This window comes from Pedococcus sp. P2_D9 (genome assembly GCF_056404275.1).
The window spans coordinates 513,807-567,696 of sequence record NZ_JBFUEI010000001.1 but is presented as its reverse complement, the minus strand read 5'-3'; the positions used below and the strand labels follow the sequence as shown (position 1 = coordinate 567,696).

Here is a 53,890-nt window from a genome sequence, read left to right as displayed (position 1 = left end):
AGTCTGTCCTGTCGCTGCGCTCAGCTGGAGGCGGTCGACGTGATGGTGGTGCGCTGACGCAGGATGGCGACGCCCATGCTGGCCATGAACACGAAGAATGCGATGAATCCGATGCTGGAGATGCCTTCGAAGACGCTCGACACGGGCGCGAGGAGCCCCAGCCATCCGGCGAGCACCCCGACCAGGATGCCCAGCCATCCGATCCATCGGGGCAGGGCGCGCGTCGTCAGGATCGCCGCGGAGAACAGTGGCACCACCACTCCCCAGCCCAGGAAGTTTCCTGCGCTGTTGGTGACGAGGGCGGTCGCCGCGAAGGTGTCGAAAGTGGCTGCCAGCGTTGCCTGCGACGCCGCGTCGGCGTCGGAGTAGGCCGGAACCAGCTCGTACGCCATCGAGATGGGCAGAAGGTGCGACACGGTGACCAACGTCAGCCCAACGGCTCCGAGGACGGGTCCGAGCAGCATGACCCTGCCGGCGTCCCGCAGGACGTCGTAGAACCCCACCCAGGCAACGATGCCGAGGAAGCCCATGAGGATGATGAGCCAGGCTCCGACGTAGAAGAGTCCGCCGGCCGCGTCGACGTCCGCGATCCACTGGAGGCCAGGCTCTCCGGTCTCGGGAATCAGGACCTCGACCCCGCTGGAGGCCATGGAGACGCCGCCCACGAGGAAGCAGGCCACCAGCGCGAGGGCGCACACGCCCCCGACCCTTGACAGACGCAACACCTTGATCATGACGGTGCCCCCGATCGGCCCCTCAGCTCTGAGGGTCCTCCCGGGCCGGCCGACCGTCAATGACCCCATTGGACCCTCATCATGCGGTGACTACCGGGGTGTCGCCATGGCCCGCTTGTGGCCGGAACCAGCGCTGCAGCGCACCCGACGACGAATGGGCTGCTCGGGCTGGGTCCCAGGAGGTGATTCGGGCGTAACCTCAGGTGAGACGTTGCATACGCTTGTCTGCTGCGGTCAGCGGCGGGCCCTTTCGAAGGGAGCGGCTACGTCGCCGCAGGGAACAGACCAAGTCGACACCCCGGTCGAGGGTGCGGGTGCTGAACGCAGCGCGGATGGCTTGCGTCGGACCCACAACGGGTACCGGCACGAGGCGTTCTTCTGGTCGGGTGACGACCAGTTCCTGGCTGGGACGGTCCCCTTCGTCACGCAGGGCATCGACGCGTGCCAGCCGGTCATGGTCGCGGTCGTCCGCTCTCACATCGAGCTTCTGCGCGACGCCCTCGGTGTCCAGGCGGACCAGGTCGAGTTCTACGACATGGTTCAGCTCGGGGCGAACCCGGCGCGCATCATTCCGGCGTGGCAGCGCTTCACCGACGCGCACCCGGGGCAACCGGTGCGGGGCATCGGTGAGCCGATCTGGCACGGCCGCAGGCTCGCCGAGCTCGCCGAGTGCCAGATGCACGAGGCGCTGCTCAACATGGCCGTCGACACGGACACCCCGTTGTGGCTGATGTGCCCCTATGACATGGGCACGCTTCCGGATGAGGTGCTGGCAGAGGCTCACCGCTCCCACCCGGTCGTCGTCGACATCGAGACGCATCGTGGGAGCACCACCTACGGCGGAGCCCACCACGTCGTGACGATGTTCGAGACCGACCTCCGAGCCGTCGAGGTCGCGGTTTCCCACCGAGTCTTCGGGAGCGATGACCTCGCTGCGGTCCGCGCCGACGTCCGGGCGTGTGCCTCCTCGGTGGGCCTGACGGACGAGCGCATCGACGACCTTGCCCTCGCTGTGCACGAAGTCGCCCTCAACAGTGCCTTGTACGGCCATGGTGCGAGCGAGCTGCGCATCTGGGAGGAGGACGAGGCACTGGTCTGCGAGGTGCGCGGCCCTGGCCACATCGCCGACCCGATGATCGGACGACGCCTGCCGCCGTGGGGGGAGCAGCACGGACGCGGTCTGTGGATCGCCAACCAGCTGTGCGACCTCGTCCAGGTCCGCTCCGGCGAGGGCGGCACGACGGTCCGGATCCACACCTGGCTCTGAGGGCGTTCGTCCGTCAAGAGGGAGCGGTGGGCAGCGTCGCCGTGACGACGGTCCCGGCCCCTTCGGACCGCGGGCTGATGGTGGTCGTGCCCCCGTGTGCCGTGACGATGGCGTCGACGATGGCCAGGCCAAGGCCATGCCCTCGGCCTGGCCGCGACGTGGAGTCCCTGCTGAACGGATCAAAGGCACGCATCCGCAGGTCCTCGGCAATGCCGGGACCACTGTCGCTCACCTTGATGGTCACCCGGTGCGGCTCGCCCGAGGCATCGAGGCACACGTCCGTGCCGCCGTGCCTGAGCGCGTTGTCGACGAGGTTGCCCAATGCCTGCTCGAGTCGGACAGCATCTCCACAGATCGTCAGCGACCCATCGGCATGCACCTCAATACGTCGTCCCTCTGCGGCTGCCCGCGTCGAGAAGCGTTGCGCCACGTCGCGCACCAGCTGGCCGAGGTCCACGTCGGCCACCTCGAGCGACAGCGGCGAGCTGTCCGTCGCGGCTACGGTGAGCAGACCCTCGGAGAGTGCGGTGAGCCGCGACACCTCTTCGTTCGCTGAGGTGAGGGCTGTGACGAGCTCGTCGCGAGAGCGTGGCCGCGACAGCGCAAGGTCGAGTTCGACGCGCAGGAGCGACAGTGGTGTGCGCAGTTCGTGGCTGGCCTCCGCGACGAAGTGGCGCTGCTGCCGCACTGCGGCGTCGAGCCGGTCGAGCATGCCGTTCAGGGTCGAGCCGAGTCGGTGGATCTCGTCGTGGGCGGCCGGCAGCGGCAGCCTCGAGCCTGCGGAGGTCGAGGAGATCTCGGCCGCCCTGCGTCGCATGCGCTCGACGGGACGCAGGGCCGAACCCGCCACCAGGTATCCCAGGCCCGACGCGAGGATGAGCGCCAATGGTCCACCGACCAGGAGCTGTGACTGGATCCCGCCCAGGGCGTCCTCGGTCTGGGCCTGCGAGGTGCCGACCACGAGAACCTGGTCCGAGACCCGGCGCACGAGAAGCAGGCTCCCCTCCGGGTCCTCCTCGCCGACGAGTCGGACAGGGCGGTCGATTTCCCGGTCGATACTGGTCGAGTGCGCAGCATCGCCTGCGCTCAACACAGCACCCGATACTTGCGGTGAGGAGGCCACCAACCGTCCTTCCGGCGTCGCGATCTGCGCGAAGAACTCACCCGTCATGGAAGTGGCGGCGTCGGCGCGACCAGGCCACGGGACGCGAGCGAGCGCGTCCAGCTGGGTGGCCATCGCCCCACGGCTCTGCTGCGTCAGGGTGTCGTCCACGCGAACGTAGACGAACGTGCCGAGAGCCGCGAGGGCGAACGCGGTCGCGACGGCGAAGGAGGCCGCCACCCGGATGCGGATGGGCAGGCGGCTCACGGCCTTCATCGTCCCGAGCGGTCCAGCCGGTATCCCACGCCTCGGACCGTTTGCAGCGACGCGTGGCCGAACGGGCGGTCGATCTTCTGGCGCAGGTACCGGACGTAGACATCGACGACGTTGGAGTGACCGTCGTGGGCGACATCCCAGACGAGGTCACGAAGCTGGTCACGGGTGAGCACGCGCCCCGGTCGGCGCATGAAGGCCTCGAGGAGGGCGAACTCGCGCGAGGAGAGTAGGACGGACTCGCCTCCACGGCATACCTGTCGCGTCGCCGGGTCGAGCGTGAGGTCACCCACGACGAGCTGGGTGGGGCGCGGCACTGGTCCTCGCCGCGCGAGCGCGCGCAAGCGCGCCAGCAGTTCCACCAGGGCGAAAGGCTTGGTCAGGTAGTCGTCGGCGCCCACGTCCAGGCCGCGGATGCGATCACGCACCGCGGTCCGCGCGGTCAGCATCAGGACCGGTGCCCAGTTGTTGGCGCGGCGCAGTCGACGGCACACCTCGAAGCCGTCGATGTCGGGCAGCATCACGTCCAGGAGCACGGCGTCGAACTCACCGGAGACGGCTGCGTCGACCGCCGCCTCGCCCGTCCGCGTCACCTCGACGACGTGGCCGTTCTCGCCCAGCCCCCGCCGGAGCAGCTGGGCCATCTTCGGCTCGTCCTCCACGAGCAGCAGGTGCACTCCTCCATGGTAGGCAGCCACGTGAGACCCCGATGAGAGCTCATCGCCACCTCATCTCGCCGACCTAGCCTGGGAGAACCGGAAGGAGACCCGACATGGATGTTCGGATGACGAAGCGGCGGGCGATTGCCCTCGTCGGAACCCTTGGCCTGGTGGCCATTCTCGGTGGCGGCGCCGCCGTCGCAACCGGCGGGGACGACAAGGCTGCGGACCGGCCCATCACTGGTGGGGCCCTCCGGCAGGCGAGCCAGGCCGCTCTCGCCGAGACCGGTGGTGGCCGCGTGACCGAGACGGAGGTGGGCGATGAGGAGAGCCTGTATGAGGTGGAGGTCACCTTGGGCGATGGCACCCAGGTGGATGTCCAGCTCGACGAGCAGTTCCACGTCGTGGGTAGCAGGACAGACCGCGAGAACGGGTAACCAGCGCACACTCCCGACCATCCGGGCGCGGTCCGTGGCGGTTGCAGTCGCCACCGTCGCTGCATTGTCTCTCGCCGCGGGAGGATGCTCCGGATCCACAGGGTCCGGCCGGTCCACAGGGTCCACGGGATCGACCGGGTCCACGGGTTCCGCCGGGCCCGCGTCGGTCACGCTGCCTCAGGGTGGCCAGATCGTCTCGATGCAGCCGTCAGACTTCACGACAGTGATCGACAACCCCTACTGGCCGATGGAACCAGGCACTCGGTGGACCTACGACGAGGTCGACGACGAGGGTCGCGCCCTCACGGTCGCCGTGACCGTCACCAGCCTCACGCGCACCGTGGCGAACGGTGTCACCGCGCGGGTGGTGCGCGACACGGTCACCGCCAAGGAGGGGCTGGTGGAGGACACGTTCGACTACTACGCACAGCATCGGGACGGCACCATCTGGTACCTGGGGGAGGACACTGCGGAGTTCGAGGACGGCAAGGTCGCATCCAGGGAGGGGTCCTTCGAAGCAGGGGTCGACGGTGCGCTGGCTGGGGTGGTGATGCCCGGCAGGCCCGAGGTCGGGATGAAGTACCGCCAGGAGTTCTTCAAGGGGCAGGCCGAGGACAACGGCCAGGTCCTCAGCGTCAGCGAGTTCGCCGAGGTGCCGGCGGGCAAGTTCGGTGCCGTGCTGCTGACCCGCGACACCATCCCCATTCAACCCGACGTCCTCGAGTACAAGTTCTACGCGAAAGGCGTCGGGCCGGTCATGACGCTGGGGGTTTCCGGTGGGGGAGGTCGGGAAGTACTCAGGCAGAGGTCGACGGTGTCGGCGCAAGTGGCCAAGGCCGCCGGAACCGTCCCGCTCGGACAGGCCTACGGCTGACCGGCGGGAAGGCTGACGCGGGGACCTGCCGTTCGGCCCGCCCCCGCGTCCCGGTCACATGCCGGGGATCTCCATGAACTTCTGGGTCGAGATCGTCCCGCCTGCTGCGGAGTGCGGGTGTCCTTCGAGGAGCCCGTCCAGCTGCTCTTGCGAGTCGGCGTCGATGACCGAGTAGCCCGACACCTGCACGTCGGCGTCGCCCTCGTTCACCAAGGGCGACCCCATGTCGACGAGCTTGTCCCCGACGCGCTCGCCCCAGCTCATCCATTCCTGCATCCCGGCTGCTGCCTGGTCGGGTGGGATGTCAGCCATCTGAGCGCGCATGGCACTGGTGGTGTTGTAGAAGACCATGTACTTGGACACGACTACTCCTTCGAGGGTTTCAGGCCGGCACCGGTCGGCGGCCGCCCAACCTCGATCCTCCATCGTCGAAGCATCGTCCGCAGCAGAATTCGGCGGGAGTTTCGCCGACGGACGCGCGTCCGAAGGCGTGGTCCTCACCAAGTGCGGCCGACTGGGCCTCAGGGTCTGCTCAGGGGGCCACTGGCACGGTTCACCCCATGACGACGCTTGCAACAGACCAACGCCGTGCCATGCTCAACAAGGTCCCCGAGGTCACGGTGTACTTCTGGATCATCAAGATCCTGTGCACCACGGTCGGGGAGAGCTTCGCGGACTACATCAACGAGACCCTCGGCTTCGGCCTGGGCAAGACGACCCTGGTCTTCTCCGTCGCGCTCATCGCCGTACTCGTCGCGCAGTTCCGGCTCCGCCAGTACGTGCCTTCGGTCTACTGGCTGGCAGTGGTGCTCATCAGCGTCGTGGGAACACTCCTGACGGACAACCTCACCGACGGGGTCGGCGTCCCACTGTGGATCAGCACGACGGTGTTCGCCGTGGTCCTCGGGGTGGTCTTCGCGATCTGGTACGCCCGGGAGCGCACCCTCTCCATCCACTCCATCGTCACGACCCCCCGTGAGGCCTTCTACTGGCTCACCGTTCTCGTGACCTTCGCGCTGGGCACCGCCGCCGGCGACTGGACGCTGGAGCTGACCGGCTGGTCGGCCGGACCCTCGGTCCTGCTGCCGCTGGGGCTGATCGCGGCTGTGTTCGGGGCGTGGAAGCTCGGAGCCGGGCCGGTGCTGTGCTTCTGGCTGGCCTACATCCTGACCCGTCCGCTGGGCGCGAACATCGGTGACTTCCTGGCCTCTGGCCGAGATGAGGGCGGCGCGGGGCTGGGCACCCTGGGCACGAGCGTCCTGTTCCTTGGAACCATCCTCGCCGTCGTGGTCTACCTCAGCGTCACCCACAAGGACCGCATCGAGCGGACGGCCGTTCGCGCCGAGCTCGAAGCCGCCGCGGTGGGCGACCGACGGGGCTGAACCGACAGGGCTGGTTGACAGGGCTGGTTGACAGGAATGACCGTGGAGCGACGGCGGGCGAGGGTCTTGGTGGTCACTGACAGTGCCAAACCCTCGCCCGCGGTGCTGCGCGCCGTTGCCGCGCGGGCGGCCAGGGGCGACGTCCAGTTTCGGCTCGTGGTGCTGAACCCGGCACGCGCGGAGGTCAACCTGCTGCACCCGGAGCGTCACGACAAGGCGTTCGAGGCCGAGTGCGTCCTGCTGGAGTCGTTGCCGGCGCTCGAGGCTGTCGCGGGCGCCAGGGTCATCGGTTCGGTGTCCGTCCGTCACGATCCCGTCGAGGCCATCGAGGAGACCGTCCTCAGCGAACCCGTCGACGAGATCGTGCTCGCGCTGCCTGCACACGGGTCAAGGTCGTGGAGGCACTCAGACCTGGCACGACGCCTGAGGCGCTTCGGCATTCCGGTGACGGAGCTGTCATGACCGGACTGCCCCCGGGCACAGAACGGCTGCGGTGAGGGCGACAACCCGTTGCCTCCGTCGTTCGTCTTCAGGGTATGGGACGCGGGCGACTGACCAGAAGGACTTCGGTGGTGGGCGCGCTGACGCTGGCGCTGGCGAGCGCCCTGACGGCCACGACGACGACAGGGGCCACCGCAGGCGCCGCCGCGACGCCCGCCAGCCTCGCGCAGGCGGCCTTCACCAGGATGACCGAGGCGCAACGGATCGGGCAGCTCTTCATGGTCGGCACCCCGGCGACCGGGTTGTCTGCCGCCGCGGCTTCAGCGATCTCCGCACGGCACGTGGGCAACCTCATCCTCACCGGACGCACGTATGCCGGTGCGGCACCGGTGCGGTACCTCGCGGCCAGCGCGGACCGGCTGACGACCGCCGCGGCAACGGCGGGGGTTCCGCTCTACGTGTCCGCAGACCAGGAGGGCGGTCAGGTCCAGGTGCTCCAGGGCCCCGGCTTCACGCGCATCCCGACCGCGCTGACGCAGGGCACGTGGGCAGATTCGACCCTCACGGCTGACGCGAGATCGTGGGGGCGGCAGCTGTCCCGCGCAGGCGTGAACCTGAACCTGGCCCCGGTCATGGACACGGTCCCGGCAAGCCTTGGCACGCGGAACATCCCCATCGGCAGCTACTTCCGCGAATTCGGTTACACACCAGGGGTGGTCGCCGCCAAGGGCAGCGACGTCGTCCGGGGCGAACGGAGTGTCGGCCTGGCCGTCACTGCCAAGCACTTTCCCGGCCTCGGTCACGTGACTGAGAACACCGACACCACAGCCGGGGTGACCGACAGGGTCACCACCCGAACCTCGGGCGACCTGGCTCCGTTTCGCTCGGCCATCGCCGCCGGTGCGCGCATGGTCATGGTGTCCCTCGCCGTGTACTCCAGGATCGACTCGGCCCACCCCGCAGCCTTCTCGCCCACGGTCATCGGGGGGATGGTCCGAGGAGACCTCGGCTTCACGGGGGTCGTCATGAGCGACGACCTGGGCAACGCCAAGCAGGTCGCGGGCTGGTCTCCCGGCACGCGCGCCACGAGCTTCATCGCGGCGGGCGGCGACATCGTCCTCACCGTCAACTCCACCGTCCTGCCGGCGATGGTCTCTGCCGTGAGCGCCAAGGCGGCGAGCGATCCGGTGTTCCGTGCCAAGGTCAACGCGGCGGCATACCGGGTCCTGCTGGCGAAGGCCAACGACGGGCTGCTCGGGACGCGCCTCGTCGTGGACGGCAGCCTCAGGCCGGCGACACTCTCCGCCCTTCAGCGATGGCTCGGAGTGACGGTCACCGGCACGCTCGGCTCCGCGACCGTCAGGGCTCTCCAGGCCCGGATCGGAACGGCGGTCGACGGCCAGTGGGGTCCGAAGTCGATGGCTGCGTTGCAGTCCTACCTCGGGATCGCGCGGGACGGTGCCAGGACCTGGAACGCCCGGACCGTGAACGGCCTGCAGGCGTACCTCAACACCCAGCTCTGACCGCCCGTGGGCACCGCCCGGGGCCCAGCGCGTTAGCGTTGGCCGGGCAACGCCACGGACCTGTGGCGCACCGTTGAACGGGGATGCGTGTGGCACGTCCGCTGATCGGGACCAAGCTGTACGTTCCCAGGCCGCGACAGGGCCTGGTGGGCCGCGCACGGCTGCACGAGCTCCTCGACGCGGGAGGGCAGGCGAGGCTCACCCTGGTCTCCGCCCCGGCCGGCTTTGGCAAGACGACGCTGGTGTCGGAGTGGGTCCGTCAGAGAGGAAGCGCAGGGCACGCAGTCGCGTGGGTCTCCCTCGACAGCGCAGACAACGAGGCCGCCTCGTTCTGGACCTATGTGGTGACGGCGTTGCAGGCGGCGGTGACCGGCGTCGGTGCTGGCGCGCTGGAACGCATCGCGTCCGCGCCCGTGTCGGTGGGAGCCGTGCTGACCCCGCTGGTGAACGAGCTGGCCGCGGCACCCGGGGAGGTGTGGCTGGTCCTGGACGACTACCACGTCGTCGTCGACCCGGACGTGCGCGAGGGGATGAGGTTCTTCCTGGAGCACCTGCCGACGAACGTCCACGTCCTGCTGAGCACCCGCGCCGACCCGGACCTGCCGCTGCCACGCTGGCGGGTGCGGGGAGAGCTGGTCGAGATCCGTGCCGCAGACCTTCGCTTCACGCCGGAGGAGGCCACGGCATACCTCAACTCTTCCGCGGGCCTGGACCTCACGGCAGGGGAAGTCGCAGCGCTCGAGGAGCGGACCGAGGGATGGATCGCCGCCCTCCAGCTCGCGGCCCTGTCTCTGCGGGGCCGGTCCGATGTCGGCGGGTTCATCGCCCGGTTCGCGGGCAATGACCGCTACCTCGTCGACTACCTGGTCGAAGAGGTGTTGGCGCACCAACCCGAGCAGGTCCGCGGTTTCCTCCTGCAGACCGCCGTCCTCGACCGGCTCACCGGCCCGCTGTGCGACGCCCTCACCGGTCGTGACGACGGCAACGGGACCTTGGAGGCGCTCGAGCGGGGGAACCTGTTCCTCGTTCCGCTGGACGACCGGCGGGAGTGGTACCGCTACCACCACCTGTTCGCGGACGTGCTGAGGGCGCGACTGCTTGCCGAGCAACCCCAGCTCGTCCCGATGCTGCACCAGCGCGCCAGCGGCTGGTTCGAGCACCAGGGCCTCATCGAGGACGCGGTCAGGCACGCCCTCGAGGCCCGGGACTTCGACCACGCGGCACACCTCATGGAGCTGGCGGTTCCCTCGATCCGACGCCATCGTCGCGAAGCCGTGCTGCTCGGCTGGCTCAGGGCGCTGCCCGACTCGGCCGTCCGGAGCAGCCCGGTGCTGAGTGTCTTCTATGCCTACATGCTGATGGTCTCCGGTGACCTCGGCGCCGTCGAGGAGCGATTCGACGACGCGGAACGGGCGCTCGCCACCGGTCAGGACGGGTCCACCCGGCCGTGGGCTGACACGGACGAGCTGCGCACCCTGCCGGCCACCATCGCCGTCCACCGGGCCTCCCTGGCGCAGGCGCTGGGAGACGTCACCGGCACGGTGGCCCACGCACGGCGCGCCCTCGAGCTGGCAGGCCCCGACGACCACCTTGCCCGCGGCGGTGCAGCCGGGTTCCTCGGGCTTGCCGCGTGGGCGAACGGTGACGTGGTGGGTGCGTTGGAGACCTTCACCGACGCAGTGGCCAGTCTGCACGCGGCGGGCAACCTGGTCGACGAGCTCAGCAGCACGGTGGTGCTCGCCGACCTGTGCCTCGCCGCCGGTCGACCACATGAGGCGCGACGGCTCTACGAGCAGGCAATGCAGGTCACGGAGGCGCATGGAGAGAACGTGGCGCGGGCAGCCGCGGACCTGCACGTCGGCCTCAGCGAGATCGACTACGAGGCGGGGGACCTCGACGGCGCCGCCCGACACCTCGAGGCCGCCGCCGCCCTCGGCGAACGTGTACCCGTGAACGAGAGCCGCTTCCGGTGGTTCGTGGCCCGGAGCCGGGTTGCCGCGGCCGAGGGGGACTCGCACGAGGCCCTTGCCCTGCTCGACCGGGCCGCGGACCTCTACCGGCCGGGGTTCTTCCCCGAGGTGCGGCCCATCGCGGCGATGAAGGCCCGGGTCTGGGTCAGTCAGGGCACCCTGTCACCGGCGGTCGAGTGGGCGGCCCGACGAGGTGTCACCATCGACGACGAAGCCCGGTACCTGAGCGAGTTCGACCACCTCACGTTGGTGCGCTTGGTGATCGCGCAGCACAGGGAGCATCCGCATGCGGATGCGCTGGAGGGGGCGTTGAGCCTTGTGACGCGACTGGGCGACGCTGCCCAGACCTCTGGTCGGCACGGAAGCCTGCTCGAGATCCGGATGCTGACAGCCCTGGCACGGGACGCCCTGGGGCGTCGCGACGACGCAGTGAAGTCGCTGGCCCAGGCATGGGCCCAAGCCCCCGAACCCGAGGTCTGGGTCAGCCTCTTCCTCGACGAGGGCCCAGCGATGACGGAGCTGCTGCGCGCAGCCGAGCTGGACGTCGACGTGGGTCACCAGGCACGTCGGCTGCTCGCGCACCGGATCTCCCGGGGGGCTGGAGGACTCGAGGACGCAGGGCCGCAGGCGGGTGGGTCGGTCGCGCTGAGCGACCGCGAGCTGCAGGTGCTGCGACTGCTGGAGAGCGAGCTGACCGGACCTGAGATCGCCCGCGAGCTCTTCGTGTCCCACAACACGCTGCGCACCCACACGAAGCACATCTTCACCAAGCTCGACGTGACCAGTCGCCGCGCTGCGGTGCGCACCGCCCGCGAGCGCGGCCTGTTGTAGCGCCCGGCAAATCACCCCGTCGGTCACATCGTTGGGTGACGCCCGCTCACCGTCCGGCTACCTACCTTCGAACTACCCCCACGGCGCCTCGCCGAGGACCTCGAACCAGGAGTCGGTCATGACCATCACCACCACCAAGCTCACCCGCGCGGCCGGCCTGTGCGCCGTGGTCGCCGGTCTGCTCTTCATCGCCGTCCAGATCAAGCACCCTCCCTTGGACGTCGCCTTCGTCACCACCACCGAATGGAAGGTCCGGCAGGGGATGAAGGTGGTGATGGCCGTCCTCTCACTGGCCGGCATCACCGGCATGTACCTGCGCCAAGTGAAGCAGACGCGAGTGCTTGGGCTGGTCGGGTACCTCCTCTTCGCAGTCGGCTACCTCATCATGCTGAGCATCGAAGTGGTCGGTCTGGTCGTCTTCCCGTCGATCGCCGTCACCTCACCTGGCTACGTCACCGACGTCCTCGCGGTGGCGACGGCCGGCCACGCGACCGGCGACATCGGCCTCATGCAGCCCCTCAACCTGGTGAACGCCCTGACCTACCTGGGTGGTGGCTTCCTGTTCGGCGTCGCTCTCTTCCGGGCCAACGTCCTCGCCCGATGGGCGGCAGTGGTGCTCGCTGCCGGAGCCGTCGCCACGGTCGCGATCCCCCTGGTGCCGGACGTCAACTTCAGGCTCTTCGCGCTTCCGATCGGCGTCGCCATGGTCGGCCTCGGCTACTCCCTGTGGAGTGAGGGACGCACCCGCACCGCGCAGTTCGCGCCCGGCTCGGCCACCGCGCAGCACGACCTGGCCGGTGCCAAGTGAGCGTCCACCTGGCTGCGGCACCCACCCGGTCGGCCAGGTCGACCGGGTGGGTGCCGTTCGCCCTCGTCGCGTTGGTGGTCGTCCCGGCCGTCGCGGGCTCGCTGCGGCTGCTCGAGCTCGCAGGCGGCCCTCACGTCCTGCCCGCGAACCCACGCCTCAGTGCGTCGCCGGTGCCGGTCGTCGTGCACATCACCTGTGCCCTGACGTATGCCGTGCTCGGCGCCTTCCAGTTCTCCGCGGCCCTGCGGCGCCGGCGACCCGGCTGGCACCGCAGGGCTGGACGAGCCCTGGTGGGCTTGGGTTTGGCGGTGGCGGGCTCGGCTCTGTGGATGACGCAGTTCTATCCGCGCCAGCCCGGCACGGGCGAGCTCGCGTACGTGTTCCGGCTGGCGTTCGGGTCAGGGATGGCCGCCTGCATCGTCCTCGGCTTTGCGGCAGTCCGCCGTGGCGACATCGTGCGTCATCGGGCCTGGATGACCCGCGCCTACGCCCTGGCGCTCGGTGCGGGGACCCAGGTCTTCACCCTCGGCATCGGGGAAGGGGTCTTCGGGACCAGCGTCCTCACGAAGGACCTGAGCCTCGGTGCGGGCTGGGTCATCAACCTTGCGGTGGCGGAGTACGTCATCGGGCGCGATGGCCGCCGGAGGCCCCAGCGGCCGGCCACAAGGCTGACCACCCAGGTCGGTGCGCCATGACACGGTCCGGCAGTCGACCCGCGCCCACGAGCTACCGGCTCCGGGTGGACGGGCACCTCGAAGAGCGCTGGTCGGCCTGGCTGGCCGGCCTCACCCTGACGCGCGAGGTCGACGGCACCACCACGCTCACGGGCGAGATCGCGGACCAGGCGCAGCTCCACGGACTGCTGGCCAGGATCCGGGACCTCGGCGTCACGCTGCTCGCCGTGCAGGTCGATGACGACGGCCCGGGGGAAGGGACGGTCGTTCAGAGGTAGAAGGCGCGGACGGAGTCGCGGACGTCCTCCTCGACCAGGTCCGCATTCAGGGCGATGGCTGCTGCTGATCCTTCGCCTGCCGCCGTGATGACCTGCGCTCGCGGATTGCTCACGTTGCCCGCCATCCACACCCCTCGAACGCTGGTCGATCCGTGCGCTCCAGTGACGACCCAGCCCTGGCTGTCGAGGTCGGCACCCAGCGTGGTGAGCAGGCTGTGGTTGGGGACGAACCGCGGCGGGACGAACACTGCGTCGCGGGCGATGGTTCGACCGTCGGCCATCTGCACCCCGCTCAGGTGGTCGTCCCGGACGAGGAGCTCCGCCACGTCGCCTTCGACGATGCCGATCGCGCGCGCCACGAGCTGCGGACGATGGGCCTGGGTCAGCGTGTCAGCCGGCACGAACAGGACGACGTCGTCGGCCCACTGCCGCACGATCTGCGTGTAGCCGATCGTCTCCGGACCGTTCCACAGGACCCCGAGCCGTTGGTTCCGTACCTCCCAGCCGTGGCAGTAGGGGCAGTGCAGCACGTCGCGTGCCCAGCGGTCGGCCAGACCCGGGATGTCGGGGAGCTCATCCCTGAGACCGGTGGTGACGAGCAACCGCCGTGCTGACACGCGCGTGCCGTCGTCGACCAGCACCCAGAAGCCCTTGGTGCCGTCCCGCACGACGTCGGTGACCATGCCGGTGCGGAGCTCTGCGCCGTACCCCGTCACTTCGGTGCGCCCGAGGGTCAAGAGGTCGGCAGGCGGCATACCGTCTCGGGAGAGGTAGCCCTGCATGTGGGCGGCAGGGGCGTTGCGTGGTGACCCGGCGTCGACCACGAGGACCCTTCGCCGCGCCCGGGACAGGACAAGGGCGGCTGACAGGCCGGCGGCGCCGCCACCGATCACCACCACGTCGAACTCGCTCATGCCGCAAGGGTGGACCCGTGGAGGCGGTCCTTTGAGGGGAGTGAACGCCGGAGCAGGTGCACGCTGAGCGCGACGACCAGAGCCAGGAAGGCAACCGGGGCGACAACCTCGAGAAGGGACCCTCCGAAGGCAATCTCCAGCGAGCGCAGCGCGCACAGGCCAGCCACTGCCAACGACATCCAACGGAGCCATCCCGGTCCCCGCCAGAGCCGCCAGCACGTCGTGGCGAACCATGCGATGGTCAGGAACAGCAGCACGTCGACCAGGTCGGAGAGGCGAGCGAGGTTGTGCACGAGTGACGACGTCGCAGTGGGCGCGACAACGCACAGCCACAGTGGAGGTACGACCGTCAGCACGGCGGCAGCCGACATCCCACCACCGGCCACCACAACGGGTCTGCTGGCTTCGACGGAGGTCGATCGAGCGAGCCCCACCACGAACACGAGCAAGGGCGCGGTCGCCACCAGCTCGACGAGCTGGGCGACGGCGACGACCCCAGCGTGCTGCTCGTAGTACGTCCGCACTGCGGCCGTTGCGTCGTGCCCGCCAGGGACGCTGGCCATGCCAGCCCCGATGAGGAGCAGGAGCACGAAGGCGAGCCCTGAGGCACCTGCCGTCCGGGCGCCCTTGTCACGACGTTCGGAGCTGCGTGTCGGTCCCATAGGACCATCGTCGCGACGGCTGCCCTGAAGTCCACTGACGAATGGGTGACAAATGGGCCGGGCGGTGTAGCGTTCCCGACGTCCCGGTTCGCCCGTTCCTGCGTGGCCCACGAGGCTGGAGAATGCCGATGGCATCGATCGACGACGTGAATCGCGACACGAACATGTTGTTGGACGCGCTCGTGCGCACCTCGCCCACCGAGATGACCGGCGGCATGGGACAGGTTGGATCGTTCCCGGGACTGGTGCCCCAGACGTATCACGCAGCTTTGAGGGCACGTGACGCCGCGGCGGAGATCCTGACTATCGTCAGGGAGACCGGTGGACTCCTCAAGGCGGTCAACGTGGAGACACTCGGCAGGATCGAGGCCCTGGGCGCGGGCGGCCAAGCGACGCTGGGTCGGGTGGAAACCGCGGTCAACGACGGTCGCGCGGCCAGCGACCAGACCCTGGGTCGCATCGAGGCCGATCTCAAGCAGGTCATGGAGTTCCTGCCCACGGTCCGTGCCGACCTGTCCGACCTGAACGCCAAGCTCGACTCGACCCTCGTGGAGCTCCGCCAGGGCATGTCCGACCTCGCCGACAAGGTCGCTGCGCTCCAGAGCGACGTCAGCGCACTGCCTCACTGACGTCCAGGGAACAGGGCCAAAGGCCCTGAGCGGCGGGGACATTTCGGCTACGAGGGGCATTTGGGATCGTGGCCGTGTCGGTCGAAGAGTTCCCGGCGTAGGGTGGGGCGAGAGGCTACCCCGGACCCGGTGGCGAACCCCGCGATGTCCGGAGTCCTCAGGTGCCACCGTCAGCCCAGCACGGCCACCCCGAACTGCAGCTGGTCCCTGCCCGTGGTGACGAAGCGGCCGTGCCCACGCAGGGGACGACGATGACCGGACTGCGGGACCTCGGCCCCGGAGGACGCACGTGCAAGCCGTCGCACACCCTGGCAGCGGTCCACTACGACTGCGGCGCAGTGTGGGTCGTCGAGCTCTTCGGCGAAGCCGACATCGGCACCCGGCACCCCTTGGAGGGCGCCCTGAGCGCGGGGCTGTCCAAGGGCCGCAGCGCGGTGATCCTGGACGTCTCCAACCTGACCTTCTGCGACTCTTCGTGCGTGGAGGCGGTGCTCTCAGCCAATGAGGACGGCCGCCTCGTGGTCGCGGGTGCGAGCGGAACCGTGAGCCGTGTCTTCGAGATCCTCGACCCAGACCGGACCGTCGCCCGTTACCGCACGCCCCGGCCACCCTTTCCTTCGTGACCCTCTGGACGAGCGCGCGCCACAGTCCGCTGGGCAGGGGAGGGCCGCGCGCTGGCTTGTCACGCTTCACGGTGCTTTAGTAGTACTAGCGTTGCGGGACGTCTGACGGGGACGCCGTGGCGACGCCCGTCACACCGCCGAGGCCGGCGCAGCTCGGCGAGGAGCGCAGATGCCGAGCGGACCCGCACCGAAGGACCCCAGGCATCTCAACGCGCTTCCGCCACCGTCCGACCCCCAGCCGCGCGGGGGCTTCAGACATGACGCTTCACTGCATCGAGGGCGCAGGCGACTCGTCGCAGCTGCCGCCGACTTCGTACGGAGCGGGCTCGAGGCCGGTGAGCAGGTCATGGTCTGCGCCCCCGACGACGTGCTCGCCCGGCTGTCCGGCGAGCTCGCCACGGGTGGAAGCCAGCCGACGCTCGTGGAACACGGCAGATATCCCTCGAAAAGCGTGGCGCACTGGATCGCCTTCGCCGACCGGTGCGAGGCCACCGGGCAGCCGGCAAGGCTGCTCATCAGTCCCGCCTACGGCCATCGCCCGGTCGCGGTGCGCCGCCAGGAGCAGTTCGCCGACGCCCTGGTCAACATGGCCGTTGGAGCCGACACCGATCTCTGGGTTCGTTGCAGCTTCGACACCGATCATCTGGACGCCGACCGCACGGACGAGATCGAGGCGTGCCACTCGTTGCTCGAGCACGAAGGCGCGTACGAGGGCAGTACGGGCTATGCCGGGCTCGCGCACGTCCGCCACCTGTTTGCCGAACGACTGGTCGACCCTGCCGGGCCGGCCCGGACCTTCGTCGTCTCGCGTCACTCCGACCTGGCCGCGGCTCGGACGACGATTCGCGAGGAGACCGCCAGGGCGAAGCTGCCCGCCGAGGACGCCGAAGCCGTCGTCCTGGCCGTCCACGAGGCAGCCCTCAACGCCCTCAACCACGGTGGTGGGACGTGTCACCTGTGCGTATGGCGGACCGCCGCCCGCCTGGTCTGCGAGGTCCGCAGCGTCCACCGGCTGAGGGACCCGATGGCCGGGCACCGCCTCGCATTGCTGGACGACGACCATGGTCGCGGGCTGTGGCTTGCCAACCAGCTCTGCGACCTCGTCGAGATCAGGTCTGGACGCTGGGGGACAGCCGTGCGCATCAGCACCTGGATCTCGGCGACACGGCGAACGAGGCTCGCCTAGAGGAACCCAGGACCGTGGGCGTCAGCACCTCAGCCCAGCGAACGAGCCCACTCCGTCACCTGGGCGTCCGGCATGGATGGTGGGGCGAACCGCACCACAGCGCCGGTCGAGTCCACGAACGCCACGATCCCGGAGTCCCAGGCAGACGTGTCACCGGTGTTGGCGGCGGCGTCGAGGAACCACACCGCGGACAGGGGCACGGCGGCATACCCGACGGGCGCGGGCAGGTCTCCCGCCTCGTGCTCGATCACGGCCACGGGGCGCGGGTTCAACTTGTCCGCCTTCGGGTCGGTGACGAGCCCGAGCAGAGTGGGACGGGAGGGAGTCTTCGCCAGAAGCGGCTGCAACCGCCCCAGCGCGGCCGACACCTGCGCGACGGTCCCCACGGTGATCACGACGGGCTTGCCGCGGTAGTCCGCCCACTTCAGCTCTCCGCCACCGAGGCGTTCAACCGTGAAGTCAGGGACGTGGGAGTTGTCGAGGGGATCCTTCTCGCCCTCGAAGGGGTGTGAGACCTCCAGACCCGGGGTGCTGCCGCAGACGTCGTCCATCCAGGCAGCCACAGCGGGATCCGGTGCGGGGAGGGTGCCGACCGGCTGTGTTGCGCCCACGGCCCTCAGTTGCGACAGGAGGCGCACGGCCGGCTGGACGTCGTCACTGTCATCTCGGCCACGGAAGTCGGACACCGTGACGACCACGCCGTCCGTCACCAGGGTCAGCTCGCCCATGAGCACCCCAGCCGGAACGCCGAGCTGTGGGTCGAGCCGCCGACAGCTCATGCCAGCGACATCGGGATGCCAGTCGTTGGTCGAGACGACCACCGGAGCGGAGCACCCGCCGTCGGCGGCGATGCAGGTGCCGTAGTCGGCCTCGACCTGGAACGCCGGCGCGTTCTCCTCGACCAGGTCCAGCAACGTCAAGGGGAGATCGCCGACGCTGGAACCCAGGTAGTAGGCCGGCTTGCCCGCTGTCTTGACCTGGGTCTCGACGGCGTGCAACTCGTTGGCGCCCAGGGGTGTTCCCTGCGCAAACGCGCCGGCCCCGCAGGCGGAGACCGTCAGGACGAGCGCGGCGGCGCCGATCGTCGTCGGCAGGAGCTGGGTCGATCGCATCGGCATTTTCCTTGTCGCGGGCGGGGTGCAGGCGGGGTGGTGGACCCCTGGAGGGTGCGCCTCGGGGTGACCCGACCGCGTCCGCGCCGAGGTCCGACCGTGTCGTCCTGCACGCTGACGGCGATGTGGACCTGAGGACGACGTCCTCCCACTCCGACCCGCGTAGCCTTGGGCCATGTCAGGGCTGTCGCACCGTCTGACGTGGCGGGACTGGGCGGTCCCCGCAGCCCTCTGGGCTGTGGGGCAGGTGGAGCTGTGGGTCACGGGTCCCCAGACCGTCGCGGTCCACGGTGCGAGGTGGCCCTTCGCCCTGGCACTCACTGCCAGCGCGCTCGCCCTGTGCCTGAGGCGGACCCATCCGGTTGCGGCGCTCGTGGTGGTGGTCGGCTCGATCGTCGTGACCACCACGGCGCAGCTGCACGCGTTCCTGCTGGCCGGCCTCTATCTGCTGGTGGTCGCCGTCTTCGCCTGCGGACGCTATGGCACCGGGGTGACGAAGTACGCCGCCCTCGTCCTGCCCGAGCTCCCGGTGCTTCTGTGGACGGGCGTCATCCCTGAGATCAACGTCGACAACGCGTGGGCGTGGGGGTTGAACTCGTGGTGGATCTTCGCACTGGGGGCCGCGTTTCGCCACGAGCGCACGCTCCGGGAGCAGGTGGCCCAGGCGGTCGCCGCCCAGGCCCAGGCCCAGGTTGCGGACCAGCGGGTGGGCCTCGCCCGCGAGGTCCACGACGTGGTGTCACACAGCCTCAGCGTCATCGTCGTGCAGTCGGAGCTGGCGCGGTTGTTCATGACATCGGACCCGGCTCGGGCAGATGAGGCGATGCTCCGGGTGCAGGACACGGGGCGCGACGCGCTGGGCGAGACCCGACGCCTGCTGGAGGCGTTGCGGGATCCGACGCAGGGCAACAGCGCCGCCCACCCGCCCACCTGGCCCGACGTCCCCGAGCTGGTCCGGCGGATGCGGGAGTCCGGGCTGCAGATCACCCTTGATGCCCCCGACAGCGAACCCACGCTCACTCCCGAAGCCTCGGCCACGGCATACCGAGTGGTGCAGGAAGCCCTCACCAATGCCCTGCGGCACGCGCACACGTCGCCCACCTCGGTGGCCGTCCGACAGCAGGCCGACCTGCTCGTGATCGACGTGCAGAACGACAGCGAGGCGCCCAGCGGGGTGAACGGCAGTTCGGCCGCACCCGGGTTCGGACTGTCAGGAATGCACGAACGGGTGGCTGCCTGTGGCGGCATGCTGACGACCGGACCGCGGCCCGGCGGCGGCTACCGCGTGCGTGCCGTCCTGCCCCTCGGGGATGCCCCGTGACCACCCTCGTCGTGGTCGATGACCAGTTCCTCATCCGTGACGGCGTCGCGGCCATCCTCGATGCCGAAGAGGACTTCACCGTGCTGGGGACGGCCGCCGACGGAGCGGAGGCGATCGGCCTGATCACGACCCTCGCACCAGACGTCGCCCTGATGGACATCCGGATGCCTGAGGTCGACGGCATCGAGGCCACCCGCAGGATTGTCGAATCAGGTTCTGCCACAAAGATTCTCATCCTCACGACTTTCGGTGCGGACGACTACGTGCTCGCCGCGCTGCGGGCCGGTGCCAGCGGGTACCTCCTCAAGGATGCGCCGCGAGAGTCGCTGGTCGCGGCGATTCGAGCCGTGGCCGCTGGTGACGTCGCCGTCGAGAAGCAGGTGCTCGCTCAGCTGGTCCGGGGCCAACCGAGGCGGGAGCATCCGGAGGCGGTGGCAGCCCTGGGGCGGCTTTCGCCGCGGGAGTCCGAGGTGCTGCACCTCGTGGCCCAGGGAGCCAGCAACCCCGAGATCGCGCGAAGCCTCTTCATCGGCGAGACCACCGTCAAGACCCACGTCTCGCGGATCCAGACCAAGCTCGACGCTCGCGACCGTGTGCAGCTTGTCGTCATCGCGCACCGCGCCGGCGTCGCCTGAGGCGTCACGGCGAGCCATTTCGCGGGCAGGACGGCCATCAGCGCTATCCTCGATGCAGGCCTAGCAGCCAGCCCCCGGACGCCGACGACAGCGCCCAGACCGGGTCGGAGTCGATGACGGGTGAGCACATGAGCAGGTGGACCGTGGGTGCCGTGGGCGCATGTCGGGCCGCCACGGCAACAGCCCCAGCTCGGGCCGGGGGGCCGTTGTGACTGAGGTCCACGGTCGCCTTGCCCGCGCCAACCGGCTCATCGACGACGAGCCATCCCCTCCGGGTGGACACCCGGGAACGATCGGTCGGCTCGAACGACTCTGCTCCGCGCTGACCCGCGCGCTCCCGGCCACGGGGGTCGGCGTCAGCCTCCTGACCGACGACAACCGCGGAGGCGGGACCATCGCCGCGTCGAGTGCTGCCAGTCGGGAGCTCGAGGAGCTCCAGTTCACCCTCGGCGAAGGCCCCTGCATCGACGCCTACAGCTCGCGGCGCCCGGTCATGGAACCGGACCTGCCGACGCGCGGGATGCGACGCTGGCCGGGCTACGCCCCGGCCGCCCACGGGCGCGGCATCAATGCAGTCTTCGCCTTTCCCCTACAGGTCGGGGCTGCTCGAGCCGGTGCGCTCGACGTCTACCGCGACGAGCGGGGGTCGCTGACCGCCGACGGGCTCACGCAGGCGGTCACGTTCGCCGAGGTGGCGATGGGTCTGCTGGTGGACGGACAGGACGGTGCCCAGGACGGCAAGACCACCGAGGACCTCGATGACGCGCTGGCCTACCGACTCGAGGTCTACCAGGCGCAGGGGATGGTGATGGTGGATCTCGGGGTGGGTATCGACGAGGCGATGGCGCGACTTCGGGCTCACGCGTACGCCCACGGGCGTTACATCAGCGATGTCGCAAGGGACGTCGTCGCCGGTAAACTCAGACTGAACCGAGACACGAAATGACCGGGCAGAGGACGGGCCGCCTGCGCAGGACGCGACGGGGAAGGGGAGCCCACGATGATTGCCGCTGATGTGCTCGCCGAGGTCTTCGTAGAGGTGGCGGACACCCTCGTCGACGACTTCGACGTCATCGAGTTCCTGGAGACCGTGACCAGGCACACCGCTGCGGTGAGCAGCGCGGACTCCGCCGGGTTGCTGCTGGCGGACCCCCACGGCCAGCTGCAGTACATGGCCGCCTCGGCCGAGTCGGTCAAGCTGCTCGAGCTCTTCCAGCTGCAGTACGAGGAGGGGCCTTGCCTGGACTGTTTCCGCACCGGCACCGCGGTCGTCAACACCAACCTGCACGAGGCCACCGAGCGGTGGCCCCTGTTCGCCCCGCGCGCGGTCGCTGCAGGTTTCCGCTCCGTCCACGCCTTCCCCCTGCGCCATCGCCAGAGGGTCATCGGGGCACTGAACATGTTCAGCAGCCAGACCGGTCGGCTCGAGTCGGCGGACGCCCGCATCCTGCAGTCCATGGCGGACATCGCCACCATCGGCCTCCTGCAGGAGCGCAGCATCCGGAGCGCGGAGATCCTCACCGAGCAGCTCCAGGGTGCGCTCAACAGCCGGATCGCGATCGAGCAGGCCAAGGGCGTCCTCGCCAGGACCCACGGCATCGATGTCAACACGGCCTTCGACCGCCTGCGCCAGTACGCTCGCCGCAACCACCACCGGCTGACCGACATCGCCCAGGCGATCGTCGCCGACCCCACCAGCCATCCAGACCTCACCACGGCCAGGACCACCCCCACGCCACCACCTGCCCGGTGACCCGACCTCACCCGAGAGGCACACCATGAGGAGTCGCCTCGCCAGCCTGGTGCTGCGGTCCGCAGGCTGGACCGCCGTGGGCGAGGTGCCCCGCACCGGGGTGCTCGTCGGCGCTCCACACACGTCCAACTGGGACTTCGTGATGATGCTGCTGATCATGTGGCGGGGCGGGGTGACACCGCGCGTGCTCATCAAGAAGGAGCTGTTCCGTGGGCCGGTCGGCTGGCTCCTGCACCGGCTGGGCGGCCTGCCGCTCGACCGTCAGAACCCGGGTGCGGTCGTGCGCGAGCTCGTGCGCGAGGCGCGCAGCGGAGAGCCGTTCCTGCTGATCCTGGCGGCAGAGGGCACCCGGCAGAAGGGCGAGTACTGGAAGTCCGGATTCTGGCGCCTGGCACGATCCGCCAAGCTGCCGATCGCTCTTGCCTTCATCGACGGGCCCACTCGCACAGCGGGTTTCGGTCCGACGATCTCGGCCACGCCGGATGTTGTCGCAGACATGGACAAGGTGCGGGAGTTCTACGCGGACAAGCACGGCATACACCCGGAGCTGCGCACCGAGCCTCGCCTTCGCGAGGAGCTGCGAGCCATCTCACCGGAGGGGGACTGAGGTGGCTGCCACGGGCGACTCGGGGGGCGCCGGGGCGGTGGGGCGAAATGTCCTCGGTGGCGAGCTGGAGGTCTGCGGCACGGAGCCGATGACCGGGTTCTTCCGCGACGGCTGCTGCAGCACGGGTCCTCAGGACCTCGGCAGCCACACCATCTGCGCGGTGGTGACCGCCGAGTTCCTCGAGCACCAGCGCGGAATCGGGAACGACCTGTCGACCCCGATTCCCGAGTACCGCTTCCCCGGACTGGTGCCGGGGGACCGCTGGTGCGTCACGGCGCTCAACTGGGCGCGGGCCCACCGTGACGGGGCAGCCGCCCACGTCGTCCTGGCGGCGACCAACGAGGTGGTGCTGCAGGTTGTCCCGCTGGAGGTCCTGAGGGAGCACTCCGTCGACGTCCCGCCGGACCTCAGCTCGATGGGGGTCTAGGCGAGCGCCTCGCGTGACGGACCTCAGGACTTCTTGAGTCGCCGCCAGCCACCTGCCCGGTTGTTGGCAATGACCTGGCGCAGGAACTCCAGCAGCGCTGCCTCGTTGACGGGGTCGCCCTCCCAGAACGCGATCGTGCGGGCGGTGGCGTTGTCGTGGCCGCCGGTCACGAGGCCGTGGGGGTCGTCCACGATGGCCCCGTCGTAGACGAACAGGTTGACGTGGTCCTTCGTGGCAAGCAGCGCACAGACGTTGCCCTCGAGCACGAAGTAGGGCTGCACTCGCCGCTGGATCGTCTCCTCGACCTCGGGGTCGGCGGCGTGCACGACCTCTCGGAGACGTTGGCACAGCTCGTGCTGCCAAGCCGGCAATGACTGGATGTAGGCGTCCACCAGGGGATTGGTGTCCATGCCAGATAGACCGCCGCCGACCCGGCAACTCATCGGCGACTCCTCAGCCGGCCATCCCGTTGGACCTGGCGGCTCGGGCCAACGGCAGCAGGACGGTGAAGGCCGAACCCTCGCCGACGCTGGAGGTCACGTGCACCGTGCCGTGGTGGCCGTCCACGATGGCACGCACGATGCTCAGCCCGAGGCCGGTGCCCTGGACGGCCCGCTCGGTGGCGTCCGAGGAGCGGAAGAAACGGCGGAAGACCTGACCCTGGTCGCTCTCGGAGATGCCGAAGCCCGTGTCAGCCACGATCAGCCTCGCCCTGCCGTCACCGAAGCGGTCATAGGTGGTGTCGAGCCTGAGCACGATGCTGCCGCCGTCGGGCGTGAACTTCACGGCGTTGGACAGGAGGTTCGTGACGACCCGCTCGAGGGCGGCCGGGTCGCCGTGCAACGGGACCGGGCGGTCTGTGACGTCACGCGACAGCTCCAGGTCTCGCCGTTGGGTCAGAGCGCCCACGGACTCCCAGGCGTGGTCGACGACCTCCACGAGGTCACAACGCTGGCGGGCGAGGTGGAGCTGCCCTGACTCGATGCGCGAGTTGAGCAGCAGGTCCTCGATGAGGGCGAGCAGCCGCCGTCCGTTGCGGTCGATCCGCGAGATCAGGTCGAGCTGCTTCGGGGCCAGCTCACCCACCGCGCCGTCCTCCAACATCTCGGTGTAGCCGAGCACGCTGGCCAGCGGCGTCCGCAGCTCGTGGCTGACGGACGACAGGAAGTCGTTCTTGGTCCGGTCCAGGGCGGTGAGCTGCTCGACCGCGCGGCGCTCGCGCAGCAGCGCTGCCTGCACCGCGTCGGCGGACACGCGTCGTTCGGTGACGTCCTCGGCCACGCCGAGGTAGCCCGTAGCGGTGCCGGCCTGGTCGACGATGGCACTCGTCGTCAGGTCGACCACGATGCGGCGCCCGTCCTTGGTGATCCAGGTCCAGTCACGCGTCTCCGTGCGGTCCGTACCCTCGAGCGCGTGGACGAGGACGGCCGGACCGGCCGGGAGGCGGAGCTCGGCCGCACGCCTCGCCACTTCTGCCGGGTCGTGCAGGTCGACCCAGTTGAGCGAACCGACGACCTCGTCCGCTTGGTAGCCGAGCAAGTTGGTCGCACCACGGTTGAACAACGTGATGGTGCCCGAGGGGTCGGTCCCGATGATGGCCGTCGCGACGGCGGAGTTGAGCACGGTCTGGGTGAACGTCGCCTCGCTGTGCAGGTCTGCGAGGGCGTCACGGCGCTGGGTCGAGGCCACGGCGAGCGCGAGACCGGTGATGGCGGCGGTGATCAGGAAGGCCTGCGTCAGGGCGCCCACCGTCTCTGGCTCGACGATCCCGGAACGCGCCGCAGCGGCGAAGGGTCCGCCCCCCTCGCTGGTGAGCAGGACGACCAGGACGCCGAGGGCGAACAGCTGGACGGCGAGGCTGCGCAGGTGGAGTCTGGTCGCCCCCCAGACCAGTACCGGGAGTGGGAGGAAGGCGAGCGGAAGCCCGTCCTTGGAGGCGAACACCCACAGGACGACAGCGAGCAGCGTGACCGCCTGGAGCAGGTCCTCCAGCCGGCGGGGTTGGGACCTGCTGGTGGAGACGGCCACACCGAGTGGCGCCATGATGAGGACGGCCGCGGAGTGGGAGGCCGCAACGGCGTAGGCCGTGGGCAGGAAGGTGCCGTCGAGCGTGTACGTCACGATGAGGCCGGCCAGGACGCCGAAGAGGACGGCTCCTGTCAGGGTGGCGATCAACAGTCGGCCCAGGTCGTCGAGTGAGGCGAGGCGAGGGCGGCGCCCTCCGCGCGTCATCACCCACCAGACCACCGCGGCCTCGGTGGCGTTGGCCACGCCGAAGCACGTGGCGGCGAGGAGTGGCCGCCCGCCGTAGAGGTTCGCCGCACCGCTCATCACCACCATGCCGCCGACGACGATGCCTGCACGTCGCCAGTTCGGGCCCGTCGCCAGCAGGAAGGCGACGGCGAGCCCGGCCGCCGGCCACCACACAGCGACGGAGGACCCCGGCGGGGCGAACCGGACGGCGGTCGCCCCCAGCACGAAGACGGCGACCAGCATGACGGCAACCGCGAACGGCCACCGTCGCAGGAACGAGGACGAGGGGATCACCTAGCTCCGCAGAGCTCGGGCGCGGCAGGCCGACGACAGGAGGTGCTCGTGGCGCCGGTCTTCCGGCTGGAGGGCATGGCCCATTGTTGCGCAGTCGGCGTGCTCAGGTGGGGAACCGCGCCCGGCCCGTGACCCGCAACACGTCGGGGGTTCCACCCAGACCTCCCCGCGCGTCCGTCCTCAAGAGTGTGGACTGCGGAGCACAGGCGGGGTCGGGTGGCAGGGTGGACTCGGGCGGCGACGGCGGGGGAGGCGGAACAGGTGGACGCACGTGAGGACTTCGAGGCGTTCGTGCGAGCCCGTTGGGTGCCGCTGCTGCGCACGGCCACGCTGCTCACGGGCGACCCCCACGCGGCTGAGGACCTGGTTCAGGAGACGTTGGCCAGGGCGGCGCAGCGCTGGTCCGTCGTGTCGGCTGCCGGATCGCCGGAGGCCTATGTCCGACGGATCCTGTACACCCGGTCGGTGGACGCCTGGCGGTGGCGGCGCCACCAGCCCGACCCGGCGGAGGCCAACGAGCGGCTCGCCTCGTCCTCACGCGACTGGGTCGCAGGCGCCGACGCCCGCCTCACGCTCGCGGAGGCGCTGACTCGCCTGACCGCGAGGCAGCGTGCCGTCCTGGTTCTGCGCTTCTACGAAGACCGGACCGAGCGCGAGGCGGCCGAGGTGCTCGGCTGTTCGGTCAACACCGTGAAGTCCCAGACGCGCCACGCGCTGGAACGCCTCCGCATCCTCGCTCCGGAGCTCGCACTCACCTTTGGCAGGACGGAGGTTCGTCGATGAACACCCCACTCGGCACCGCCATGGCGGATCTGGTTCGTGACGTCGGGTCGGCCGGAGGTCCTCCCGTCGACGCGCTCTGGACCCGGGGCGCCCGCCGCAGGACCAGGATGCGTGTCGCCAGCGCCGCCGCCTTTGCAGCCCTCGTCGCGCTGCTGAGCTTCGTCGCCTGGCCGTCGCTGTCCGCCCCACCCGTGCCGGCCTCACCCCGACCGGTGCAGACGAACGCCCCGAACACCTACCCCTCGATCCTCGCCCACCCCTACTTCGCCCCGAACGTCCTCAGCGCCCATCGTCCGATGACCGCGGTCGTCCTCGACGGGACCACGGCCTTCGGCATCGACTCCCTCGGTGAGGCGTGGAAGGTGCCCGGTGCCGGACCGAGCCGGATGTACGCGGCGTTGTCACCCAGCGGTCGCTGGATGGTCGACGGCCTCGACGTCTACGACTTCGTGGCGGGCTCGAGTCGCCCCGTTCCCCAGCCGGGTGCCCCTGACGACTATCAGCTGTGGGCGGCCTGGTCGCCGGACTCGGGTCACTACGCGCGGGCCTACGGCTCGTCGTCGACCATCGTCGTCGCCACCCCCGAGGGGCCCCAGGTCCCGGTGCCCGCGCACACGCCGCTGGAGCAGGTCACGAGCGGCTTCCCCTTGGCTGGTGGCTGGCTGGACGACCGCACGCTCATGGTGACCTACAGCTCGCAGACCGACTCGACCCTCGACGTGTACACGTGGACCCTCGGCGACTCCTCGTGGCGGGCCGTCGGGCGCCTGACCTACCCGTCCGAGGCGACCCTCGAGCCCCAGGCGATGGCGGTGTCGCCGGACGGCCGCACCCTGGCGATCGGTGCGTCGCTGATGAACGCCTCCTACGACTCCTCGGTCATCACCTGGAACCTCACCGGAGTGCGGGAGACGGGTTTCGCCGCGAGTGGCACTGTCGTGCCGCTGCACTCCCGCTACTCCGTGGACGGGGTCACCTGGCAACGCGGCGTCCTCTTCGTCACCTCGAGAGGGCGCACGGGTCCGGTCGGGGGACCGGCCGCCGTCGAGAGCACGGCGGGCTTTGCCGGGCTGACGAGCTGGAGGGCCGATGCCTTCAGCGGCAAGCCCCACGTCAACCAGGCTGCGGTGTGGCGAGCCAGGCTGGTCGTGTGGATCACGATCCCGCTGGCCCTGCTGGGGGTCTGGCTGCTGTGGCGCCTGGGCGTCTGGACGGCTCGGCGCCTCGGCATCCTCGACGGGCCGCTGCCGCTCCGGTTCGACCCGACGTGGTGGCGCCGCTGAGACCGGGCCGGCCACCGGCGGGACCGCTCGGGCTGGGTTAGTCTCCGGACAAGGAAGGGAGACGCCAGTGCCAGTGCATCCCCGCACCACTCCGCAGTTCCGCTTCACCCTCAACGGAACGCCGACCGAGGTCGAGGTGGATGCGGGGGTCAGCCTGCTGGACCTCCTGCGCGAGCGCCTCGACCTCCCCGGGACCAAGAAGGGCTGCAACCAGGGCGCCTGCGGGGTCTGCACCGTGCTCGTCGACGGCCGCCGCGTGCTGGCCTGCCTCACCCTCGCGGTCCAGGTCGAGGGCCGGGAGGTCACCAGCATCGAGGGCGTCGGGTCACCCGAGACTCCGCACGACCTCCAGCGTGCGTTCGTCGGGGCAGACGGATTCCAGTGTGGCTACTGCACTTCAGGTCAGATCTGCTCGGCTCTGGGCATGCTGCGCGAGCTCGACGAAGGGGTGCCGAGCGCGGTCTCCGAGCGCCTCGCCTCACCGCCCGACCGCTCGAACCTCGAGGTGCGAGAACGCATGAGCGGCAACTTGTGCCGGTGCGGCGCCTACAACGGCATCGTGGAGGCCATCGAGTCCTATGCGAACACGGCGGGTGGTCACCGATGAAGCCGGTCTCGTATGCCGTGCCGGCAAGCATCGACGAGGCGCTGGCGGCCATCGTCGACCTGCCTGGTGCGAAGTTCCTCGGCGGTGGCACCAACCTGGTGGACCTCATGCGTGAGGGCATCGAGACGCCGGACGTCCTCGTCGACGTGTCCCGCCTCCCGTTCGCCGAGATCAAGGAGACCGCGGACGGTGGCCTGCGGATCGGTGCCGGAGTCAGGAACACCGATCTCGCCGCCGACCTGGCTGTGCGCCAACGCTTCCCAGTCCTCGCACAGGCGATTCTCATGGGGGCCTCCGGCCAGATCCGCAACATGGCGACTGTCGGGGGCAACCTCCTGCAACGCACGCGATGCCTCTATTTCTACGACCACGCCGCCGCGTGCAACAAGCGTGAGCGCGGTGCCGGTTGCGATGCTGCCGGGGGTCACAACCGGATGGGTGCGGTCCTCGGGGCCAGCGAGCACTGCGTGGCGGTGCATCCCTCCGACCTGGCTGTGGCTCTCGTGATGCTCGACGCGGAGGTCGAGGTCGCCAGCCGCGCCGGCGTCCGGACGATCCCGATCCAGGACTTCCACCGACTCCCGGGCGAGACGCCGGACGTGGACACCACCCTTGCGGCAGACGAGCTGATCACGGCGGTCACCGTCCCGGCGCAGCCACTGGCGGCCCGCTCCCGCTACCGCAAGGTCCGCGACCGTGCCTCGTACGCGTTCGCGCTGGTCTCCGTGGCCGCCGCCCTCGAGGTCACCGACGGCACGGTCTCGCAGGTGCGCGTCGCGCTCGGGGGAGTGGCCCACAAGCCTTGGCGGGCAACGACTCTCGAGCAGCATTTGACCGGGCAACCCGCCACGGACGAGGACTTCACGGCCGCGGCCCGTGCCGAGCTGGCGCAGGCCGTGGGCACGCCCAGCACCGAGTTCAAGATCGACCTCGCGGTCCGTACGATCACCGCCACCCTCCGGCGACTGCGCGACGAAGGAGGTGCGTCATGACCCTGGCGCCCGAGCGGACGACCCAAGCCGTAGCGCCGACGGAGAGCGACGAACGGACCGGTCCAGCCATCGGGAGGCCGGTCGACCGGGTGGACGGGCTCGCGAAAGCAACTGGCACAGCTCGGTTCTCGGCGGAGTACCCCTTGCCGGGCCTGACCCATGCCGTCCTCGTCCACGCGCCCATCGCCCGCGGTCGCATCACGTCACTCGACACTGCCCGGGCCGAGGCCCATCCGGGCGTGGTGCTTGTCCTGACCCACCACAACGCCCCGCGCCTCACCCCGCCACCGAGCCGGATGAACCCGATGGACCTCTCCACCATGGCCGCTGGGAGCTCCATCGCCTTCCTCAACACCGACGAGGTGCACGTCGACGGGCAGCCCGTCGCCGCCGTGGTGGCCGAGACCCTCGAAGCAGCCCAGTACGCCGCGTCCCTCGTCCAGGTGGAGTACCAGACCATCACACCCACGGCCGACTTCGACGCAGAGCTGCCCACCGCGACGCGGGTCCGCTCGATGCCGGTGATGCCCGCGACGGGAGGCAAGCGCGGTGACGCCCGCGCGGCATACGCGACGTCGCCGGTGAAGGTGGACCTGACCTTCACCACCCCACAGCACAACCACAACGCCCTCGAACCCCACGCGACCACGGCCGTCTGGGACGGCGGACGGCTCACCGTCTACGAGGGCTGCCAGAACATCGACTGGACCCAGAAGTTCCTGGCCAAGCGGTTCGACATTCCGGCCGGCGACGTCCACGTCGTGTCGAAGTACGTCGGCGGGGGTTTCGGCGGCAAGTCCAAGGTGTGGGCCGCGACGTTGATCGCCTGCATGGCCGCCAAGGTCGCGGAACGGCCGGTGCGGCTGGCCCTCACCCGCGAGGGCGTCTATCGCACCGTGGGTGGTCGGACCCCCACCCGTCAGCGCGTGGCGATCGGGGCCTCGCGAGCCGGTCAGATGGAGGCCCTCATCCACTCGGCCACGTCACGCAAGGGTCGTGTCGGCGGTGAAGCAGACCAGATCGTCGCGTGCAGCCTCGACCTCTACGACGCCTCGACGATCCTGGCCGAGCAGAAGGTCGTCGAGCTCGACCTCATGACGAACACCGCCATGCGTGCCCCCGGTGAGGCGCAGGGCAGCTTTGCCGTGGAGTCCGCCGTGGACGAGCTCGCCATCGAGCTCGGAATGGACCCGGTCGACCTGCGCCTGCTCAACCAGCCCGGCGAGAAGAGCCCGGTCCACGGAACGCGCTACTCCCACCGCAGGCTCGCGCAGACGCTCGAGCAGGGACGGGACCTGTTCGGGTGGGCCGATCGGCCGGCGCCGGGCACGCGCGACGGCAAGGACCTCGTCGGCTGGGGGGTGGCCGCCGCCATCCACCCGTCGTGGGAGTTCGTGGCCAACGTCCAGCTCACCGTTGATGCGACCGGCAGCGCCACGCTCGCCTGCGCCTTCCACGAGATGGGCATGGGCACGGCCACTGTCGTGGGCCAGATGGTCGCCGACTGCCTGGGGGTGCCGTTGGAGCGGGTGAACGCGCTCTACGGCGACTCCGACCTCCCCATGGGGCCGGGAGCGGGGGGCTCGGGCCAGACCGCGAGCCTGGCCGGCTCCATCGAGAAGGCGTGCCACGCCATGCGCAAGAGGCTGGACGCCCTGGCGTCCAAGGCAGGTATGCCGGACGGTTCCGACCCTGCCGAGGTCCTGACCCGCGCGGGCGAGCGTTCGCTCACAGTGCAGGTGGGTGCTGACTCCGGACCGAAAGCCATGTGGGGCCAAGTGCGGTTCCTCTCCAAGCTGGTGATGGACAGCAGGCGGTGGATGAAGGCCGCCACGGGGGCGCACTTCTGCGAGGTCAGGGTGGACGCCGACACCGGTGAGCTGCGAATCCGTCGGTGGGTCAGCGTCTTCGACGTGGGTCGGGTGGTCAACCCCAAGACGACCCACAGCCAGCTGCGCGGCGGGATCGTCATGGGTCTGGGCCTCGCGATGGGGGAGGAGACACTGATCGACACGCGGAGCGCGCGGATCATGAACCCGAGCCTCGCCGAGTACCACGTGCCTGTGCACGCGGATGTCCCCTTCCTGGACGTGCACACCCTCGACGACCCGGACCCCCAGATGCCCTTGGGCATCCTCGGGGCGGGCGAGGTGGGCATCGTCGGGGTCGGTGCAGCCGTCGCCAACGCCGTCCGCCACGCCACGGGGCGGCGCGTCACCGACCTGCCCCTGACGCTGGATCGCATCGTCGGCTGACTGCCCGTGGCGGGGCGCTCAACGGGACGAGGAGGAGGGCGGCCTGGACAGCTCCTCGACCGCCGCCTCGATGTCCTGGTCAGTGCGGTCCACCGGCTCCATGTACAACCTGGCGCCGGCGATCAGGTCGTCGCGCACCGTCACGATGATGACCCCGCGCATGGCAAAGGGCGAGCCGTCGGGGTGCTGACCCTGCCAGTCGAACTCACCCCACTCGGTGTCCCCGTCCACTGACGAGGCAAGCAGCTCGGCGTGGAAGTCGGGGACGCCCTCGAACACCGCGGTCCAGTTGGCCAGGACCTGGGCGCTTCCCTTGAAGGCACGGCCGGGGTGGACGGGCTGGGAGCTGTCGTAGTCGGCGGAGAAGTGGGACGCCATGCGCTGTGCGTCGTGGGCGTTCTGTGCCTCCGTGAGGCGCTCCAGGATCCTCATGACGCTGACGTTAGCCCTGTCATCCGCGCACCGACAGCACCTGCCAGCGACGGCGCCCCCTCGCGAGCTGCGGACACACAGGCATGCCTAGTCCCCGGGCGTGACCCAACCGGGCCATTGCCGTCCACCAGCCCTCGGCGCCAGCATCGACTCACGCACAATTCGCTGCGACGGAAGGGAATCCACATGAATCGTGCAACTCGCTCGATAGCGGCCAGTCTGATCCTCGCGGCCACCTGCGCAGTCCTCACTCCGGTCGCCGCATCGGCCGCGAGTGGACCGCTGGCTGGCAGGTGGACCTCGATCGACGCCGACGGCAGCACCCAGACGCTGGACATCAGGGGCTCAGGGCGCACTGTCTACGCGATGACCTACGTCGACGATGCCGCCACCAACGCCTGCGGCGGCAACCCAGCCCGGCTGTCCGGCCCCGGCTACACGGACGGCAGCGATGTGGTGATGGTCGCCTCCCTCGTCTGCCTACCGGGAGGCAACGTGGTGAGGGAACGTCTGACCATCGAGTTCCACTACGACGGAGGCGCGGGCACCCTCACCGACGCCTTCGGGATCGTCTGGCATCGCGCCCCCTGATCAGGGGGACAGACGGCCTTCAGCGGCTCTCTGCCTTGCGCAGGACCGACTCGAACTGCTTCCCCAGCGCTCGTGGCCCGGCGATGGGGATCAGGGCGGCGACGAGCTTGCCCCTGAACGAGTTGGGCAGCCGCGTGAGCGAGACGTGCAGGTCGGTGCCCCCGGCCGAGGGCACCAGCTCGTACCGCCAACCGCTGCCCGGTCCCCACAGGTTCGACTCCAGGGTGTCGATGGTGACGACGCCGGAGGAGGCGTTCCACGAGTAGCGTTCGCGCTCCCAGCCCATGCCGGTGCCCTCGGTCACCTCAGCCCAGTCCGGACCCTGTGCGTGGACCGTGAAGTGGGCCTCGTCGACGTTCGGCCACCACCGGGACCGGTCCGGGCCGAAGTCGGTGATCACGGCCATGACCGCGGTCGGCGACAAGCTGGTGTGGACGGTGAACCTGGTGGTCGCCATGCGCAGTGCTCTCCTTTTCTCGTGGGAACTTGCGGGCCTCGGTGAACCATCATCCGCCATCCGAGCACGAAGCTCCGCCGCCCTACCGACCGGTTGACCCGGTGGTGGGGCGGCGGAGCCCTGCTCCGATGCGCCTGACGTCACTTGACCTCGGCGCGGCGGACGATCAGCAGCCCGATGACCATGGGCAGGAGCAACCACAGGCCACCGGAGACTGCGAGGTGCTGCCACTGCTGGCTGGAGAGGTTGCCGTCGAAGAGGGGCATCTGCGAGTAGTTGAAGTCGGCCCACGGTTGCAGGTCGGCGAACCACTTCTGGTTCGCCGCCAGCAGACCGAGCAGCGGCGGCAGGACGAGGGTGTAGACGAAGTACGTGACGATCGCGCCAGGGGAGTTGCGGATGAGCAGGCCGAGCATGAAGCCGAAGACCATTCCGAGGACGCTGCCCAGGACGATCGTCGCGAAGTGGCCCACGGAGACGTTCCAGACCGGGTCCACGCCGGCGATGGCACTCCCGACGACCGTGCCGAGCACGCCGACGACGAGGGCGACGAACATCGACGCGACACCCACCGTGATGGCTGCGAGGAACTTGGCCCTGAGCACCCGACCGCGGTGCGGCACGAGGGTGAAGGTCGTCAGCCCGCTGCGCTGGCTCCACTCGCTCGTCACCGCGAGGATCCCGATCATGGGCAGGATCACGGTCATCGGCGCTCCGATCGCTGCCGCGAAGTTGTCGTAGGTGAGCTGGTCGTCGGGAGCGAACACGATGATGGCGGCCGTGGCGAGCACGCTGGTGATGACGATGCTGGCCATCAGCCAGAAGCCCGAGCGGGTGTCGAACATCTTGCGCAGCTCGACCCCGACGATGCGGGTCAGCGGGATCCGCGCGGCTGCTGTGCGCGTGCGGGGGGCGGGGGCGGCCGACTGGGAGGTCGGGGTCCGCAGGACGGTGGTGGTCATGCTGCTGCTCCTTCGCGCTGGGTGTCTGTCGTGAGCTCGAGGAACATCTCCTCGAGCCCGGCCCCGTCGGCGGTACGGAGCTCGGTGAGGACCAGGCGTGCGGCGAGCGCGATCTCGCCGACCTGGTCGGGTGCGGCGTCGGTGTGCACGCTGCCGTCTGGGTGGGGCGTGACGGCCAGGCCGGCATCCGCCATGGCCCGCGCCAGCGCGGCGGCGTCGCGTGCCCGGACCACGGTGCCGGCCGATGCGAGCAGGTCGGACTTGGTGCCCTGGGCCACGATCCGTCCGTTGCCGATGACCACGAGGTCGTCGGCGATGACCTCGATCTCGTGGAGGAGGTGGGAGGAGAGCAGGACGGTGCCGCCCTGGTCGGCGAACCCTCGCAGCAGGTCACGCATCCATCGGATCCCGGCCGGGTCGAGGCCGTTGGCGGGCTCGTCGAGGATGAGGACGTGCGGGTCGCCCAGGAGGGCGGTCCCGATGCCGAGGCGCTGGCGCATCCCCAGGGAGTAGTCGCGGACGCGCCGGTCGGCCTCGTTGTCGGTGAGGCTGACGAGCTCGAGCATCTCCTGGACCCGCGCCCGGGGCAGGCCCATCGTCCGCTGGGCGAGCGTGAGGATCTCGCGTCCGGTGCGGCCGGCGTGCTGTGCGGAGGCGTCCAGCAGGACTCCCACCTCGCGGCCCGGGTTGGGCAGGTCGGTGAACCGCTGTCCATCGACGGTGGCGGTACCGGAGGTGGCCGGGGTGAGGCCGACGATGATTCGCATGGTGGTCGACTTGCCTGCGCCGTTGGGGCCGAGGAAGCCGGTGACGCGGCCCGTGGCCGCGGAGAACGAGACGTCGTTGACGGCGGTCAGTCCACGTCCGTAGGTCTTCGTGAGTGATTCGACAGTGATCATGCCGAGAATCGTGGCGCTGACAGCCACGTGGACACATCGGGGACAGACCCCATGCTCACCCTGAGGCGACCCTGATTCCTCCTCAGGGGCGGTCGATCTCGGCGAACACCGGCCGTCCGAGGGTCGGGTCCTCGAGCAGCCGGCCGAAGTCGGTGGTGTTGCGCGAGATCGAGATGAGCAGTCGTCCGTCGGCCAGCGCGATCCCGGGGTGGGCGAGCGGCGCGTACTTGAGCTGTCCCGACGGGTCCTGGAACTCCGCCCTCGTCCCACGCTGAGCGGCCCAGGGGCCGACGGGCGACTCCGACGACCACGCGTAGACCGTGTTGCCGAGGTCGCCGTCCCGCTTGGAGACGATGACGAAGTGGCCGTCGACGGCGTCGACCGACAAGGTCTGGGAGACCCCGCCCTCGGCCGCGAGGACCACCGCAGCGCGATCCTGTTCCGACACCCAGGCCGCGCCGTCCCAGAACTGCCACGTGGAGCGGTCACGCGCGGCAGCCACCGGTGCGCGGGCGGCATACAGCGCTCGTCCGAAGGAGTGGCGAGTGGGGAGCCGGGTGCCGTAGACGTAGAGCCAGTCACCACTCACGGTCATCGCCGAGCCCCAGTTGACCTGGTCGGGCGCGGGGCTGTCGGGGGTGATGTCCAGCTGGTGCCGCAGCTGCGGGGCCCCACCGGTGGGCACCTCGAAAACCGTTGCGCTGCTGCCGAGGTACGTGAAGTCGAAGCTTCCCGCAACGCCACGACGGATGCGTGCGGTGGTGACGACGAGGAAGTCACCGTCCGGCCTCGACAGCGACACCACCGACATCGGCCAGTGGACGACGCCATCGGCGCGGTCGGGGATCGCCGGTCCCCGCGCTGAGGTCTCGACCTGGGACGTGCACAGTCCGCTCGTGACCAGCATGGAGTTGGCCACGATCCGCGGGGAGATCCCTTCGCGGCGCACTGTGTCGCCGAAGACCCACACGATCCGCTCATCGGGAAGTCGGGCACTGGCGCCGATGTCGCCGGCCTGCCACAACGGCAGGTCGAGGCCCGCGACGATCCGGTTGAGCTGGCCGACCGTCACCGTGGGCGGCCTCCCTGTGGAGGTCGCCACCGGGCAGGTCGGGGTGAGTCGGGGGTATGCCGGGGTGCCGGCAGGCGGTGCCGGCGCACCGCTTGGTGAAGGGGCGGAGCACCCCACCAGGGCAAGGAGGACGATTGCCGCGCTGGCCGCGAAGGGGATGGCGCGCCGCATGCAGGCAATCCTAGGGAAGCGACACGCCGACCCAACATGTGGTGCCGCGCTTTGGGCCAACCACCCGCATATGGTGTCTCTCGCTGGTCCGAAGGCCGCGCAATCGGTCTTCGGGGCAAGAGGGAACCCGGTGAGATTCCGGGACTGCCCCGCAGCGGTAAGCGGAAACGACCGCCGTCATCAAGCACTGCTCGCACACGCGGGTGGGAAGCGACGGCCAGTAGGAACCGAGTCGGCGACCCACCAGATCCGGGTCGCCGGCACGACACGTCCGCGAGTCCGAAGACCTGCCAGCGACCGTGCACACCGTGCGCGGTGAGTCGTGGCCTCGAGGGCGGGTCACACGACATGCGCAGCACCGCACCCCGTCGCCCTCGGCGACGCGCGTGGCTGCGTTGTCGTCTCCTCCTCGCGTCCGCGGCACCGATTCGCTCGCGAGGAGAGAGCAGTGACCGACACCAGCACCGACGTGGTCGACAGTGACGTCGTCCACCCCCCTGAGGCCGCCGAAGCGACGACCGCCCGACGCGCGACGATGGCCGTGCGCAAGCGCAACGGCGACGCCGAACCCGTCGACGTGATGAAGATCGTCCGCGCCGTGGAGCGGTGGTGCGACGACCTCGCCGAGGTCGACCCCATGGCGATCGCCACCCGGACCATCAGCGGCCTCTACGACGGAGCCACCACCGCCGAGCTCGACCGACTGTCCATCCAGACGGCGGCAGAGATGACCGCGGCCGAGCCGGAGTACTCCCGGCTCGCAGCCCGGTTGTTGTCGAACTACATCGACAAGGAGGTCCGCGGGCAGCAGATCGCGTCGTTCAGCCAGGCCGTCCGCCTCGGGCACCTCGAGGGACTGATCGGTGACGAGACCGCTGCCTTCGTCGAGGCCAACGCGCGCAAGCTCGACCACGCCGTCGACGTGTCCAACGACCGGCGGTTCGAGTACTTCGGGCTGCGCACCGTCTACGACCGCTACCTGCTGCGCCACCCCGACACCCGGTTGGTCATCGAGACCCCCCAGTACTTCCTGCTCCGGGTGGCCTGCGGCCTGTCGCACACACCTCAGGAAGCGATCGCCTTCTACCAGCTGATGGCCTCGCTGGCCTACCTGCCCAGCTCTCCCACCCTGTTCAACTCCGGCACGCGGCACACCCAGATGTCCTCCTGCTACCTCGTCGACTCGCCCCAGGACGAGCTGGAGTCGATCTACGACCGTTACACCCAGGTCGCCAAGCTGTCCAAGTTCGCTGGTGGCATTGGGATCTCGTGGTCGCGGGTGCGGTCCCGTGGGGCGCTGATCCGTGGCACCAACGGTCACTCCAACGGCATCGTCCCGTGGCTGCGCACCCTCGACTCGTCGGTCTCCGCGGTCAACCAGGGCGGTCGCCGCAAGGGAGCCGCGTGCGTCTACCTCGAGCCGTGGCACCCCGACATCGAGGAGTTCCTCGAGCTGCGCGACAACACCGGCGAGGACGCCCGCCGAGCGCACAACCTCAACCTGGCCAACTGGGTCCCGGACGAGTTCATGCGCCGCGTCGAGGCCGACGAGCAGTGGAGCCTGATCGACCCGAACGAGGTGCCCGAACTCCCGGACCTGTGGGGTCCGGCCTTCGAGGCTGTGTATGCCGCGGCGGAGCGCGACGGACGCTTCGTGCGCCAGGTCAGCGCTCGCGAGCTCTACGGCAAGATGATGCGGACCCTGGCCCAGACCGGTAACGGCTGGATGACCTTCAAGGACGCCAGCAACCGGACGTGCAACCAGACCAGCGACGACCAGGTGCCCGGCGCGCCGGTCGTCCACCTCTCCAACCTGTGCACCGAGATCATCGAGGTCTCCAGCAACGACGAGACGGCCGTGTGCAACCTGGGTTCGGTCAACCTGGCCCAGCACCTGACCGGTGGTCGCGACGCAATGGACTGGGACAAGCTGCGGGCGACCGTGCGGACGGCCGTGACCTACCTGGACCGCGTCATCGACATCAACTACTACCCGTCCGCCGAGTCCGCGGCGTCCAACCCGAGATGGCGGCCCGTGGGCCTGGGCGTCATGGGCCTGCAGGACGTGCTGTTCGCGTTGCGGCTGCCGTTCGACTCGTCCGAGGCGCAGGAGCTGTCCACCCGCATAGCGGAGGAGGTCTACCTGTCGGCACTGGAGCAGTCCGCGGAGCTGGCGGGCGAGCACGGCCCGCACCCGGCATACCAGCAGACGCGCGCGGCGCGCGGTGATCTGCAACCCGACCTCTGGGGTGTCACGCCGACTCAGACCCGGCGCTGGGAGTCGGTGCGGAACGCCATCAAGGAGAATGGACTTCGCAACTCGCTGCTCATCGCCATCGCGCCCACGGCAACCATCGCCTCGATCGCGGGCGCCTACGAGTGCATCGAGCCACAGGTGTCCAACCTGTTCAAGCGCGAGACACTCTCGGGGGAGTTCCTCCAGGTCAACACCGCCCTCGTGCGCGAGCTCAAGGCACGCGGGCTCTGGACCCCCGAGGTGCGCGAGGCGATCAAGCGCAGTGACGGCTCGGTCCAGGGCATCACGTCGATCCCTGCAGACGTACGGCTGTTGTTCCGCACCGCGTGGGAGCTGCCTCAGAAGTCCCTCATCGACATCGCGGCTGCCCGCCAGCCCTACATCGACCAGAGCCAGTCGCTCAACCTGTTCCTCGCCTCGCCGACGATCGGGAAGCTGAGCTCGATGTACCTCTACGCGTGGAAGGCCGGCCTGAAGACGACCTACTACCTGCGGTCCCGCCCAGCCACCCGCATCCAGCAGGCGACCATCTCCGTCGCCGCGCCCATCCCGACCGTCCCCGACGAGGAAGCCGTCGCGTGCTCCCTCGAGAACCCCGAGAGCTGCGAGGCCTGCCAGTGAGCATCGACCAGACCACCACCGACACGACCGTCGCGACCGACCACTCGGCCACGCGGATGCTCCTCGACCCGGGGATGAACCTGACGTTGCGGCCGATGCGCTACCCGCACTTCTACGAGCGCTACCGCGACGCCATCAAGAACACCTGGACCGTCGAGGAGGTCGACCTGCACACGGACCTCAAGGACCTCCAGCGCCTCACCGACGCCGAGCGACACCTCGTAGGGCGGCTGGTGGCGTTCTTCGCCACCGGCGACACGATCGTGGCCAACAACCTGGTGCTCAACCTCTACCAGCACATCAACTCCCCCGAGGGGCGGCTCTACCTCAGCCGCCAGCTGTTCGAGGAAGCCGTGCACGTGCAGTTCTACCTGACCCTGCTCGACACCTACGTGCCCAACGAGCAGCAGCGCCAGGAGGCCTTCGCCGCGGTCGACAACATCCCGTCCATCAAGGACAAGGCCGACTTCTGCTTCCGCTGGATCGACTCGGTGTTCGACCTCGACAAGCTGGAGACCAGGGAGCACCGACGGGCCTTCCTGCTCAACGTGATCTGCTTCGCCGCCTGCATCGAGGGGCTGTTCTTCTACGGCGCCTTCGCCTACGTCTACTTCCTGCGGTCGCGCGGCCTGCTCAACGGGCTGGCGAGCGGCACCAACTGGGTGTTCCGCGACGAGTCGATGCACATGGCGTTCGCGTTCGACGTCGTCGAGACGGTGCGGCGCGAGGAGCCGGACCTCTTCGACGACGACCTCGCCGCACAGGTGCGGGCGATGATGCGCGACGCCGTCGACGCCGAGGCGCAGTTCGCCGAGGACCTGCTCGGTGGAGGCGTGGCCGGCCTGTCCGTCACCGACATGCGCACCTACCTCGAGTCGGTCGCCGACCGGCGGCTCGAACAGCTCGGGCTCGACCCGGAGTACGGCTCGAAGAACCCGCTGGCGTTCATGGAGCTGCAGGACGTCCAGGAGCTGTCGAACTTCTTCGAGCGTCGCGTCTCGGCCTACCAGGTCGGGGTGTCCGGCTCGGTCGCCTTCAACGAGGAGTTCTAGGAGGGGGCCGCCAGGGCTGGCWCACCACCAGCCCTGGCGGCGGGCCCAGCGCAGCAGCCACAGGCTGATCGAGGCCATCACCACGAGGACGATGATCAGCTGCGTCCAGTGGGTCTGGTTGTTGACGATGACGTTCATGCCGTAGACCGACGCGATGGCGGTGACGGGCAAGGTGATCGCCGCGATGACCGCGAGGCGTTCCATCGCGACGGTCATCTTGGTCGTGACCCGGGTCTGGTAGAGCTCGATCACGCCGAACAGGAACTGGCTCTCACCGTCAGCGAGGCTGCGGACCCGGTCGAACTGCTCGGACAGGTCGCGGGCGTGCCGCCGTGACTCGTCGCTGGCGAACCGCTCGAGCGAGGCCAGCCGCCCGTAGACCTCGTGGGCCTGCCCAGCCTGGGTTCGGGAGATGAGCAGCTCGTGGCGCAGCAGGAACAGCTCCTCGAGCAGCTCCTCGGGCTGGTGGAAGTCCGAACCCATCACCCGCATCTCCAGGGCCGGGAGCCGGCCTGCGACAGACTTGACCGCCGCGCTCTGCCGACGGGCCACCGCAGACCCGATTGCATAGGACAGCTCGCTCGGGGTCCTGGGGCGGAACCGTCCGGCCTCGATGCGTTCCCGGACGGTCCTGGTCTCCTCGGTGGCGTCGAACAGGGAGACCGCGGGATTGCGCGGACCGTGCACGGTCACGAGGTAGCGGGTGCCGACCAGCTGGTCGAGCTCGAGCATGTGCACGTGCCCGCCCTCGCCGGCCAGGGGCGTGTGCACGATGACGAAGGTGTGCTCCTCGTAGCCGTGCACGGAGGGGACGAAGTTCCGCTCACGACAGGCCTTCACGACCATGGGGTGCGCATGGAACCGCTCGCGCAGCACCGCCTCCGCGGCGTCGTCGAACTCGGGGACGTCCACCCAGACGAACCCGTCGTCGCGCTGCAGCAGGGCGTCGACCTGGGCGACGTCGTGCTCCTCGAGCCCGGCCTCCGACACCCAGCAGGTGCCGATCATGGTGGTGTGTCTCGACCCGTGGCTGGCGAGCGTCCGGCCTCAGCCGGTGAAGCTCGTCTCCAGGGTGATCGGGATCTTGAGGGCCTGGCTCACCGGGCAGTTGGCCTTGGCGTCCTGGGCCGCCTCCTCGAACTGCTCGGCGGTGATGCCGGGGACGTTCCCGACGACCGACAGCGCGCTCCCGGTGATGCCGGTGCCCGGCTGGAACGTCACGGTGGCCGTGGTGTCCAGCGACGTCGGGGGGTTGCCACCCTTGGCGAGCACGTTGGACAGGGCCATCGAGAAGCACGTCGAGTGCGCGGCGGCGATGAGCTCCTCGGGGCTCGTCTTGCCGTTCGCCTCCTCGGCGCGGGAGGGCCATGACACGGCATACGTCCCGATCCCGGAGGACTGGAGCTCGACCTGGCCCGAGCCCTCCATGAGTGAGCCTTCCCAGTGGGCGGACGCGGTGCGGGTGGTGGCCATGGGCACTCCTTGCTGAGCGGACGTGGGACGACTACCTGCCCAATCTAGGCGCTCGACCCACAACCGCAACGGGCAGGGACGAAGGACCCTGTGGCGTCGACCGTCCGGGAGCCACTCTGGAGTACCAAGCAGTAGACCCCTGACATCCATCGAAAGAGGCAAACATGCTGGTCCGTGAGCTGGTGACCCGAGACGTGGTCTCGGTGCTGGACGGCTCGGCGCTCGACGCGGCTGTGCGCGTCCTGGCCGAGCACCACGTCTCCGCCCTGCCCGTCGTGGACGCCGCAGGCCGGGTCGTCGGCATCCTCAGCGAGGCCGACATCCTGCGGCTCCACGTCGCGACCGACCCGCGGGCGCACCTCCGGCCCGTCGATGACGGCCGGCCCGAGCCGTGGCCATCCGCCGTCCACGAGGTGATGAGCGCCGACCCCCTGGTTGCCCACGAGGCGAGCGACGTGTCGGAGGTTGCGCGGATCCTGGCAGACACCGGGTGGAAGAGCCTTCCGGTGGTGGGTGAGCACGGCGAGCTCACGGGCATGGTCAGCCGCAGCGATGTCATCCGGGCCCTGGCCACGCGTGACGCCGACATCTGGTTGCGGGTCGTCCGCGACGTGGCGGAGCTGGACCGGCCTGCCTGGGAGGTGTCGGTGGCTCGTGGGGTGGTGACTGTCACCGGGGTGCTGGGCCGGAGCGACGCGCGACTCGCAGCGTCCGTCGTGGCGACAGGTCCGGGGGTCCGGGACGTGGTCGTGGAGGTCGAGACGGACCCAGGGGATCGACGGGCCGACGAACACCGGTCGGGGTAACGCCTGCCACCCTACGATGGGGCGTGTGGCAGACCAGGAGACGCAACCGGCGCAGGGGCCTGGCACCATCGCGCGGCTCTCCGGGCTCGACCTCGACGACCTGATCGCCGAGCTGAGGTCCCGGGCCGGCAGCGCGCGGACGGCGCAGCAGCGGCTCGAGGCCCTGCTCGATGCCGTGGTGGCGGTGACCTCGGACCTGGAGCTTGCAGCGGTCCTGCGGCGGATCGTGGAGTCTGCCTGCCAGCTGGTCGACGCCACCTATGGCGCCATGGGGGTGCTCGGCCCCAACGGGGAAGAGCTCATCGAGTTCGTCACCCACGGCATCTCGGACGAGGACAGGGCGGCCATCGGTCCACTTCCGCACGGCCGGGGCCTGCTCGGGATGATCATCACGAGCCCCCACCCCCAGCGGGTCGACCGCATCAGCGACCACCCGGACTCCTACGGCTTCCCCGCCAACCATCCCGAGATGACGAGCTTCCTCGGGGCGCCGGTGCGGATCCGCAAGGAGGTCTTCGGCAACCTGTACCTCACCGACAAGCGCAACGCGGAGCGCTTCAGCGAGGACGACGAGACGATCCTCACCGCCCTCGCCGCAGCAGCCGGGGTGGCGATCGACAACGCACGGCTCTACCACCGCAGCGTCACGCAGCAACACTGGGGCGAGGCCACCCGCGACCTCGTGTCAGCCCTGCTGGCAGGCGGGTCGGAGGCCGATGTCCTCGCGGACGCCGTCGATCGCGTCCTCGTCCTCACTGGTGCCGAGGGCGCGCTGATCGCCCAGCCCACCGGTCGCGACCTGGTTGTCGTGGCGTCGGCGGGACCCAAGGCGGCCGGGGTCGGCACGATCCTGGATGACGCGGAGACCCGCGCCACCCTGACCGCGGCGCCCAGCGAACCCGACCCGGCGGCGGACCACGTCGTCGTGCCCCTCTCGACGGGCGGACCGCAGGCCTTGGGGGTGATGGTCGTCCACGGGCTGCCTGTCGAGCTCGGTGGCATCTCGGCACCCCTCCTCGACTTCGCCCAGCGACTGGCAGTGGGCCTCACCGCAGCCAGTGCGCAACGCGAGAAGTCGCGCATTGACCTCCTCGAGGACCGCGACCGGATCGCCCGGGACATGCACGACCACGTCATCCAACGGCTGTTCGCCACAGGCATGTCGTTGCAGTCCGCGAGTCGCCTGACCAGCGAACCGACTGCCCGCGAACGCATCGAGACGGCAGTGGACGAGGTCGACGCCGTCATCAAGGACATCAGGCACACGATCTTTGCGCTCAACCGCGCCCCTGACGCCCGCAGTCTTGCGGCCGAGGTCACCACCATCTGCGAGGGCGCGGCCGTGAGCCTGGGCTTCGCGCCGTCCTTCACCATGCGTGGGAGCGTCGCCGACGTTCCTGAGCACATCGCGGCCGACCTGTTGGCGGTTGTGAGGGAGGGGCTCAGCAACGTCGCGCGGCACGCCCGGGCCAGCCAGGCCGAGGTCGTCATCGAGGTGTCCGACACAGTGCTGGTGCGGGTCCGGGATGACGGCGTCGGGCTGCCGTCGGACGCCAACCGGTCCGGGCTCGACAACCTCGCGCGCCGGGCGCACGGCCGCGGGGGCCGCTTCGAGCTCGCTCCGGTCGCCACCGGCGGCACGGTGCTCGACTGGGAGGTCCCACTCCTGTCGGAGGGCTGAACCGACGCAGGGACCTTCGCCCCTGTCTTCACCGGTGCGCCGGGCGCATTCTCGGTGCATGACGTCTCACCTCGACAGCCCACCCAGGACCGGTCGCGCCCTTCCGTCCACCGGACTCGTCGGTGCCCCGGTCATCGTCGGGTTCGACGAGAGCGCCGCGTCCGTGGCGGCGGTTCAATGGGCTGCGACGGAAGCCGCACGGCTCGGGTCGGAGCTCATCGTCCTCAGCGCCTCCGATCCACCAGTCCAGACGCCAGTGGGCGCCGGTGTGATCCGCCCGGTGCCCGACCTGTGGAGCCTCAGTCGGGCGGCGGCCGCACGGGGCGTGGACCTTGCCCGGTCGTGCAACCCCGACGGTGCCATCGGGGCCGTGGGGGTCGTCGGCGGTCCTGCCGGCGAGCTGGTCGCACGGTCCAGCGAGGCCGGGCTCGTGGTGGTCGGGCGAAACCGGCGAAGCGCCCTCCAGGCAGCCGTCCTCGGGTCCGTCTCCTTCGCCGTGGCCCTGCACGCCCGGTGCCCCGTGGTCGTGGTGGGCGAGGGCGCGGAGAGACACCCGGGCACATCGTGGCCGGTTGTCGTCGGTATCGACGGGTCCCGTCCGGCACTGGCCGCGGTGGCCCTCGCCGTCGAGTTCGCCCGCAGGTGGCAGGCACCGCTGCACGTCGTGAGCGCTTGGCGCGCGCCATCGGTCACGGCGTGGCCCGACGGACCGGACGACGTGTCCTTCTCGTCATCGGCGCAGCCGTGGGTGTCGGTGGCGCACGCAGCCGTCGACGAGGCCATCGCGCAGGTACGCTCCGTCGACCCCGACCTGACGGTCACGGGGTCCGTCATCGAGGGGCGCGCCGACGACGTCCTCGTCGAGCAGTCCCGTCGTGCGGGCCTGGTGGTCATCGGGAGTCGCGGGAAGGGCGGTTTCGCGGGCCTCATGGTGGGCTCGGTGAGCCACGGCGTGATGCGTCGCTCGGCCAGCCCCGTGGTGGTCGTGCGTCGGGGTTCCCTGTGATCCGGCCCGATGGCCTGAGCGCCGCTACCGTGTGGACGTGGCGTCCCCCTCCGTCGACTGCGCGCATCGGTAGGCTCGTGGACGAGAGGGAGTGATCAGTGGTGGGCATCACCGTGTTCTTGCTCGACGACCACGAAGTCGTGCGACGTGGCCTGCGCGAGCTGATCGAGGTGGAGGACGACCTGGAGATCGTGGGTGAGTCGGGGTCGGCGCACGAGGCCAGCCGCCGCATCCCCGCCCTCCGACCCGATGTCATGGTCCTTGACGGGCGGCTCCCAGACGGCTCGGGGATCGACGTGTGCCGCGACGTCAGGTCCGTCGACCCGAGCATCCGCGCGATCATCCTCACGTCCTACGACGACGAGCAGGCGCTGACCGCCGCAGTGGCGGCCGGAGCGGCCGGCTACGTGCTCAAGGACGTCCGCGGTGCCGACCTGGTCACGTCCATCCGGCGGGTCGCCGCGGGGGAGTCCCTCCTGGCCCCCGACGTCGTTGAGCGGCTCCGTCAGGCCTGGGGACACGAGCAGCCGGCCGATCCGCGGCTGGCGGCCCTCACCCCGCAGGAACGCCGCATCCTCGACTGCATCGCGCAGGGCCTGACCAACCGGCAGATCGGTGACTCGCTGTCACTGGCCGAGAAGACGGTGAAGAACTACGTCACCTCGGTGCTCGCCAAGCTCGGGATGGAGCGCCGCACTCAGGCTGCGGTCTACATCGCCGGGCAGGGAGTCAGACCAGCTCGCGACCAGTGATGCTCTGGGTGCGCACCCTCACCCAGGTGCTGGGTCCCTCGTGGGATGGCACCCACGGCATGCGGGCCACCGAGTCCAGTCGTCGCACGTCCGCTTCGTCTTCGACGAGCATGGCCGTTCCCTGGACCAGGACGCTCCAACCCTTGTGGGTGGCTGCATCGAACCAGTCGACCTCGAAGGCCACGACGTCCCGGTCGATGGCGACCTGGAGCTTGGAGTCACCCGCGGTGCGGAAGCAGACGTCCACCCCGTCGAGGGTGTGCACGACTGGCAGGATGGCCAGCTCTCCGTCGAGGTGGAAGGCGAGGCGACCGACGGGGACCTGTGCCAGTCGTGAGAGGCACTGCTCGAGGTCGAGGACCTCGAGGCCCGTGTGGTCAGTGGGCCTGACGACGTCGGACATCACGGTGCGTCTGCTGGGGGTGGACGACATGGCTCCTCCTCGGCTCGGGCCGGCCGGCCGCTGGCCTCTGCCTTTAGGGTTGTCCGGCGAAGTGGCCGGCGACAGGGACCTTGGACCCTGACCACGGCATACCCGGGCGCGTCACTGTGGACCCATGGACACGCACCGCGACGACACGCACCGCACCTCGCTCCACACGTACGAGCAGCACGAGCAGCCCGGGGAGAGCCCGGCGGAGGTGCTCACGGTGGCCCAGTGCTGGGCCAGGCTCCGGCAGGGGGTGGTCGGGCGCGCGGCGGTCATCCACGACCGACGTCCCGACATCTTCCCGGTCAACTACGCCGTCGACCACGGGTCGCTGGTCTTCCGCACCGGGTCCGGCACTCTCTTCACCTCATCCGACGGCGCCTTCGTCGCCTTCGAGGTGGACGGCTACGACACGAGTGACGCGACGGCGTGGAGCGTCGTCGTGCGTGGAGTCGCCCATGAGGTCTACGACCTCGACGACGCGCTGGACGCGCTCCGCCTGCCGCTGTACCCGTGGCACGACGCTCCCAAGCCGCGGATCATGCGGATCCACCCGGACTCGGTGTCCGGACGTCGGTTCGCCGTGCGGGGTGGGCACGTCTCCGCCGACCCTCCGCACACGAGGCAAGACGAGTGACCCGCGGCCAACTCAAACCCGCCCCGAGATGACGGGACCTTAGGCCCTGATCCGACGCACTCAGCCACGCGAAAGTTGTTCTGTCAGAACCAATACCACGGTGCCAAGCACCACTGGAGGAATCACCACCATGCGACGACGCACACTCGACGCCTTGCTCACGACCGGCGGTCTCATCGTCGCCGCGGTCCTCCTGGTTGCCGGGGGACTGATGACGTGGGCGAGCAGCTTCGTGGACAACGAGGTCCACTCCCAGCTGGCGGCCCAGCACATCAACTTCCCCGCCAAGGGCAGCGAGCAGCTCAACGACCCGCTGGTCAAGCCCTACCTCGAGCAGTACGCCGGCCAGCAGCTCACCACGGGTGCGCAGGCAAAGGCCTATGCGGACCACTTCATCAAGGTCCACCTCAACGAGTCGACCGGTGGCAAGACCTACTCCGAGCTGAGCGCCGCGGCCCGCGCCAACCCTGACGACCCGAAAGCCAAGGCCATGGTCGACCTGGCCTTCAAGGGCGAGACCCTGCGCGGCCTGCTGCTCAATGCCTACGCCTTCGGCACCATGGGCAAGATCGCGATGTATGCCGCGTGGGCCGCCTTCCTCGGCGCGGCGGCGATGATCGCCCTGGCCCTCCTCGGCTTCATGCACCTGCGCCGGGTACCGGTCGAGGAAGAGGTCGGTGTCGGCTCGCGCCGCACCGCGCCGAAGCCCGCGATCGCCTAGCCCGACCGGTCAAGGACCAGAGCCCCCGTTCCCCCGGAACGGGGGCTCTGTCGTGCCCGGCCGTCTGACCCGGCTACACCGAGTCAGAACGCGGTGTAGCCGCCGTCGGCCACGAGTACGGACCCGGTGACGAACGAGGACGCGTCGCTGGCCAGGAAGATCACCGCCGGGGCGAGCTCATCGACGGTGCCGTAGCGCTGCATGGGGGCGTCGTCGATCCAGTGCTGACGGAACTGCGGGTCGTCGACGGGGGACATGTCCGTCTTGATGTAGCCGGGGGCCAGGGCGTTCACGCGCACCCCGTGTGGAGCCCACTCGGCGGCCAGGCTGCGCGTGAGGTGGTGCACGGCCGCCTTGGAGGCGTTGTAGGCCGGCTGCCACTGCGGCCGGTTGACGATGAACCCCGACATCGAGCCGATGTTGACGATCGACCCGGAGCGCTGCGAGACGAACTGTCGGCCAAAGATCTGCGAGCACGTCCACACCGCGTCGAGGTTGACGGCCATGACCGCACGCCAGTCCTCCGGCGTCACGTCGAGGGCCGGCGCGTGGACGCAGGCGCCGGCGTTGTTGACCAAGACGTCGACCCGGCCGTGGAGGGACAGGGTCGAGTCCAGGACGCGCTGCACGTCCTCGGCCACAGTCACGTCGGCCGCCACGAAGTCTGCCCGGATGTCGTTGCCTCGCAACGAGTCCAGCACATCTTCAGCCGCCGCGGTGTCTCGTCCGACCAGCATGACGGAGGCGCCTGCGTCGCCGAGGGCCTGGGCGAACCCGGCGCCCAGGCCTCGGGTCGCGCCGGTGACGACGGCGACCCGATCAGCCAGGGAGAAGCGGTCGAGTGCATTCATCCGACCAATCTAGATCTCGGGTAACACACGCGACACCGGTGGCCGCACGGCATACCCGCGCAGCGATCACCGCGGACCGGCGCTGGCTCACCGACCTGTCCTGCTAGGGCGCGAGGAACTGCACGCGGGTGTTGTCGGAGAACCGCACGACGAGGGTCGCGCTGCCCTGGTGGTACGGACATGGGGTGACTCGCTCGGTGCAGGGCACGAGGAACATCCGGTCGCCGTTCTGCACCAGCAGCCGCAGACCGCGGTACCGGTACCGGAAGGTCTGCCCCTCCTCCGTCTGCAGGGCCGCCTCGGAGACGTCGGCATTGCGCAGGTAGAGCCGTTCGCGGGTGTCGAGGACGACCCTCGGCAGCTCGTTGAGCCGACCGGCCTGCTCCTGGCCCAGCCCCGTGCCCGACCACTGCGCGAGCGTCGCGTTCGTCCAGAAGACCGCGGCGGCGACTGTGAGCCACAGGGCGACACGCAGGCGGACCGTGCCGTGCCGCTGCCCCATGGCGTATGCCGTGATGCCGGCTCCCAGCGCGAGGAGGACGGGGGCGACGAGCGGGTAGTAGGTCCACCGTCCGGAGACGGGGTACGAGAACAGCACCACCAGCCCGACGCCGAGGATGGTCGTGCCCACGATGAGAGTGGCCCGGGCGTGTCCGGTCAGTCGGGGCCCGAGCCAACGGTTGACGGCGACGCCACCCGCCACGAGGAGGAACAGGACGAGCACCGGCACCAGCAGCGGCTGAGGGCTGCGCATGACGAAGGCCTGCGTCGACAGGCCGATGGTGTCGACGTCCAGGCCGAAGTAGAGGTACTGCGCCCGCGTCGAGACGTATCCGAAGTAGAAGAGCAACGCACTGAGCGCGGTCGCGGGAGCCACGATGTTGCCCGCGAAGCTGTAGACCCGGTCCCACGACAGCCTGGAGGTGCTGGCGGAGGTGTCAGGACTGGCGACGGTGCTGGGGCTCCCGGGAGCGTCGTCGTCCTGCGCCCCCGGTCGGCTGGGCTCGGTTGCCATCCGTCAGGTCGTCTCGGGTTCTGGGGATGGTGGCACGGTGAGCTGGACGGAGATCTGCGGCTGGTCGCCGAGCGCTGCCACGAACTGCCGGCACGTGGGGGAGTCGTTGCGTGGGCAGTAGACGAGGCCCTTGAAGCCCACGGACGGACTGGTGTCCTGGGGGATCGTCCCGACCAGCCGGACGAGCAGGTCGCAGCGTTGGGCGGTCGACCGGAAGATGTAGCCGACGCAGTTGGGTTGCGAGGAACCACATCCTCCCCGTACGACCTTGAAGACGTTCGGGGTGAACAGGGGACTGGTGATCTCCACCGCGGTACCGCGCGGGATCTCTCCGTTGTTGTTGGCGATCCAGGACACCTCGGCGCACTGCAGCGTGGGGTCGTCCTCACGCAGCGCGGATCCGCCGCCGACCGGGAGGCGTGCGACGGAGATCGCCGGGTTGCTGTTGCTGCTCGACGAAGCCGGGGTGGTGGGGTCCGTGTCCTCTGGGGTGGGTGCCGGCTCGGGACCGGGCTCGGACGTCGACTGGTCCGACGTCGAGCTGTCGGTCGCCAACCCGCCACCGCCGGAACCGGCACAGGCGACCAGGATCGACGCCAGCAGCAGGGCGAGCAGTGCCTGCAGTGGTCGACGCCCGCTGAGGTCTATGCGGCTTCGCCCGTGGACCAACAGCGGTGCCCGGCTCATATGTTCCCGCCCAGTCCGAGCGCGTGGCTGACCAGTTCCGCTGCCTCGGTTCCGTTGCTCGCATCGATGGTTCGTGCGGACAGGTCCCTGACGATCGCGGAGATCCGGATGCCGCGGTTGGCGACCCAAATCCGTTTGTTCTCAGGGGTGTCGGCGTCGGCGAGGTTGCCGTCGAGGTCGACGAACTGGCCTTCGGTGTTGCGCTGCTGCTCGCTGGCGTGATGGAGGCCGATGAGCTCCCAGCTGTCACTGAGCAGGGGAGCCCCGGATGAGCCGGGTTCGGTGTCGGCGTCGTAGAGCAGGTACTTGGGGTTCTCCACCCCTTGACCGTCGACGAGGGGACCGCTGAAGGTGTTGTTGCGCAGGGTGACTTCGCGGTGCCGCCCCTGGGGGTGCTGGATGACGTTGACCGGCTGGCCCTTCACGATCTTGCCCACCCCGCCGTGCATGGCGATGTAGCCGAACGTCTCGCCCGGGGGCTTGCCCGCGACCGGGGCCACGGCGACCAGGGTGAAGTCCAGGTCGTCGGCGGGGCTGGTGACGAAGCACCGCTCGGGCTGGAGGGCCACCTTCGTGGGCTGGCTCGCGCCGTCCTCGTCCTCGACGTAGCGGAACCAGGCAATGGTGTCCGCCGCGGTCTCGGCCGAGTCGAGGACGTGGTGGTTGGTCATCAAGACCCATGGCGAGACGAGGAAACCGGTGCCCATCTCCATGGCGGTGGTGAGCTTCGCGACGGCTTCGGCACGCTTCGCGCCCGCGCCCAGCCACCACCCCGGCAGGAAGTCGGCGTTCTTGAAGATCCGCTCGAGGGTCTCGTCGACGACGGTCGGCGATGCGTTGCCGGCCACCGGTGCGCCCTGCCGCCTGGCATACGCGACCTTGCGGGCCAACGGCTCGGTCCGCCACGCATCCCGTTTCGCCGACCGCACTGCCTCGATCTGCTCGACCGTGGCCGGCCCGGGCGTGAACGTGGGTTCAGGCAGGGCAGCCGTAGGGTCTGCCCCTTGCGCTGGGTCGGGCAGGGCACTCATGATCGCCATCGCGGCACGCCTCCGTGGTCGTCCTTGCTGCTGGTCGGAGGGGCTTCCCTGCAGATGCCTCAGTATGGGCGCGATGTCGCCCGCTGGGCATCAGCAAGATGACGTAGGGGCGATCGGGCAACGCGCCGCACGAGTCGGACCGCGCGGAGGTCGTCAGCCCGCAGAGACGGCGTGCAGGTGGGTTCGTCGGGGCAGTTCGCGGTCGGGTGGGATCTCGATGTCAGCCCAGCGGGCGCGTTCCCCGGTGGGTGGTCGGTATGCCGGCTGCTCGCCGTCGCGGACCGCTCCGGGTGGAGCGCCGCCCTGCGGGGCGCCGCGTGGGGAGTTGTCGGGTGAGGCGGCAAGCTCAGTTGGAGTCGGTGGTCGGACGGGGAGTCCGTAGCGGTTGGTGACGACCAGGCCGTCGCGCCGGGTGGGGTCGCCGCTGATCGTGACGTCGCCACGGTCGATGGCGTCGTGGTGGAACGGGCAGAGACTGACCTGGTTGTCGACGTCGGTCGCGCCGCCCGATGCCCACTCCTCGAGGTGGTGGATCTCGACGAACCGGGTGGCCGTGCAGCCCGGGAAGCGGCAGCCGCGGTCGCGGTCCTCGATGAGCCGACGCGACCGACTCGGCAGGATCCGCATGGCGCGGCCCACGCTGACCGGCCGGCCATCGGTCTCCCAGACCGGCTGGACCATGCCGTCGGAGAGGAAGCGGCTCAGGAGTCGCTGCGGGATCGCTCCGCCGCCGTTGATCCAGGCGCCATCGGTCGACAGGTGCAGATAGACCCGGTAGTGACTGGACCGGCTGGTCGACGTCACGGTCGACAGCGCCCGGTGGGCGATCTCTTCGAGGGCATCGGCGTACGTGGGACGGTCCGCCCTGGAATCGTGCACCAGCGGGACGACGGACGCCCCCTCGCCACCACTGGAGCCCTGCCCGCTCTTCGTGTCTTCGGGCGGTGCCGCGCCAGTCTGGGCGATGAACAGCGCGTCCTTGGCTTCCTTGAGTGCCTGCTCGACCAATGCCCCGATCGGTGCCGGTGCGCTGTAGCGCAGCTGGAACCGGCCGTCGCGGTCGTAGTGCATGGACAGCTCAGGACGCGCGCAGGCTCGACGTTCCGCGTGGCCCTGTGCGACGGAGGCGTCTGTCGGCGAGCTCGGCTCGTTGGGCTCCGCCGGGTCACCGTCGCCAGGAGGAACGGTGAACGCGTGTCGCGAGACTGCTCGCCGCAGCTGCGGCACCGTCATGTGCACCGCCAGCTCACCGACCGACCGCTGGTGCGACGCGGGCACGTGGTGGGCGACGACAGCGGCCTGGTCCAGCGACAGGGCACCTGTCGCGACCGACCTGGCCATCGTCGGGAGCTCGGCTCGCCGCCGCGCCACCGCGACCACATCTCGCGCGTGCGCCGGCGACAGCCCTGCCCGGACGACGAAGTAGTGCTCGGGGGAGCGGAACCCGCCGTCGCCCCAGTGGTCGCCCTCGATGAGCTCGGCCGCGACGTCGACCAGCTCCGCGTGGGCGCGGTTCAACCGGCCGGCCACGGTCGCGGTGCGCGCCCAGAGGTCGCGCTGGACCTCGTCACGCTGCTCGGCAATCGGGCTGATCGACATGTCGCAATCGTACAGGTGTTCGAACTCCTTCGCAAGCGCCGTAACTGGGAAATTGGTTGCAGCGCAATGGAATTCATCGCAATGGGACTGTCGGTGCCACGTGCTAGGTGAGGTTGGTGCCGTGGTTCGGGAGTCTGCCGACGGAGGCGGTGATGACGTCAATGCCGTCCGCTCCTAGCGCGTCTCAGCGGGCGAGCAGCTCCTCGAACGGCACCGGATCGGCGAACTCGTCGACCCGAGCGGCCCTTGACGCCGACCCAGGCGCCGCGCCGCCGGTGACGAGGTCGGCGAGCTCGCCCGCGGCGACGGTGATGCGGCTCGACAAGCCGGCATCCACGGTGCCGCCCGTGCCCCAGTCCTCAGAGGCCGCGAAGACGCCTGTCGGCACCGTGACCGCCTTGAGGTAGGAGAACATCGGTCGCATGGCGTGCTCGAGCACCAGGGAGTGGCGCGCCGTGCCGGCGGTCGCCGCCATGAGCACCGGGGTGCCGCGCAGGGCCGAGTCGTCCAGGACATCCACGAACGTCTTGAACAGTCCGCTGTAGGACGCCTGGAACACCGGCGTCACGGCGATCACCGCATCAGCGTCGCGGACGGCGTCCAGGGCCAGGCGTAGGCCGCCGGTGGCGAAGCCGGTCAGCAGGGTGTTGGCGAGGTCGTGGGCGTGCTCGCGCAGGTCGACGAAGGTCACCTCCGCCTCGTCGCCGCGTTCGAGCAGGGCGTCCTGGGTGGCGGTGGCCAGCCGCTCGGCGAGCAGTCTCGTGGTGCTGGGCTGGCCCAGCCCGGCCTGCACGACGACGATCTGCCGGGCACTCGTCTGCTGGGAGCTCATCGGGTGACCTCCAGGTCCTGCGTGGCGGGAGTGGTGGCGGAAGTGGTGGCGTGCGTGGCGGGGCGCTCGGTGGCGTGCCTGGTCGCCGCGGCCAGTCGGCTGGCGTGAGTGGGGGCGTCCGGAACGTGGGCCGGCTTGCGCGCAGCCGCGATCTTCCGCAGCTCGGGCACGACCTGGGTGCCCAGGATCTCCACCTGCTCCATCACTGTCCGGTGCGGCAGCCCTGCGTGGTCGAGGAGGAACAGCTGGCGCTGGAA

56 protein-coding genes, 1 pseudogene and 1 riboswitch (1 of these 58 running past the window's edge) are annotated in these 53,890 nt (G+C 69.7%); of the genes and pseudogenes, 33 read left to right on the top strand and 24 right to left on the bottom strand.

The genetic code is table 11. The features are described from left to right. Window positions 1–20 precede the first annotated feature (20 nt). Complete coding sequence (locus tag AC1DXJ_RS02725; protein WP_477613102.1) at window positions 21–698, bottom strand: DUF4386 family protein; 678 nt, start codon at window positions 696–698, stop codon at window positions 21–23. Between the two features lie 373 nt (window positions 699–1,071). On the opposite strand from AC1DXJ_RS02725, the gene AC1DXJ_RS02720 reads away from it, so the two are divergent. Continuing rightward, on the top strand, window positions 1,072–2,001 hold the full coding sequence (locus tag AC1DXJ_RS02720; protein WP_477613101.1) for an anti-sigma factor RsbA family regulatory protein: 930 nt from the start codon (window positions 1,072–1,074) through the stop codon (window positions 1,999–2,001). Between the two features lie 13 nt (window positions 2,002–2,014). Here the strand turns inward: AC1DXJ_RS02720 and AC1DXJ_RS02715 are convergent, their stop codons facing one another. Beyond that, window positions 2,015–3,370 carry a HAMP domain-containing sensor histidine kinase gene (locus AC1DXJ_RS02715; protein ID WP_477632238.1) on the bottom strand — a complete coding sequence of 452 codons (1,356 nt, stop codon included), beginning with the start codon at window positions 3,368–3,370 and terminating at the stop codon, window positions 2,015–2,017. A 5-nt stretch (window positions 3,371–3,375) separates the two neighbouring features. Next, window positions 3,376–4,074, bottom strand: a complete 699-nt coding sequence (locus AC1DXJ_RS02710; RefSeq protein WP_477632237.1) for a response regulator transcription factor — start codon at window positions 4,072–4,074, stop codon at window positions 3,376–3,378. 86 nt (window positions 4,075–4,160) lie between these two features. Between AC1DXJ_RS02710 and AC1DXJ_RS02705 the strand changes: the two genes are divergently transcribed. Further along, the gene (locus AC1DXJ_RS02705) at window positions 4,161–4,472 is read left to right on the top strand and encodes a PepSY domain-containing protein (protein WP_477632236.1); all 312 of its coding nucleotides are present in this window, start codon (window positions 4,161–4,163) and stop codon (window positions 4,470–4,472) included. 223 nt (window positions 4,473–4,695) lie between these two features. After that, a complete protein-coding gene (locus AC1DXJ_RS02700; RefSeq protein ID WP_477632235.1) occupies window positions 4,696–5,346 on the top strand; it encodes a hypothetical protein in 651 nt (216 codons plus the stop codon). A gap of 54 nt (window positions 5,347–5,400) precedes the next feature. Here AC1DXJ_RS02700 and AC1DXJ_RS02695 read toward each other — a convergent pair whose 3' ends face one another. Further along, window positions 5,401–5,709: a hypothetical protein gene (locus AC1DXJ_RS02695; RefSeq protein ID WP_477613096.1), complete on the bottom strand. Its 309-nt coding sequence runs from the start codon at window positions 5,707–5,709 to the stop codon at window positions 5,401–5,403. Between the two features lie 197 nt (window positions 5,710–5,906). On the opposite strand from AC1DXJ_RS02695, the gene AC1DXJ_RS02690 reads away from it, so the two are divergent. The 7 genes from AC1DXJ_RS02690 (at window position 5,907) to AC1DXJ_RS02660 (ending at window position 13,253) form a co-directional block, all read left to right on the top strand. Next, window positions 5,907–6,728: a COG4705 family protein gene (locus AC1DXJ_RS02690; protein ID WP_477632234.1), complete on the top strand. Its 822-nt coding sequence runs from the start codon at window positions 5,907–5,909 to the stop codon at window positions 6,726–6,728. A 69-nt stretch (window positions 6,729–6,797) separates the two neighbouring features. Beyond that, window positions 6,798–7,190 carry a hypothetical protein gene (locus tag AC1DXJ_RS02685; protein ID WP_477632233.1) on the top strand — a complete coding sequence of 131 codons (393 nt, stop codon included), beginning with the start codon at window positions 6,798–6,800 and terminating at the stop codon, window positions 7,188–7,190. A 110-nt stretch (window positions 7,191–7,300) separates the two neighbouring features. Beyond that, a complete protein-coding gene (locus AC1DXJ_RS02680; RefSeq protein WP_477632232.1) occupies window positions 7,301–8,692 on the top strand; it encodes a glycoside hydrolase family 3 N-terminal domain-containing protein in 1,392 nt (463 codons plus the stop codon). A gap of 89 nt (window positions 8,693–8,781) precedes the next feature. After that, window positions 8,782–11,493, top strand: a complete 2,712-nt coding sequence (locus tag AC1DXJ_RS02675; protein WP_477636297.1) for a winged helix-turn-helix domain-containing protein — start codon at window positions 8,782–8,784, stop codon at window positions 11,491–11,493. Between the two features lie 118 nt (window positions 11,494–11,611). Beyond that, window positions 11,612–12,301 carry a hypothetical protein gene (locus AC1DXJ_RS02670; protein WP_477632230.1) on the top strand — a complete coding sequence of 230 codons (690 nt, stop codon included), beginning with the start codon at window positions 11,612–11,614 and terminating at the stop codon, window positions 12,299–12,301. After that, window positions 12,298–12,996, top strand: coding sequence for a DUF2306 domain-containing protein (locus tag AC1DXJ_RS02665; RefSeq protein ID WP_477632229.1), 699 nt, complete (start codon window positions 12,298–12,300; stop codon window positions 12,994–12,996). Before AC1DXJ_RS02670 ends, AC1DXJ_RS02665 begins: the two co-directional genes overlap by 4 nt. Continuing rightward, the gene (locus tag AC1DXJ_RS02660) at window positions 12,993–13,253 is read left to right on the top strand and encodes a hypothetical protein (RefSeq protein WP_477632228.1); all 261 of its coding nucleotides are present in this window, start codon (window positions 12,993–12,995) and stop codon (window positions 13,251–13,253) included. The genes AC1DXJ_RS02665 and AC1DXJ_RS02660 overlap by 4 nt, the downstream gene beginning before the upstream one ends. Here the strand turns inward: AC1DXJ_RS02660 and AC1DXJ_RS02655 are convergent. Then, window positions 13,244–14,167: an NAD(P)/FAD-dependent oxidoreductase gene (locus AC1DXJ_RS02655; RefSeq protein WP_477632227.1), complete on the bottom strand. Its 924-nt coding sequence runs from the start codon at window positions 14,165–14,167 to the stop codon at window positions 13,244–13,246. The two genes, AC1DXJ_RS02660 and AC1DXJ_RS02655, sit on opposite strands and share 10 nt — an antisense overlap. Next, window positions 14,164–14,829, bottom strand: a complete 666-nt coding sequence (locus AC1DXJ_RS02650; RefSeq protein ID WP_477632226.1) for a hypothetical protein — start codon at window positions 14,827–14,829, stop codon at window positions 14,164–14,166. Before AC1DXJ_RS02650 ends, AC1DXJ_RS02655 begins: the two co-directional genes overlap by 4 nt. Before the next feature lie 128 nt (window positions 14,830–14,957). Between AC1DXJ_RS02650 and AC1DXJ_RS02645 the strand changes: the two genes are divergently transcribed. From AC1DXJ_RS02645 to AC1DXJ_RS02635, 3 genes are all read left to right on the top strand, one after another. After that, window positions 14,958–15,458, top strand: a complete 501-nt coding sequence (locus AC1DXJ_RS02645) for a hypothetical protein (protein WP_477632225.1) — start codon at window positions 14,958–14,960, stop codon at window positions 15,456–15,458. A 230-nt stretch (window positions 15,459–15,688) separates the two neighbouring features. Beyond that, entirely contained in the window at window positions 15,689–16,081 is a 393-nt protein-coding gene (locus AC1DXJ_RS02640) for an STAS domain-containing protein (RefSeq protein WP_477636296.1), read from the top strand. A 169-nt stretch (window positions 16,082–16,250) separates the two neighbouring features. Next, window positions 16,251–17,267 carry an ATP-binding protein gene (locus tag AC1DXJ_RS02635; RefSeq protein ID WP_477632223.1) on the top strand — a complete coding sequence of 339 codons (1,017 nt, stop codon included), beginning with the start codon at window positions 16,251–16,253 and terminating at the stop codon, window positions 17,265–17,267. Window positions 17,268–17,296: 29 nt separating this feature from the next. On the opposite strand, the gene AC1DXJ_RS02630 is transcribed toward AC1DXJ_RS02635, so the two are convergent. Further along, window positions 17,297–18,379, bottom strand: coding sequence for a hypothetical protein (locus tag AC1DXJ_RS02630; RefSeq protein ID WP_477632222.1), 1,083 nt, complete (start codon window positions 18,377–18,379; stop codon window positions 17,297–17,299). 175 nt (window positions 18,380–18,554) lie between these two features. On the opposite strand from AC1DXJ_RS02630, the gene AC1DXJ_RS02625 reads away from it, so the two are divergent. The 6 genes from AC1DXJ_RS02625 (at window position 18,555) to AC1DXJ_RS02600 (ending at window position 23,122) form a co-directional block, all read left to right on the top strand. After that, complete coding sequence (locus tag AC1DXJ_RS02625) at window positions 18,555–19,700, top strand: sensor histidine kinase (RefSeq protein WP_477632221.1); 1,146 nt, start codon at window positions 18,555–18,557, stop codon at window positions 19,698–19,700. Next, window positions 19,697–20,335 (top strand): response regulator, encoded by a 639-nt coding sequence (locus AC1DXJ_RS02620; RefSeq protein ID WP_477613081.1) that lies wholly within the window; start codon window positions 19,697–19,699, stop codon window positions 20,333–20,335. Before AC1DXJ_RS02625 ends, AC1DXJ_RS02620 begins: the two co-directional genes overlap by 4 nt. Before the next feature lie 208 nt (window positions 20,336–20,543). After that, window positions 20,544–21,281, top strand: a complete 738-nt coding sequence (locus AC1DXJ_RS02615) for a GAF and ANTAR domain-containing protein (protein ID WP_477632220.1) — start codon at window positions 20,544–20,546, stop codon at window positions 21,279–21,281. 54 nt (window positions 21,282–21,335) lie between these two features. Continuing rightward, window positions 21,336–22,088, top strand: a complete 753-nt coding sequence (locus tag AC1DXJ_RS02610; protein ID WP_477632219.1) for an ANTAR domain-containing protein — start codon at window positions 21,336–21,338, stop codon at window positions 22,086–22,088. A gap of 25 nt (window positions 22,089–22,113) precedes the next feature. Continuing rightward, a complete protein-coding gene (locus tag AC1DXJ_RS02605) occupies window positions 22,114–22,695 on the top strand; it encodes a 1-acyl-sn-glycerol-3-phosphate acyltransferase (RefSeq protein WP_477632218.1) in 582 nt (193 codons plus the stop codon). A gap of 1 nt (window position 22,696) precedes the next feature. Further along, window positions 22,697–23,122 carry a DUF2237 family protein gene (locus AC1DXJ_RS02600; RefSeq protein WP_477613077.1) on the top strand — a complete coding sequence of 142 codons (426 nt, stop codon included), beginning with the start codon at window positions 22,697–22,699 and terminating at the stop codon, window positions 23,120–23,122. 23 nt (window positions 23,123–23,145) lie between these two features. On the opposite strand, the gene AC1DXJ_RS02595 is transcribed toward AC1DXJ_RS02600, so the two are convergent. Together AC1DXJ_RS02595 and AC1DXJ_RS02590 are read right to left on the bottom strand one after the other, a co-directional pair. Continuing rightward, entirely contained in the window at window positions 23,146–23,532 is a 387-nt protein-coding gene (locus AC1DXJ_RS02595) for a DUF1801 domain-containing protein (RefSeq protein ID WP_477636295.1), read from the bottom strand. A gap of 43 nt (window positions 23,533–23,575) precedes the next feature. Further along, on the bottom strand, window positions 23,576–25,669 hold the full coding sequence (locus tag AC1DXJ_RS02590) for an ATP-binding protein (protein ID WP_477632217.1): 2,094 nt from the start codon (window positions 25,667–25,669) through the stop codon (window positions 23,576–23,578). A 261-nt stretch (window positions 25,670–25,930) separates the two neighbouring features. Here AC1DXJ_RS02590 and AC1DXJ_RS02585 point away from each other — a divergent pair, with 261 nt between their 5' ends. The 5 genes from AC1DXJ_RS02585 (at window position 25,931) to AC1DXJ_RS02565 (ending at window position 31,589) form a co-directional block, all read left to right on the top strand. Next, window positions 25,931–26,452: a SigE family RNA polymerase sigma factor gene (locus tag AC1DXJ_RS02585; RefSeq protein ID WP_477632216.1), complete on the top strand. Its 522-nt coding sequence runs from the start codon at window positions 25,931–25,933 to the stop codon at window positions 26,450–26,452. After that, window positions 26,449–27,735: an NHL repeat-containing protein gene (locus AC1DXJ_RS02580; protein WP_477636294.1), complete on the top strand. Its 1,287-nt coding sequence runs from the start codon at window positions 26,449–26,451 to the stop codon at window positions 27,733–27,735. Before AC1DXJ_RS02585 ends, AC1DXJ_RS02580 begins: the two co-directional genes overlap by 4 nt. A 67-nt stretch (window positions 27,736–27,802) precedes the next feature. Next, entirely contained in the window at window positions 27,803–28,342 is a 540-nt protein-coding gene (locus tag AC1DXJ_RS02575) for a 2Fe-2S iron-sulfur cluster-binding protein (protein ID WP_477636293.1), read from the top strand. Continuing rightward, on the top strand, window positions 28,339–29,334 hold the full coding sequence (locus AC1DXJ_RS02570) for an FAD binding domain-containing protein (RefSeq protein WP_477632213.1): 996 nt from the start codon (window positions 28,339–28,341) through the stop codon (window positions 29,332–29,334). The genes AC1DXJ_RS02575 and AC1DXJ_RS02570 overlap by 4 nt, the downstream gene beginning before the upstream one ends. Beyond that, window positions 29,331–31,589 carry a xanthine dehydrogenase family protein molybdopterin-binding subunit gene (locus tag AC1DXJ_RS02565; RefSeq protein ID WP_477636292.1) on the top strand — a complete coding sequence of 753 codons (2,259 nt, stop codon included), beginning with the start codon at window positions 29,331–29,333 and terminating at the stop codon, window positions 31,587–31,589. Before AC1DXJ_RS02570 ends, AC1DXJ_RS02565 begins: the two co-directional genes overlap by 4 nt. 18 nt (window positions 31,590–31,607) lie before the next feature. Here AC1DXJ_RS02565 and AC1DXJ_RS02560 read toward each other — a convergent pair whose 3' ends face one another. After that, window positions 31,608–32,021, bottom strand: a complete 414-nt coding sequence (locus tag AC1DXJ_RS02560; RefSeq protein ID WP_477632211.1) for a nuclear transport factor 2 family protein — start codon at window positions 32,019–32,021, stop codon at window positions 31,608–31,610. 186 nt (window positions 32,022–32,207) lie between these two features. On the opposite strand from AC1DXJ_RS02560, the gene AC1DXJ_RS02555 reads away from it, so the two are divergent. Beyond that, the gene (locus AC1DXJ_RS02555; protein ID WP_477632210.1) at window positions 32,208–32,612 is read left to right on the top strand and encodes a hypothetical protein; all 405 of its coding nucleotides are present in this window, start codon (window positions 32,208–32,210) and stop codon (window positions 32,610–32,612) included. A gap of 19 nt (window positions 32,613–32,631) precedes the next feature. Here the strand turns inward: AC1DXJ_RS02555 and AC1DXJ_RS02550 are convergent, their stop codons facing one another. The 4 genes from AC1DXJ_RS02550 to AC1DXJ_RS02535 all read right to left on the bottom strand — a co-directional run bounded on the left by AC1DXJ_RS02550 (window position 32,632) and on the right by AC1DXJ_RS02535 (window position 36,173). Next, entirely contained in the window at window positions 32,632–33,069 is a 438-nt protein-coding gene (locus AC1DXJ_RS02550; protein ID WP_477632209.1) for an SRPBCC family protein, read from the bottom strand. A gap of 140 nt (window positions 33,070–33,209) precedes the next feature. Beyond that, the gene (locus tag AC1DXJ_RS02545; RefSeq protein ID WP_477632208.1) at window positions 33,210–34,031 is read right to left on the bottom strand and encodes an ABC transporter permease; all 822 of its coding nucleotides are present in this window, start codon (window positions 34,029–34,031) and stop codon (window positions 33,210–33,212) included. After that, on the bottom strand, window positions 34,028–34,930 hold the full coding sequence (locus AC1DXJ_RS02540) for an ATP-binding cassette domain-containing protein (RefSeq protein WP_477632207.1): 903 nt from the start codon (window positions 34,928–34,930) through the stop codon (window positions 34,028–34,030). Before AC1DXJ_RS02540 ends, AC1DXJ_RS02545 begins: the two co-directional genes overlap by 4 nt. An 82-nt stretch (window positions 34,931–35,012) precedes the next feature. After that, window positions 35,013–36,173 (bottom strand): DUF4185 domain-containing protein, encoded by a 1,161-nt coding sequence (locus tag AC1DXJ_RS02535; RefSeq protein ID WP_477632206.1) that lies wholly within the window; start codon window positions 36,171–36,173, stop codon window positions 35,013–35,015. A gap of 67 nt (window positions 36,174–36,240) precedes the next feature. After that, window positions 36,241–36,482, top strand: a riboswitch (cobalamin riboswitch). A gap of 139 nt (window positions 36,483–36,621) precedes the next feature. On the opposite strand from AC1DXJ_RS02535, the gene AC1DXJ_RS02530 reads away from it, so the two are divergent. Further along, the gene (locus AC1DXJ_RS02530) at window positions 36,622–39,051 is read left to right on the top strand and encodes a ribonucleoside-diphosphate reductase subunit alpha (RefSeq protein WP_477632205.1); all 2,430 of its coding nucleotides are present in this window, start codon (window positions 36,622–36,624) and stop codon (window positions 39,049–39,051) included. Beyond that, window positions 39,048–40,103, top strand: coding sequence for a ribonucleotide-diphosphate reductase subunit beta (locus AC1DXJ_RS02525; protein WP_477636291.1), 1,056 nt, complete (start codon window positions 39,048–39,050; stop codon window positions 40,101–40,103). The genes AC1DXJ_RS02530 and AC1DXJ_RS02525 overlap by 4 nt, the downstream gene beginning before the upstream one ends. Before the next feature lie 96 nt (window positions 40,104–40,199). Here AC1DXJ_RS02525 and AC1DXJ_RS02520 read toward each other — a convergent pair. Both AC1DXJ_RS02520 and AC1DXJ_RS02515 read right to left on the bottom strand, forming a co-directional pair. Next, window positions 40,200–41,111, bottom strand: a pseudogene (locus AC1DXJ_RS02520) (CorA family divalent cation transporter); the annotation flags it as partial. A gap of 39 nt (window positions 41,112–41,150) precedes the next feature. Continuing rightward, the gene (locus AC1DXJ_RS02515; RefSeq protein WP_477613060.1) at window positions 41,151–41,576 is read right to left on the bottom strand and encodes an OsmC family protein; all 426 of its coding nucleotides are present in this window, start codon (window positions 41,574–41,576) and stop codon (window positions 41,151–41,153) included. A gap of 164 nt (window positions 41,577–41,740) precedes the next feature. Between AC1DXJ_RS02515 and AC1DXJ_RS02510 the strand changes: the two genes are divergently transcribed. The 4 genes from AC1DXJ_RS02510 to AC1DXJ_RS02495 all read left to right on the top strand — a co-directional run bounded on the left by AC1DXJ_RS02510 (window position 41,741) and on the right by AC1DXJ_RS02495 (window position 45,821). Beyond that, window positions 41,741–42,382: a CBS domain-containing protein gene (locus AC1DXJ_RS02510; protein ID WP_477632203.1), complete on the top strand. Its 642-nt coding sequence runs from the start codon at window positions 41,741–41,743 to the stop codon at window positions 42,380–42,382. Window positions 42,383–42,407: 25 nt separating this feature from the next. Beyond that, window positions 42,408–44,063, top strand: a complete 1,656-nt coding sequence (locus AC1DXJ_RS02505; RefSeq protein ID WP_477613058.1) for a GAF domain-containing sensor histidine kinase — start codon at window positions 42,408–42,410, stop codon at window positions 44,061–44,063. A gap of 58 nt (window positions 44,064–44,121) precedes the next feature. Further along, the gene (locus AC1DXJ_RS02500) at window positions 44,122–45,069 is read left to right on the top strand and encodes a universal stress protein (protein ID WP_477613057.1); all 948 of its coding nucleotides are present in this window, start codon (window positions 44,122–44,124) and stop codon (window positions 45,067–45,069) included. 98 nt (window positions 45,070–45,167) lie between these two features. Next, window positions 45,168–45,821 (top strand): response regulator, encoded by a 654-nt coding sequence (locus AC1DXJ_RS02495; protein ID WP_477613056.1) that lies wholly within the window; start codon window positions 45,168–45,170, stop codon window positions 45,819–45,821. Here the strand turns inward: AC1DXJ_RS02495 and AC1DXJ_RS02490 are convergent. Further along, window positions 45,799–46,254: a pyridoxamine 5'-phosphate oxidase family protein gene (locus tag AC1DXJ_RS02490; protein ID WP_477632202.1), complete on the bottom strand. Its 456-nt coding sequence runs from the start codon at window positions 46,252–46,254 to the stop codon at window positions 45,799–45,801. The two genes, AC1DXJ_RS02495 and AC1DXJ_RS02490, sit on opposite strands and share 23 nt — an antisense overlap. Before the next feature lie 124 nt (window positions 46,255–46,378). Between AC1DXJ_RS02490 and AC1DXJ_RS02485 the strand changes: the two genes are divergently transcribed. Next, entirely contained in the window at window positions 46,379–46,888 is a 510-nt protein-coding gene (locus AC1DXJ_RS02485; protein WP_477632201.1) for a pyridoxamine 5'-phosphate oxidase family protein, read from the top strand. 130 nt (window positions 46,889–47,018) lie between these two features. After that, complete coding sequence (locus AC1DXJ_RS02480; protein WP_477632200.1) at window positions 47,019–47,609, top strand: hypothetical protein; 591 nt, start codon at window positions 47,019–47,021, stop codon at window positions 47,607–47,609. 83 nt (window positions 47,610–47,692) lie between these two features. On the opposite strand, the gene AC1DXJ_RS02475 is transcribed toward AC1DXJ_RS02480, so the two are convergent. The 7 genes from AC1DXJ_RS02475 to AC1DXJ_RS02445 all read right to left on the bottom strand — a co-directional run. Then, window positions 47,693–48,460 carry an SDR family NAD(P)-dependent oxidoreductase gene (locus tag AC1DXJ_RS02475; RefSeq protein ID WP_477613052.1) on the bottom strand — a complete coding sequence of 256 codons (768 nt, stop codon included), beginning with the start codon at window positions 48,458–48,460 and terminating at the stop codon, window positions 47,693–47,695. 103 nt (window positions 48,461–48,563) lie between these two features. Beyond that, complete coding sequence (locus AC1DXJ_RS02470) at window positions 48,564–49,475, bottom strand: hypothetical protein (protein WP_477632199.1); 912 nt, start codon at window positions 49,473–49,475, stop codon at window positions 48,564–48,566. Between the two features lie 3 nt (window positions 49,476–49,478). Further along, window positions 49,479–50,162 (bottom strand): hypothetical protein, encoded by a 684-nt coding sequence (locus AC1DXJ_RS02465; RefSeq protein WP_477613050.1) that lies wholly within the window; start codon window positions 50,160–50,162, stop codon window positions 49,479–49,481. After that, window positions 50,159–51,202 carry a trypsin-like serine peptidase gene (locus AC1DXJ_RS02460; RefSeq protein WP_477632198.1) on the bottom strand — a complete coding sequence of 348 codons (1,044 nt, stop codon included), beginning with the start codon at window positions 51,200–51,202 and terminating at the stop codon, window positions 50,159–50,161. The genes AC1DXJ_RS02465 and AC1DXJ_RS02460 overlap by 4 nt, the downstream gene beginning before the upstream one ends. A 153-nt stretch (window positions 51,203–51,355) precedes the next feature. After that, entirely contained in the window at window positions 51,356–52,801 is a 1,446-nt protein-coding gene (locus AC1DXJ_RS02455; protein WP_477632197.1) for an HNH endonuclease signature motif containing protein, read from the bottom strand. Between the two features lie 184 nt (window positions 52,802–52,985). Next, window positions 52,986–53,633, bottom strand: coding sequence for an FMN reductase (locus AC1DXJ_RS02450; protein WP_477632196.1), 648 nt, complete (start codon window positions 53,631–53,633; stop codon window positions 52,986–52,988). Then, on the bottom strand, window positions 53,630–53,890 hold the 3' portion of the coding sequence (locus AC1DXJ_RS02445; protein ID WP_477636290.1) for an LLM class flavin-dependent oxidoreductase. It continues 894 nt past the right edge of the window; the window shows 261 of its 1,155 coding nt (coding positions 895–1,155); its start codon lies beyond the right edge, outside the window; the stop codon is at window positions 53,630–53,632. The genes AC1DXJ_RS02450 and AC1DXJ_RS02445 overlap by 4 nt, the downstream gene beginning before the upstream one ends.

Bases quoted from the DNA above. Each gene is read 5' to 3' on its own strand.
- AC1DXJ_RS02705 (WP_477632236.1), top strand. From the start codon at position 4,161: ATGACGAAGCGGCGGGCGATTGCCCTCGTCGGAACCCTTGGCCTGGTG.
- AC1DXJ_RS02690 (WP_477632234.1), top strand. From the start codon at position 5,907: ATGACGACGCTTGCAACAGACCAACGCCGTGCCATGCTCAACAAGGTC.
- AC1DXJ_RS02670 (WP_477632230.1), top strand. From the start codon at position 11,612: ATGACCATCACCACCACCAAGCTCACCCGCGCGGCCGGCCTGTGCGCC.
- AC1DXJ_RS02660 (WP_477632228.1), top strand. From the start codon at position 12,993: ATGACACGGTCCGGCAGTCGACCCGCGCCCACGAGCTACCGGCTCCGG.
- AC1DXJ_RS02655 (WP_477632227.1), bottom strand. From the start codon at position 14,167: ATGAGCGAGTTCGACGTGGTGGTGATCGGTGGCGGCGCCGCCGGCCTG.
- AC1DXJ_RS02650 (WP_477632226.1), bottom strand. From the start codon at position 14,829: ATGGGACCGACACGCAGCTCCGAACGTCGTGACAAGGGCGCCCGGACG.
- AC1DXJ_RS02645 (WP_477632225.1), top strand. From the start codon at position 14,958: ATGGCATCGATCGACGACGTGAATCGCGACACGAACATGTTGTTGGAC.
- AC1DXJ_RS02635 (WP_477632223.1), top strand. From the start codon at position 16,251: ATGCCGAGCGGACCCGCACCGAAGGACCCCAGGCATCTCAACGCGCTT.
- AC1DXJ_RS02630 (WP_477632222.1), bottom strand. From the start codon at position 18,379: ATGCGATCGACCCAGCTCCTGCCGACGACGATCGGCGCCGCCGCGCTC.
- AC1DXJ_RS02625 (WP_477632221.1), top strand. From the start codon at position 18,555: ATGTCAGGGCTGTCGCACCGTCTGACGTGGCGGGACTGGGCGGTCCCC.
- AC1DXJ_RS02610 (WP_477632219.1), top strand. From the start codon at position 21,336: ATGATTGCCGCTGATGTGCTCGCCGAGGTCTTCGTAGAGGTGGCGGAC.
- AC1DXJ_RS02605 (WP_477632218.1), top strand. From the start codon at position 22,114: ATGAGGAGTCGCCTCGCCAGCCTGGTGCTGCGGTCCGCAGGCTGGACC.
- AC1DXJ_RS02595 (WP_477636295.1), bottom strand. From the start codon at position 23,532: ATGGACACCAATCCCCTGGTGGACGCCTACATCCAGTCATTGCCGGCT.
- AC1DXJ_RS02580 (WP_477636294.1), top strand. From the start codon at position 26,449: ATGAACACCCCACTCGGCACCGCCATGGCGGATCTGGTTCGTGACGTC.
- AC1DXJ_RS02570 (WP_477632213.1), top strand. From the start codon at position 28,339: ATGAAGCCGGTCTCGTATGCCGTGCCGGCAAGCATCGACGAGGCGCTG.
- AC1DXJ_RS02565 (WP_477636292.1), top strand. From the start codon at position 29,331: ATGACCCTGGCGCCCGAGCGGACGACCCAAGCCGTAGCGCCGACGGAG.
- AC1DXJ_RS02560 (WP_477632211.1), bottom strand. From the start codon at position 32,021: ATGAGGATCCTGGAGCGCCTCACGGAGGCACAGAACGCCCACGACGCA.
- AC1DXJ_RS02555 (WP_477632210.1), top strand. From the start codon at position 32,208: ATGAATCGTGCAACTCGCTCGATAGCGGCCAGTCTGATCCTCGCGGCC.
- AC1DXJ_RS02550 (WP_477632209.1), bottom strand. From the start codon at position 33,069: ATGGCGACCACCAGGTTCACCGTCCACACCAGCTTGTCGCCGACCGCG.
- AC1DXJ_RS02545 (WP_477632208.1), bottom strand. From the start codon at position 34,031: ATGACCACCACCGTCCTGCGGACCCCGACCTCCCAGTCGGCCGCCCCC.
- AC1DXJ_RS02540 (WP_477632207.1), bottom strand. From the start codon at position 34,930: ATGATCACTGTCGAATCACTCACGAAGACCTACGGACGTGGACTGACC.
- AC1DXJ_RS02535 (WP_477632206.1), bottom strand. From the start codon at position 36,173: ATGCGGCGCGCCATCCCCTTCGCGGCCAGCGCGGCAATCGTCCTCCTT.
- AC1DXJ_RS02515 (WP_477613060.1), bottom strand. From the start codon at position 41,576: ATGGCCACCACCCGCACCGCGTCCGCCCACTGGGAAGGCTCACTCATG.
- AC1DXJ_RS02510 (WP_477632203.1), top strand. From the start codon at position 41,741: ATGCTGGTCCGTGAGCTGGTGACCCGAGACGTGGTCTCGGTGCTGGAC.
- AC1DXJ_RS02500 (WP_477613057.1), top strand. From the start codon at position 44,122: ATGACGTCTCACCTCGACAGCCCACCCAGGACCGGTCGCGCCCTTCCG.
- AC1DXJ_RS02490 (WP_477632202.1), bottom strand. From the start codon at position 46,254: ATGTCGTCCACCCCCAGCAGACGCACCGTGATGTCCGACGTCGTCAGG.
- AC1DXJ_RS02485 (WP_477632201.1), top strand. From the start codon at position 46,379: ATGGACACGCACCGCGACGACACGCACCGCACCTCGCTCCACACGTAC.
- AC1DXJ_RS02480 (WP_477632200.1), top strand. From the start codon at position 47,019: ATGCGACGACGCACACTCGACGCCTTGCTCACGACCGGCGGTCTCATC.
- AC1DXJ_RS02475 (WP_477613052.1), bottom strand. From the start codon at position 48,460: ATGAATGCACTCGACCGCTTCTCCCTGGCTGATCGGGTCGCCGTCGTC.
- AC1DXJ_RS02470 (WP_477632199.1), bottom strand. From the start codon at position 49,475: ATGGCAACCGAGCCCAGCCGACCGGGGGCGCAGGACGACGACGCTCCC.
- AC1DXJ_RS02465 (WP_477613050.1), bottom strand. From the start codon at position 50,162: ATGAGCCGGGCACCGCTGTTGGTCCACGGGCGAAGCCGCATAGACCTC.
- AC1DXJ_RS02460 (WP_477632198.1), bottom strand. From the start codon at position 51,202: ATGGCGATCATGAGTGCCCTGCCCGACCCAGCGCAAGGGGCAGACCCT.
- AC1DXJ_RS02455 (WP_477632197.1), bottom strand. From the start codon at position 52,801: ATGTCGATCAGCCCGATTGCCGAGCAGCGTGACGAGGTCCAGCGCGAC.
- AC1DXJ_RS02450 (WP_477632196.1), bottom strand. From the start codon at position 53,633: ATGAGCTCCCAGCAGACGAGTGCCCGGCAGATCGTCGTCGTGCAGGCC.